Annotated in this window: 44 protein-coding genes (1 of these 44 running past the window's edge); 10 read left to right on the top strand and 34 right to left on the bottom strand. The window is 69.2% G+C overall.

Annotated elements, in window-relative coordinates; translation table 11 throughout:
• The 11 genes from ACSQ1L_RS12835 to ACSQ1L_RS12785 all read right to left on the bottom strand — a co-directional run.
• On the bottom strand, positions 1 to 2721 hold the 5' portion of the coding sequence (locus tag ACSQ1L_RS12835) for an ATP-binding protein (protein WP_435995198.1). The gene continues 12 nt to the left of window position 1, outside the view; only the first 2721 of its 2733 coding nucleotides appear in the window; the start codon lies at positions 2719 to 2721; its stop codon lies off the left edge, out of view.
• Positions 2722 to 2794: 73 nt separating this feature from the next.
• Positions 2795 to 4009: an MFS transporter gene (locus ACSQ1L_RS12830; RefSeq protein WP_435995196.1), complete on the bottom strand. Its 1215-nt coding sequence runs from the start codon at positions 4007 to 4009 to the stop codon at positions 2795 to 2797.
• Positions 4006 to 5052 carry a LacI family DNA-binding transcriptional regulator gene (locus ACSQ1L_RS12825; RefSeq protein ID WP_435995194.1) on the bottom strand — a complete coding sequence of 349 codons (1047 nt, stop codon included), beginning with the start codon at positions 5050 to 5052 and terminating at the stop codon, positions 4006 to 4008. The genes ACSQ1L_RS12830 and ACSQ1L_RS12825 overlap by 4 nt, the downstream gene beginning before the upstream one ends.
• Positions 5053 to 5124: 72 nt before the next feature.
• On the bottom strand, positions 5125 to 6675 hold the full coding sequence (locus ACSQ1L_RS12820; RefSeq protein WP_435995192.1) for a tryptophan halogenase family protein: 1551 nt from the start codon (positions 6673 to 6675) through the stop codon (positions 5125 to 5127).
• Entirely contained in the window at positions 6672 to 8189 is a 1518-nt protein-coding gene (locus ACSQ1L_RS12815; RefSeq protein ID WP_435995190.1) for a tryptophan halogenase family protein, read from the bottom strand. Before ACSQ1L_RS12815 ends, ACSQ1L_RS12820 begins: the two co-directional genes overlap by 4 nt.
• Before the next feature lie 79 nt (positions 8190 to 8268).
• The gene (locus ACSQ1L_RS12810) at positions 8269 to 11412 is read right to left on the bottom strand and encodes a TonB-dependent receptor (protein ID WP_435995188.1); all 3144 of its coding nucleotides are present in this window, start codon (positions 11410 to 11412) and stop codon (positions 8269 to 8271) included.
• A 265-nt stretch (positions 11413 to 11677) separates the two neighbouring features.
• Positions 11678 to 14167 carry a glycoside hydrolase family 3 protein gene (locus tag ACSQ1L_RS12805; RefSeq protein WP_435995186.1) on the bottom strand — a complete coding sequence of 830 codons (2490 nt, stop codon included), beginning with the start codon at positions 14165 to 14167 and terminating at the stop codon, positions 11678 to 11680.
• 272 nt (positions 14168 to 14439) lie between these two features.
• On the bottom strand, positions 14440 to 16134 hold the full coding sequence (gene nagE / locus ACSQ1L_RS12800; protein WP_435995184.1) for an N-acetylglucosamine-specific PTS transporter subunit IIBC: 1695 nt from the start codon (positions 16132 to 16134) through the stop codon (positions 14440 to 14442).
• Positions 16131 to 18665, bottom strand: a complete 2535-nt coding sequence (ptsP, locus tag ACSQ1L_RS12795; protein ID WP_435995182.1) for a phosphoenolpyruvate--protein phosphotransferase — start codon at positions 18663 to 18665, stop codon at positions 16131 to 16133. The genes nagE and ptsP overlap by 4 nt, the downstream gene beginning before the upstream one ends.
• Before the next feature lies 1 nt (position 18666).
• Positions 18667 to 20802 (bottom strand): family 20 glycosylhydrolase, encoded by a 2136-nt coding sequence (locus ACSQ1L_RS12790; RefSeq protein ID WP_435995180.1) that lies wholly within the window; start codon positions 20800 to 20802, stop codon positions 18667 to 18669.
• A gap of 174 nt (positions 20803 to 20976) precedes the next feature.
• On the bottom strand, positions 20977 to 23724 hold the full coding sequence (locus ACSQ1L_RS12785) for a TonB-dependent receptor (RefSeq protein ID WP_435995178.1): 2748 nt from the start codon (positions 23722 to 23724) through the stop codon (positions 20977 to 20979).
• Positions 23725 to 23989: 265 nt separating this feature from the next.
• On the opposite strand from ACSQ1L_RS12785, the gene ACSQ1L_RS12780 reads away from it, so the two are divergent.
• From ACSQ1L_RS12780 to nagA, 3 genes are read left to right on the top strand one after another with little or no spacing between them, the layout of a single operon-like run.
• Complete coding sequence (locus ACSQ1L_RS12780) at positions 23990 to 24733, top strand: GntR family transcriptional regulator (protein WP_435995176.1); 744 nt, start codon at positions 23990 to 23992, stop codon at positions 24731 to 24733.
• Between the two features lie 20 nt (positions 24734 to 24753).
• Positions 24754 to 25764: an SIS domain-containing protein gene (locus ACSQ1L_RS12775; RefSeq protein ID WP_435995174.1), complete on the top strand. Its 1011-nt coding sequence runs from the start codon at positions 24754 to 24756 to the stop codon at positions 25762 to 25764.
• Complete coding sequence (nagA, locus tag ACSQ1L_RS12770; protein ID WP_435995172.1) at positions 25764 to 26909, top strand: N-acetylglucosamine-6-phosphate deacetylase; 1146 nt, start codon at positions 25764 to 25766, stop codon at positions 26907 to 26909. Before ACSQ1L_RS12775 ends, nagA begins: the two co-directional genes overlap by 1 nt.
• Here nagA and acs read toward each other — a convergent pair.
• Positions 26906 to 28858: an acetate--CoA ligase gene (gene acs, locus ACSQ1L_RS12765; RefSeq protein ID WP_435995170.1), complete on the bottom strand. Its 1953-nt coding sequence runs from the start codon at positions 28856 to 28858 to the stop codon at positions 26906 to 26908. The genes nagA and acs overlap by 4 nt on opposite strands.
• A 53-nt stretch (positions 28859 to 28911) precedes the next feature.
• Entirely contained in the window at positions 28912 to 30183 is a 1272-nt protein-coding gene (locus tag ACSQ1L_RS12760; RefSeq protein WP_435995168.1) for a NupC/NupG family nucleoside CNT transporter, read from the bottom strand.
• A 162-nt stretch (positions 30184 to 30345) separates the two neighbouring features.
• Here ACSQ1L_RS12760 and ACSQ1L_RS12755 point away from each other — a divergent pair, with 162 nt between their 5' ends.
• Positions 30346 to 31317 carry a DUF4349 domain-containing protein gene (locus ACSQ1L_RS12755; protein WP_435995166.1) on the top strand — a complete coding sequence of 324 codons (972 nt, stop codon included), beginning with the start codon at positions 30346 to 30348 and terminating at the stop codon, positions 31315 to 31317.
• On the opposite strand, the gene ACSQ1L_RS12750 is transcribed toward ACSQ1L_RS12755, so the two are convergent.
• A complete protein-coding gene (locus ACSQ1L_RS12750; protein WP_435995164.1) occupies positions 31314 to 32189 on the bottom strand; it encodes a branched-chain amino acid aminotransferase in 876 nt (291 codons plus the stop codon). The two genes, ACSQ1L_RS12755 and ACSQ1L_RS12750, sit on opposite strands and share 4 nt — an antisense overlap.
• A gap of 88 nt (positions 32190 to 32277) precedes the next feature.
• On the opposite strand from ACSQ1L_RS12750, the gene ACSQ1L_RS12745 reads away from it, so the two are divergent.
• The 3 genes from ACSQ1L_RS12745 (at position 32278) to ACSQ1L_RS12735 (ending at position 34978) form a co-directional block, all read left to right on the top strand.
• Entirely contained in the window at positions 32278 to 33009 is a 732-nt protein-coding gene (locus ACSQ1L_RS12745; RefSeq protein WP_435995162.1) for a response regulator, read from the top strand.
• A 46-nt stretch (positions 33010 to 33055) separates the two neighbouring features.
• Positions 33056 to 34399, top strand: coding sequence for an ATP-binding protein (locus tag ACSQ1L_RS12740; protein WP_435995160.1), 1344 nt, complete (start codon positions 33056 to 33058; stop codon positions 34397 to 34399).
• A gap of 84 nt (positions 34400 to 34483) precedes the next feature.
• Positions 34484 to 34978 carry a hypothetical protein gene (locus ACSQ1L_RS12735; protein ID WP_435995158.1) on the top strand — a complete coding sequence of 165 codons (495 nt, stop codon included), beginning with the start codon at positions 34484 to 34486 and terminating at the stop codon, positions 34976 to 34978.
• On the opposite strand, the gene ACSQ1L_RS12730 is transcribed toward ACSQ1L_RS12735, so the two are convergent.
• The 3 genes from ACSQ1L_RS12730 to ACSQ1L_RS12720 form a co-directional block, all read right to left on the bottom strand.
• Complete coding sequence (locus tag ACSQ1L_RS12730) at positions 34968 to 35774, bottom strand: pyrroline-5-carboxylate reductase family protein (RefSeq protein ID WP_435995156.1); 807 nt, start codon at positions 35772 to 35774, stop codon at positions 34968 to 34970. The genes ACSQ1L_RS12735 and ACSQ1L_RS12730 overlap by 11 nt on opposite strands.
• Positions 35775 to 35778: 4 nt before the next feature.
• Positions 35779 to 36282 carry a YbjN domain-containing protein gene (locus ACSQ1L_RS12725; protein ID WP_435995154.1) on the bottom strand — a complete coding sequence of 168 codons (504 nt, stop codon included), beginning with the start codon at positions 36280 to 36282 and terminating at the stop codon, positions 35779 to 35781.
• A gap of 64 nt (positions 36283 to 36346) precedes the next feature.
• Complete coding sequence (locus ACSQ1L_RS12720) at positions 36347 to 36622, bottom strand: accessory factor UbiK family protein (RefSeq protein WP_435995152.1); 276 nt, start codon at positions 36620 to 36622, stop codon at positions 36347 to 36349.
• Between the two features lie 182 nt (positions 36623 to 36804).
• Between ACSQ1L_RS12720 and lgt the strand changes: the two genes are divergently transcribed.
• Genes lgt through pgeF form a run of 3 tightly spaced genes read left to right on the top strand, consistent with a single transcriptional unit; the run spans position 36805 to position 39557 of the window.
• Positions 36805 to 37710 carry a prolipoprotein diacylglyceryl transferase gene (gene lgt, locus ACSQ1L_RS12715; protein ID WP_435995150.1) on the top strand — a complete coding sequence of 302 codons (906 nt, stop codon included), beginning with the start codon at positions 36805 to 36807 and terminating at the stop codon, positions 37708 to 37710.
• A complete protein-coding gene (locus tag ACSQ1L_RS12710; RefSeq protein ID WP_435995148.1) occupies positions 37711 to 38784 on the top strand; it encodes a class I SAM-dependent methyltransferase in 1074 nt (357 codons plus the stop codon).
• Between the two features lie 2 nt (positions 38785 to 38786).
• Positions 38787 to 39557: a peptidoglycan editing factor PgeF gene (gene pgeF, locus ACSQ1L_RS12705; protein ID WP_435995146.1), complete on the top strand. Its 771-nt coding sequence runs from the start codon at positions 38787 to 38789 to the stop codon at positions 39555 to 39557.
• On the opposite strand, the gene lpxC is transcribed toward pgeF, so the two are convergent.
• The 17 genes from lpxC to ACSQ1L_RS12620 form a co-directional block, all read right to left on the bottom strand.
• The gene (gene lpxC, locus ACSQ1L_RS12700; protein WP_435995265.1) at positions 39558 to 40457 is read right to left on the bottom strand and encodes a UDP-3-O-acyl-N-acetylglucosamine deacetylase; all 900 of its coding nucleotides are present in this window, start codon (positions 40455 to 40457) and stop codon (positions 39558 to 39560) included.
• Positions 40458 to 40643: 186 nt separating this feature from the next.
• Positions 40644 to 42236: a cell division protein FtsZ gene (ftsZ, locus tag ACSQ1L_RS12695; RefSeq protein ID WP_435995144.1), complete on the bottom strand. Its 1593-nt coding sequence runs from the start codon at positions 42234 to 42236 to the stop codon at positions 40644 to 40646.
• Between the two features lie 242 nt (positions 42237 to 42478).
• A complete protein-coding gene (locus ACSQ1L_RS12690) occupies positions 42479 to 45826 on the bottom strand; it encodes a TonB-dependent receptor domain-containing protein (protein ID WP_435995142.1) in 3348 nt (1115 codons plus the stop codon).
• A 253-nt stretch (positions 45827 to 46079) separates the two neighbouring features.
• A complete protein-coding gene (locus tag ACSQ1L_RS12685; RefSeq protein WP_435995140.1) occupies positions 46080 to 46985 on the bottom strand; it encodes a DMT family transporter in 906 nt (301 codons plus the stop codon).
• 61 nt (positions 46986 to 47046) lie between these two features.
• Positions 47047 to 47511, bottom strand: coding sequence for a DUF2269 family protein (locus ACSQ1L_RS12680; RefSeq protein WP_435995138.1), 465 nt, complete (start codon positions 47509 to 47511; stop codon positions 47047 to 47049).
• A complete protein-coding gene (locus ACSQ1L_RS12675; protein ID WP_435995136.1) occupies positions 47508 to 48809 on the bottom strand; it encodes an SDR family oxidoreductase in 1302 nt (433 codons plus the stop codon). The genes ACSQ1L_RS12680 and ACSQ1L_RS12675 overlap by 4 nt, the downstream gene beginning before the upstream one ends.
• A gap of 28 nt (positions 48810 to 48837) precedes the next feature.
• On the bottom strand, positions 48838 to 49314 hold the full coding sequence (gene ssb, locus ACSQ1L_RS12670) for a single-stranded DNA-binding protein (RefSeq protein ID WP_435995134.1): 477 nt from the start codon (positions 49312 to 49314) through the stop codon (positions 48838 to 48840).
• 150 nt (positions 49315 to 49464) lie between these two features.
• Positions 49465 to 49917 carry a hypothetical protein gene (locus ACSQ1L_RS12665; protein ID WP_435995132.1) on the bottom strand — a complete coding sequence of 151 codons (453 nt, stop codon included), beginning with the start codon at positions 49915 to 49917 and terminating at the stop codon, positions 49465 to 49467.
• The gene (locus ACSQ1L_RS12660) at positions 49917 to 50573 is read right to left on the bottom strand and encodes a hypothetical protein (protein WP_435995130.1); all 657 of its coding nucleotides are present in this window, start codon (positions 50571 to 50573) and stop codon (positions 49917 to 49919) included. The genes ACSQ1L_RS12665 and ACSQ1L_RS12660 overlap by 1 nt, the downstream gene beginning before the upstream one ends.
• A 71-nt stretch (positions 50574 to 50644) precedes the next feature.
• Positions 50645 to 53401, bottom strand: coding sequence for a transcriptional regulator (locus tag ACSQ1L_RS12655; protein WP_435995128.1), 2757 nt, complete (start codon positions 53399 to 53401; stop codon positions 50645 to 50647).
• 267 nt (positions 53402 to 53668) lie between these two features.
• Positions 53669 to 54505 carry a flagellin gene (locus tag ACSQ1L_RS12650; RefSeq protein WP_435995127.1) on the bottom strand — a complete coding sequence of 279 codons (837 nt, stop codon included), beginning with the start codon at positions 54503 to 54505 and terminating at the stop codon, positions 53669 to 53671.
• 132 nt (positions 54506 to 54637) lie between these two features.
• Positions 54638 to 54925 carry a flagellar protein FlaG gene (locus tag ACSQ1L_RS12645; RefSeq protein ID WP_435995125.1) on the bottom strand — a complete coding sequence of 96 codons (288 nt, stop codon included), beginning with the start codon at positions 54923 to 54925 and terminating at the stop codon, positions 54638 to 54640.
• Positions 54926 to 55013: 88 nt separating this feature from the next.
• Positions 55014 to 55844: a flagellin gene (locus tag ACSQ1L_RS12640; RefSeq protein WP_435995123.1), complete on the bottom strand. Its 831-nt coding sequence runs from the start codon at positions 55842 to 55844 to the stop codon at positions 55014 to 55016.
• A gap of 435 nt (positions 55845 to 56279) precedes the next feature.
• Positions 56280 to 56753 (bottom strand): hypothetical protein, encoded by a 474-nt coding sequence (locus tag ACSQ1L_RS12635; protein ID WP_435995263.1) that lies wholly within the window; start codon positions 56751 to 56753, stop codon positions 56280 to 56282.
• A 2-nt stretch (positions 56754 to 56755) separates the two neighbouring features.
• Entirely contained in the window at positions 56756 to 57139 is a 384-nt protein-coding gene (locus ACSQ1L_RS12630; protein ID WP_435995121.1) for a M15 family metallopeptidase, read from the bottom strand.
• Entirely contained in the window at positions 57139 to 57417 is a 279-nt protein-coding gene (locus ACSQ1L_RS12625; RefSeq protein WP_435995119.1) for a hypothetical protein, read from the bottom strand. Before ACSQ1L_RS12625 ends, ACSQ1L_RS12630 begins: the two co-directional genes overlap by 1 nt.
• Positions 57414 to 57569: a hypothetical protein gene (locus ACSQ1L_RS12620; RefSeq protein WP_435995117.1), complete on the bottom strand. Its 156-nt coding sequence runs from the start codon at positions 57567 to 57569 to the stop codon at positions 57414 to 57416. The genes ACSQ1L_RS12625 and ACSQ1L_RS12620 overlap by 4 nt, the downstream gene beginning before the upstream one ends.
• Between the last annotated feature and the right edge of the window lie 102 nt (positions 57570 to 57671).

Below are 57671 nucleotides of genomic sequence, written 5' to 3'. Positions count from 1 at the left end.
CTCCCCGGTTTTCGCCGTGAGGTCCCGGACCATCCGGGTGAGGCCGGCGAGGGAGGTGCGGGACTTGACGAGGACGGCGTCGACCCGGTTGGCGAGGTCGGCATCCATTTCTTGAGCCGAATAGACAACCACGGGGACGGTTGATCCATAGGCGGCGTCCACGTCCGGCAACAGTTCCAGGCCGGACCCGTCGGGCAAACCCAGATCGAGGATTATGAGATCCGGTCGGCGCTCACGCAGCATCCGGCGCGCCACCGACAGATTGTCCGCCGTGATGAGATCCGCGATTTCCCCAAGCGCCGAGGCGGTGACCTCGAGGGTGTCCCGATCGTCGTCGACGTGCAGGACCAGCGGCCGGTTCGAGCGCCGCTGGAGAATGGCGTTGACCGCCGAGCGCAGCCGGGTCTGGTCGAACGGCTTGGCCAGCCAGTCCACGACCTCGAGCGACCCGCCCCTCTCCTGACCGTCGGCGACGTTGCCCGACACCACGACCACCGGCAGATGCCGGGTGCTGTCATCGTCGCGGAGGGCGCGGATCAGGGCGACGCCGTCCATGTCGGGCAGATGCAGATCGACCAGCACAGCGGCGTACCAACCTGTGCGGGCGGCCCTGAGCGTCTGGTCTCCGGTGCCGGCCACGTCGGCGGCGAAGCCGTCGTATTCGAGCATCTGCCTCAGCATCTCGCCCGCCAGGGCGTCGTCTTCGCAGATGAGAAGCCGCGGCCCGTCTTGCGGCACGGTCGGGTCGGCGCTGGAAAGCGGCAGTTCGAGATGGAAGGTCGCGCCTTCGCCGGGCGGGGACTCGAACCAGAGCCGCCCGCCATGGCGTTCAGTGATCTCGCGGGCGATCGCCAGACCCAGCCCGGTGCCGCCCTTGGCGCGGGTGCCGGATCCGTCCGCCTGGGCGAACTTCGAAAAGATGCGCGACCGGAACGCTTCCGGAATGCCGGGCCCCTGATCCCGCACGCTGAGGCGGGCCATGCGGGCCCTGGAGTCCACCGATACGGTCACCGTGCCGCCGGCCGGAGAGAATTTGCAGGCGTTGGATAGGAGGTTGGTCACCACCTGCATCAACCGGTCGGGGTCGGCGCGCACCGGGGCCGGCTCCGCGGGCGTGAGCGTGATCCCCACCCCCAGGTCGTCCGCCAGCCCCCGCATCGCCTCGACCGAGCGCCCGGCGATCTCGCCAAGGTCCACAATGGACAGATCCAGCGTCAGCTTGCCGGATTCGATCTTCTCGATATCGAGGATGTCGTTGATCAGGCGAACCAGGCGCTGGCTGTTGGCGTGGGCGATGCCCACCAGTCGGGCGGCCTTCTCCGGCAACGGCCCCGCCGCGCCGCCGGCCAGCAGGCCCAGCGATCCGGCGATCGAGGTCAGCGGCGTGCGCAGCTCATGGCTGACGGTCGAGACGAATTCCTCCTTCAGCTCCTCCACCCGGCGGCGCGCCGAGATGTCGCGCACGACGGCGACCACATGCGGACCCGTCGGAAGGTTCATGACCCCCAGCCCCACGTCGGCCGGGAACGACTCGCCGTTGCGGCGCCGGCCGGTCAGTTCGCGGACTACGCCGCCGGCGAGCGCCCGCCGCGAGGCGCCCAGGCGGGACATGAAGACGCCGTCCCCATCGTGCGCCAGATCGAGCAGCAGCGAGACGTCGCGGCGATCCAGTTCGTCGGCGGAATAGCCGAACAGGCTTTCGGCGGCCGCGTTGACGGTCTCGATGCTGCCGCTTGGGTTGAGGGTGATCATGGCGTCACCCGCGCTCTCGAAGGCATTGCGCGCCCGCTCCGCCGTGGCCGCCGCCTGCAGGGCCCGGTCGAGCTTGGACAGGACGGCGGCGATTGGCAGGGTGGTCAGCGGCAGGGTGGCCAGGCCGAGTTGCAGATGGAACAGCTTGGCTTGCAGGCCCGCGTCCCCCGCGGAGACGCTGCCGAGGCCCGCCAGGTGCAGTCCGATCGCGAGCAGGCCGGTCCAGAGGACGGCGGTCGCCGCGCCGACAGCGCCGAACCGCAGGGTGGCGAGTACGGCCAGAGGCGCGGTCAAGGCGATCAGGGCGGGCTCCAGCGGGACCAGAAGCCAGACCGCCACGGAAATGGCTACGAACAGCGAAATGGCGATCAGGGCGTCGATCTTCGAGCGCCACACCGCGAGGCGGTCCCGGGTCATGACGACCCCGAACGGCACGAGGATCATCATGCTCAGGGCATCGGTGACCCAGGAAATCCAGGCCGCCTCGATGAGCGAGGATTGGGTCGCGTAGGCGATGACCGGAGCCGCCGCCAGGGCCGCGGCCGCGGGCGCGGCCACGGCTGCGCAGGCCAGGAAGGCGAGCAACGGCCCGGGCCGGGTCACGTCGGTGCCGACCAGTTTGAACGCCGACAGCAGCAGGACGGCGACCAGGACCTCCAGCAGGTTCGGCGCGGCCACCAGCAGGGCGCCGACGAGGTTGCCGCCAGCGTAGAGCATCATGGCGACCATGGCGACGGCGAGCGCCGTCAGCACCACGATGCGCCAGACCCAGCCCCGGGGGCCCCGCAAAATGGCAACCAGCGCCAGGGCGTTGGTGGGCCAGATGGCCGTCGCGCCGCCGAAGCTGGTCCAGGAAATCGCGGCGTAGGACATCGCTGCGAAGGCCACGGTCAGCAGGGCGAAGGACAGGGTCAGGCCGCCGGCGCCCAGCGCCTCACCTCCCCGCGAACGGTTCGAGTTTGCAGTCACGGATAGCCCCCTCAGGCGGTCTGGACCGCTTATTTCTCCGCCACAGGTGCTAATCTCTTGATAAGCCGGTCGGCTAGCGCTCGCGCACGAGACTCATGAGCAGCGCCGCCAGCACGGCGAGGCCGGCGAGGAGCAATAGCAGGGGCCGGAATCCGCCCGCCTCCAGGGCGACGTAGGCGAGGCCCGGCCCGAGGATCGACGGCAGGGTGTTGGTCAGGTTGAGCACCCCCAGATCCCGGCCCCGGTGATCCGGCGACGGCAGGAGTTGCATGGCGTAGGTCGACTGCAACGCCAGGAAGATGGCGCTGCTGGCGGCGAACAGGCCGTAGCCCCACGCCGCCACGGCCCAGTCGGGAAAGAGCGCCATCAGCACGAGACCGCTCGCGGCGGCCATGGCGGTCCCCTGCAGGAAAGGCCTGCGGGCGTTCACGACATCGGAGAGCCGCCCCAGCAGGATCGAGAGCGGGACCGTCACGGCGGCGGCGAGGCCGCACAGCCACGCCACCCGGACCGCCATCCGGTCGGTCCCGAGCATCCGCCCCCCGACCTCGACGGTCTCGAAATAGTAGAGCAGGTAGGCGAACAGGATGGCGCCGGCGATCTGGACCAGCAGCCGCGCCCCCCAGATGGCCGCGAGGTCGCGCGCCTTCCTGGCCCGGACGGCGGTCGTGGGCGCCACGACCGGAGGCGCCGCCGCCCGGGCGCGGAAGATCACCAGAAAGGGTGCGACGAGGATCGCCACCAAGGCCACCGTCGCCGCTAGCCGTGCTTCCGGCGACGGCGCCAACATGACCACGACCCCGCTGAGAGCCCCCAGCGGATAGGTGGCGCCCATCAGCCCGCCCAGCAGCCCTTTCTGGGCATCCGGCGTCTCGTCGGCGGCCAGCGCCGCCAAGGGCGCCAGCATCAGGTTCAGCCCCGTCTGGAACAGCGCGACCGCCGCGAGAATCCCGGTCAGGGTGTCGACCACGCCGAACAGGCCGTATGAGGCCGCGGTGGCGGCCAGGCCCGCGACGATCCACGGCCTCCGCCCGCCCGGGCCGCCGGCGAACCGGTCGCTGAGCGCGCCGGCGACGATGTTGACGACGCTGGCCGTCACCGCGCCGACGAAGACCGCCAGCGACAGGGCGCCGACCTTGTCCTCCAACCCCAGGGCGGCGATGCGCAGGGGCAGGAGCAGCGTCAGCAGCGGCGTATAGGCCACCACGCCGCCACCCCAGGCCACGGCGTAGAGCAGCAACCAGACGGGCGGCCGCCGGGACTCGGCCGGACCGCCCGCGGCGGTCACCGGCGCGGCCCGGTCGACCCCCGCACGGCGAGGCCGAACGGCGTCACCGTCTGGGCGGGCAGGTCCGCCGCCTTGGACTTGGCGCGGATCAGCAGGTCGGCCGCCGCCGCCGTCATGGCGGCGATCGGCTGGACGACAGCGGTCAGCGGCGGATGGCTGAATCGCACGATCGGCGTGTCGTCGAAGCTGACGATCGAGAGGTCGTCGGGCACGGCCAGGCCCTTGGCCTTGGCGACGGCGAGCGTGGCCAGCGCCATCTGGTCGTTGCTGGCCACGATGCCGGTGGGCGGCTCGGCCAGCGCCAGCAGTTGTCGCGCGGCGGCCTCGCCCGATCCATAGGTGAAGTCGCCGCGCCCGATCAGCGTCTCGTCGACCTCGAACCCGCGCGAGGTCAGCGCCGTGCGATAGCCGGCGAGGCGGGCCCCGCTCAGGGCGTACTCGTCGCTGCCGGTGATGAAGCCGACCCGGCGATGACCGAGGTCGAGCAGGTGACGGGTCGCCGCCTCCGCCGCGCCGGCATCGTTCATCGAAATGGCGAAGCCGGGCCCCGGCGTCTCGGAGCCGATGCGGGCGAAGGGCAGATCCTGACGGACCAGAAGTTGGGTGATCAGCGGATTATCGGAGTGCGGCGGCGTCAGGATCACCCCGTCGGGGTGGAGGGCGGACAGCGCCGCCTGGACCTCCCGTTCGACCTGTGACGAATGGGTGTCGATCAGCTCGAAGATCATCCGGTAGCCGGACTCGGCGCATTTGAGCATGCCTCCCAGCAGCATCTGATCGACCCAGTCGGTCCCCTCCCCCGAGCGCCAGGCGTCGATGGTCCGATCCCGGTCGTTCAGCGCCATCAGCAGGTAGGATCGGGATCCGCCCATGCGTCTCGCGGCGATGCTCGGCACATAGCCCAGTTTGGCGACGGCGGCATGGACCCGCTCCTGCACCTGCGGCCGGACGTTCGGGGCGTTGTTGATGACGCGCGAGACGGTCTGCAGAGACACTCCCGCCTCGGCAGCCACGTGCTTGATGGTGACAGCGGCGCGGCGCAACGGATCAGTCCCCAACCCTTAAGGTTCCCGGCATTGTGTCAGGCTTGGCCGTACCGCCGCAACCCGCCGGCGTCATGCCGACAAGGCCGCCGGCTGCGGCGGCTCCGCGGCGCAGTGGGCGGCGAGGAACTCGGCGTGGGTCGGCAGTCGGGAGACCAGCCGCGCCAGTCCCTCCCGCGCGCCCTCCAGTTCGCCCGGAACCCGCGCGAAGGGGATGCGGTCGACAAGCGGATGCCAGCTGCGGGGGACCACGCCCATGCCGTCCAGGATCGACTGCCAATTAACGTCGCGGAACAACTCGTCGACGCCCTCGGCCAGCGAGCCATTGACCTTGAACAGGTCGATCTTGCGCTGGAGCGAGGCGGGCAGCTCCATGGTCCGGCACTGCCGCCAGAATTCCGTGTCGTCCCGGCGGGTGGTGCAATAGTGCAGGATGACGAAGTCGCGGATCTCCTCGTAGTCCGCGCTCATACGGCGATTGTACTCGTCGATCAGGTTCTGGTCGCAGTCGGCGTCGGGCAGGTAGCGGAAGAAGAAGTCCATGCCGCGGTAGACCAGGTGGATCGCCGTGGACTCGAGGGGCTCGATGAAGCCGCCGGCGAGGCCGAGCGACAGGACGTTGCGGCTCCACATCTGCTTGCGCACGCCGGTCCTGAACGGCACCACCATCGGCGGAGCGACGGGCTCGCCCTCGACCTGGGCCATCAGCACCGACGTCGCCTCGTCGTCGCTCAGGTGGCGGCTGGAGAAGACATGGCCGTTGCCGGTGCGGTGCTGCAGCGGAATGCGCCAGCGCCAGCCGTGATCCTGGGCGTGCACCAGGGTGTAGGGCGCCGGCGGGCCGACGTTCTCGGTCTGAACGGCTATGGCGCGGTCGCACAGCAGCCAGTGCGACCAGTCTTCGTGCTCGACTTTCAGGGTCTTGCCGATCAACAGGGCGCGGAAGCCGGAGCAGTCGATGAAGAAATCCGCCTCGACCGAGCGGCCGTCCTTCAGCTGCAGCCGCTCCACGAAGCCGTCCGGCCGGGTCACCACGTCCTCGACCAGGCCCTCGGTGCGCGTGACGCCGCGCGCCTCGGCGAAGCCGCGCAGATAACGGGCGACCCGGGTGGCGTCGACGTGCAGGGCGTAGCTGGCGGCGGCGATCGGCGTGTTCGGGGCCTTGAACGGCAGGGTAAACCGCCCCTCGCGCGCCATGACGCTGGCTGGTGCGAATTCCTGCAGACCGGCGGTGTAGCCGTGTCGCTTCGCCTTCAGCCATACCTGATAGAAGTCGCTCAACCCGACCGGCGCGCCGATGCCGCCGAACGGATGGAAATAGGTCTCGCCCTTCTCGCCCCAGTCGCGGAAATCGATGCCCAGCTTGAAGCTGGCGCCGGTCTCCCGGACGAACTCCTGCTCGTTGATCCCCAGCCTGGCGAGCAGTTGCAGGAAGGGCGGCACGGTGGATTCGCCGACGCCGATGGTGCCGATGGCGTCGGACTCCACCAGTTCGATATCGAACAGCTTGCCCTTGAAATGCTCGGCCATGACGGCCGCCGCGATCCAGCCGGCCGTGCCGCCGCCGACGATGCACACCTTGCGCAGCGGACGACGGCCGGTCAGGTCCATGGAAGTGTTCATGCGGCGACCGGGGGCTGGAGGGACGACAGGAATTCGGCATGGGCCGGCGCCCGGGCCACCGCGGCGGCGACCGCCTCCCGCATGGCGGCGAGACTGCGCGACAACTGATCCGGATCGACCGCGTCGACGGCGGGATCGTAGCCGTCCGGCCAGACACCGAAGCCGGCGTAGATCGCCAGCCAGCTGGCCGGATGGAACATCTCCCAGCGGTAGCGGACGAACTGCCCGCGCGTCTTCCACAGGTCGAGCTTGCGCTGCAGCGTGTCAGGAATGGGCGCCTCGCGGCAGTCGCGCCAGAACGGCTCTTCGCGGCCGTTCAGCTTGTAGTGCAGGACGACGAAGTCACGGACCCGGTCCAGCTCGCGCGCGGTCTGGTCGTTGAACTCGTCGAGCACCGGCTGGACGAAGCGGCGGTCGGGAAACAGGGCCTTCAGCCGGTCGATGGCGGTCTCGATCACCGCGATGGAGGTGCTCTCCAATGGCTCGACGAAACCCGCCGACAGCCCGATCGAAACGCAGTTTTTCACCCAGGCGCGACGGCGGCGGCCGGGCCGGAAGGGAATCCGCCGGGGCTCCGTCAGCGGACGCCCCATCAGGTTCGGCGTCAGCTCGGCGAGCGCCTGCTCGTCGGTGACGTGCCGGCTGGAGAAGACGATACCGTTGCCGGCGCGGTGGCGCAGCGGGATGCCCCATTGCCAGCCGGAGGGCCGGGCGGTCACGCGGGTGAAGGGCGGCGACGCCTCGCCCGGCGCGTTCTCGCTCTGCACCGCGAAGGCCGTGTCGCACAGCAGCCACTGACCCCAATCCTCATAGGGCTCGGCCAGCGCCTCGCCGATCAGCAGGCCCCGGAATCCGGAGCAGTCGACGAACAGGTCGCCCTCGATCCGGCGGTCGTCATCCAGCACGACCCCCTGGATGAAGCCGTCATCCGGCCGCAGGTCCACCCCCAGGATGCGGGCGTCGATCCGCTCGCATCCGCCGGCCTCGGCATAGGCGCGCAGATGCTGGGCGAAGGCGGTGGCGTCCAGTTGCAGGGCCCAGTCGAACACCGACAGGCTGGACGGCGGACGCGGCGACGGGGTGACGAACCGGCCCGCCTCCGCCAGCGACGCCCCAAGGGAATAGGCGCTGAGCGGCGTGGTCTGCCCCCCCTCCCGGTCGGCCAGCCAGAAATGGTGGAAGCCGATCCCCTTCAGGTCCTGTCCGTAGAGGCCGAATGGATGGATGAAGTCGGAGCCGGGCCCGGACCAGTCGTTGAAGCGGATGCCCAGCTTGCAGGTCGCCCCGGTCGCCCGCATCACCTCGGCGTCGCTCAGGCCCAGCTGGGCGTAGAAGCGACGGATCGTCGGAATGGTCGCCTCGCCGACGCCGATGGTCCCGATCGCGGAGGACTCGACCACCGTGATCTTCAGATCCGTTCCGCGGAAATGCTGCACCAGGGCCGCGGCCGTCATCCAGCCGGCTGTGCCGCCGCCGACGATGACGACGCTGCGGATGCGGGGATCAGGGTCCATCTCGGAAGCTTGCACTCAAAACGCCGCCTGAAAAGGCGGCCGGCGATGTCTCCATCGCCGGCCAGGTCTTCAGGGAAGGCTAGAACCGGGCCCGGATGCCCACGGAGTACCGCGGTTCGAACTGGTTGCGCGAGTGGAACTGCTGGGCCCCCTCCTCGAACTCGAGATAGTATTCCTCGATCTCGCCCAGGATGTTCGATCCGTTCAGATAGACGCTGACGATGTCGTTCACGTCATAGGTGACGTTCACATCAACGTACTGGGCGGTGTCCTGGTAGATCGGTATCTGCCCGAACGTGCCCGACAGCCGCGGGGTGCGGTAGTTGTAGGCGACACGGGCCTGCAGCCGGTCGTCCTGGTACCAGACGGCGGCGTTCAGCTGATATTCCGAGTTGTCCGGGAACGGCAGGTCCTCGCCCGACAGATTGGTCGCGTTCTGCGAGCTGTCGGAGAAGGTGAAGCTGCCGTCGAAGCCGAAGTTGGACCACAGGCTCTGATCGGCCAGGAAGTCGCTCAGCGCGACCTTGGCCCCCAGTTCGAGGCCCTGCAGCTCTCCGCCCTCGCCCTGCACCGGGCGGTTGACCGGAACGATCCGGCGGATGACGCCGTCCTGGTCCGGGAACTCGCCATCGAGGACGGTGGCGCGGGTGACGAAGCTCTCGATGTTCAGCTTGAACAGGGCGGCGTTGAACAGCGTCCCGCGACCCAGGTAATACTCGAGGCTCAGGTCGTAGTTGTCCGAACGCCACGGATTGAGATCGGGGTTGCCGTTGGCGCTGGCGCCCGTGACCCGGCGCACGCCGACCGGCGGGGCGGTCGGATCCTGCGGCGTCGGTCCGAGCGAGTCGGCCGTCTGGATGGTGACGCCGCCGCCATAGTTGCCCAGATCCAACGGGATCATGGTCTTGTTGAACGCGGCCCGCAGCCTCAGCCGGTCGCTGAAGTCCCAGGCCAGATTCACCGACGGCAGGTAATCGAAATAGCTCCGGCTCGAGAAGGTGTCGCCGGCGTCGAGATTGGTGTCGCCGTAGTTGCGGGTTTCCCCGGTCAGGTTCTGCCGTACGTCCATCTCGGTGCGGATCACCTTCAGGCCGACGTCGCCGTGCAGCCGGCCGACCTCGATGCCGGAGGTCAGGTAGAAGCTCTCCTCCAGGAGGGTGACGTCAAAGCTGTTGCCTGGAATGATGACCGGGTAGGCGCTGCCGAAGACCCGCTGCTGGAACGCGGTGACGTCGTCGAAATCCCTCGGATCGACGACCCAGACGCCGGGCAACCCTTGGGTGATCGAGCCATAGTTGTCGAGGAAGTAGACGTTGTTGTGCTCGTCGAGCCCCGTCGGCCGGTTGACCGTATAGCCTTGGAAGCACGTCGGGGTGTTCGGCGCGCCGCCGTCGCCGCAGTTCCCCGGCGCGGCGCCGATGGGCGCCAGCGGATCGTAGGCCGGGTTGGAGACGAACTCGCCCGCCTGGCACTGGTTCTGGTTCATGACCACGTCGATGGCCTTCCACTGCGCCGAACAGCCGTTCGGGTCAGTGGCGCCATTGCCGGCGTAGAAGTCCGAGAAGAGGTGGAAATTCTCGATCTCGACCTCTCGTCTGGAGACCCGTCCGCCCACGTCGACGCGGGTGATGAAGCCGAGCGCCGGCGCATCGAATTCATAGGTGCTGTCGATCCGGGCCACGTCCAGCGTCGACTCATTGCGTTGGTTGCCCTCCGACGAGAAGGCGGCGACCGCGTAGCTGCCGAGGTTCGCCATGTAGTCGGTCAGCGTATGTCCCGCGCCGAGGCCGCCCGAGATCATCTGGTCGAACTGGCTCCAGACAGTGTTCGAGCCGCTGATGTTCAGATGGACCAGCGGGTCCTCGCCGATGCCGAGCGGATTGGGATTGATGTAGCGTCCGCCATTGGAGCCGACGACGCCGTTGGAATACTGCGAAGCGGGGTAAAGGGCCGCGATCGATGCCGGATAGAAGGGCCCGCGCGTGCGGTCGTTGGGATCGCGGAACAGCGTGAACTGGCGGTCCGGCGAATACTCCCAGTTCGAAAGGTCGCCCTGCACCTGGCCGTTCATGCTCAGAAGGGAGGCGTCGGAGTGGATGATCCGGCCCGACAGTCGGAAAGGACCGCCGTTGTCGTAGTCCATCTCCAGATTGAGGTTGGTCGACTCCGTCTCCGTGACCCGGTTCACGGTGAACGAGTTCATCCACCAGACATCGAGGTCGTACTCATCGACATCGAGCCACGGCTGGCCGTTCCCGCCGGTGACGCCGGTGGTTTCGAAGTCGGTCGGAATGGTCCAGCCCAGCGCGCTCCAACGGTTGGAGATGTTTAGGCCGGCGGCCCGGTTGTATTCCTTCTGGTTGGTGTAGAAGGCCTCGCCTGTCACGGTGAGGCCGTTGCCGGCGTCCCACTGCAGAGCCCCGTTGAGGCTGTAGCGGTCGCGCTCGACCACGCGCCGGAAGCTGTCGTAGCCGTGCGGCGCGATCCAGTTGTCGCCGCCCCCGCCCCAGTCGTTGTTGCCGAACACGCCGCCGCTGACGCCGGAGTAGTTATTGCCGAGGTTGGACTGGCTGGCGACGCCGGAAAGCATCAGGCCCAGGCCGTCGGTGCGCCAGTTGATCAGACCGTTGAACAGGTAGTCGTCTTCTCCGGTGTCCTCGCCGGTGGCGTATTCCTGGTTCAGGGCGATGGTCGTGCCGTAGTCGAAGTCGAAGGGCCGCTGCGTGCGCAGGTCGATGGTGCCCGAGATGCCGGACAGGGCGTTGCGCGGGTCCATCGACTTGAAGACGACGATCGAGTTCATCAACTGGGCCGGCACGTCGTTGAGGTTCGGCTGGGCGCTGCCGAGGTTGCCGGCGCTGAGATATTGTTCGCCGTTGAGCAGGGTCACCACCTGCGGCAGGCCGCGGATGTTCACGGTGGAGCCTTCACCGGCGCTGCGCTGAACCTGGACGCCGGCGATGCGCTGCAGGGCGTCAGCCACCGTGATGTCCGGCAGCTTGCCGATATCCTCGGCGGAGATGGCGTCGACGATGGCGGTCGACTCCCGCTTGATGTCGATCGACTGTTCCTGCGACCGGCGAATGCCGGTGACGATGACTTCCTCGACCTCGGTCGCCGGCTCGGCGGCCGGCGGGGCCCCCGGATCCTGCGCCAGAACCGGCGTCGACAGTGCGCTGCTGGCCATCAGGATGGCCCACCAGGTGGTGCGTTGAACCTTCATGAATTCCCCCTCTTCGTCGCAATTCAGCGTTGTCAGCGACGATCATCGAGGTTTGGAAAAAGGAGACGGCGGACTTGAACGCAGCCGCTCTCACAGCGCCGCATACTGGCGGCGCTGGCGCCACGCCCGGTGGCGCACTCCTGGGTTTCCTACCTCGAAGGTCTCCGCCTTCTGAGTGTGAAGCTAAGCACAAGTTGAGAGCGTTCACAACGCCCTACATTCCTCCCGCGAATGCTCTGAAGCCCGGCCTCCGCGGCAGCCGTTGCTACGCCGCCGGACAGGCGGCGGGACCGACGTCCGGGTTCAGCTGAATCTCCGAGACGGAGACTGTCGCCGCCCCCGTGCTGGCCAGGACGAAAGGCGTTTCGATCGCCTCGGCGCGGGGCTCGGCGAAGCAGGACAGCCGCACCTTGTAGACCTGCCATTCGCCCGCAGGCGCTGCCGTGAGCTCGTCGGTCAGATCCACGGCGGCGGCGCCGAACCCGAGCGACAGGTCACCGGCGGGCGCCGCATCGATCCGGTAGCGGAAGCTCAGGGCCAGATCGCCGTTGACCTCGCGACGAAGGTCGACAGGCGGTCCCCAAATGAGGGCCTTGGCGGGGCCGGTGAAGGTCAGGCGTCGGCCGCTCTCCTGGGCGAGGTCGTCGACCGGCCTCACGGAAACCGCGCCGCGCGGGCTGTCTCCGGACGTCTCGTCGCCCAGCCGCGTCTGGCCGCCGGCGTCCTCGAGGATCAGGGACCAGGGCGGATTGATGCGTCCGTTGACCAGATACTGGTCCGCGCCGCCCGCGGCCGAGACGACGCCCGAGTCCTCGGACAGGGTCGGCACATCCGCGGGCCGGGCGTAGCTCAACCCGTAGCCGTAGGCGAACTGCGGGTCATAGCCCGGCTCACCCCGGTTCAGGGGCTTGCCGGTGGCGTCCCGTGGCCAGCTGAACGACAGCGCGCCGGAGAAATCCTGACGGGGCGCGCCCGCCGCATCGCCGATCAGGACGTCGGCGATTCCGCCGCCCTCCGTCCCCGGCAACCACGCTGCCACGAAGGCGTCCGAGGCGTTGATCTCCGGATTGACCCACATCGGGCGTCCCGACAGGAAGACCGACACCGTCGGCACCCCCGCCGCCTTCAGCCGGCGCAGGATCGCCAGCGGCTCCTCCGGGGCGAAGTCCAGGGTGCGCAGGTCGCCGAGGAACTCCGCGTACGGAGTCTCCCCGAACACCACGATGGCCACGTCCGGTCGTTCGGCGAAGGTCCCGTCGGCGCTCAGGGTCGCCGCCCCGCCCGCCGCCGTGACCGCCTCGTCGATCCCGGCCCAGATCGACTGGCCGCCCGGGAAGTGGTCGTTGGTGTTGCCGGTCCCCTGCCAGCTCAGGGTCCAGCCGCCCGCCGCCTGGCCGATGTCGTCGGCCGCCGTCCCGGCCACCAGAACCTTGCCGCCGCCCGCGATCGGCAGGACGCCGCCTTCATTCTTCAGCAGCACCAGCGATTCACGCACCGCCTGCCTGGCCAGCGCCCGGTGGGCGGGCGAGCCGAGATGTTGAAGCTGCCCCTCGACCGGACGGTCTTCGCGGAACACGCCGGCCTTGACCTTGGCCCGCAGGATGCGGCGGACGGCTTCGTCCAGCCGGGCCATCGGGATCTCGCCCGAGCGGACCTGGGCCAGGGTGTTCTCGTAGAGCGGCCGCCAGCTGTCCGGGGCCATGAACATGTCGATGCCGGCGTTGAAGGCGGCGGCGCAGCTCTCATTGGAGCAGCCCGGCAGCTGACCATGGGCGTTCCAGTCTGACACCACGAAGCCGTCGAAGCCGAGCGGTCCGCGCAGCACGTCGGTCAGCAGCGTCGCGTTGCCGGAGTGCTTGACGCCGTTCCAGCCGGAGAAGCTGGCCATGACCGACAACACGCCCGCATCGATGGCCTGCACGTAGCCGCCCAGATGAATGTCGATCAGCTCCTGCTCCGTGCCGGTGAAATCGCCCTGGTCACGGCCGCCGTCGGTGCCGCCGTCGGCGAGGAAATGCTTGGCGGAGCCGGCGATCCGGCCGGGCTCCAGCGGCCCGTCCGGGCTCAAGGTCCCCTGCAGCCCCAGCGTCAGGGGACCGGCGTAGGCGCGCTGCACCTCCGGGTCCTCCGAATAGCCCTCGTAGGCGCGCCCCCAACGGTCGTCGCGCGGCACGGCCAAGGTCGGACCGAAGGTCCAGTCCGCCCCGGTGACGGCCACCTCAAGCGCGGTCGCCTCGCCGATCCGGCCGATCAGCTCGGGATTGCGGGTCGCGCCGAGGCCGATGTTGTGCGGGAAGATGGTGGCGCCGACGACGTTGTTGTGCCCATGCACGGCGTCGATGCCGAAGATCAGGGGCACGCGCGCGCCCGGTCGTTGCGCCGCGGCAGCCCGGAACGCCCTCGCCAGATCGACCCAGCCCTGCGGATCGCCCCGCTCCTCACCGCCCGGGCCGGAGTTGCCGCCGGCCAGGATGGAGCCCAGCGGATATTGAAGCAGGTCCTCCGGGCTGATGGAGCCGATGTCGGCCTGGATGGTCTGGCCGACCTTCTCCTCCACCGTCATCCGGCTCATCAGCCCGGTGACGAAAGCCTCCGTGGCAGGATCCGTCATGGCCGCGGGAGAGGCGGCCGTCGGCCACAGCGCCGCCGTCGCGCGGGCGTCTTCCGGCGCGGCCGGAGACTGGGCCACGGCCGGCGCGGCGACGGCGAGCCCCACCGACAGGACCAGGGCAAGGGTCGAGACTGAACCGCGCATTTCGTTCTCCAAATCCCGCGGAGAGCCCCCGAAGGGGCTGGCGACGGCCGGCGTGGATTGGAGACTCCACCGCGGTTTCCCCCGGCGAAATACGCCCCTACCCGTCTTCCTGCCCTCGAGGTCTCCGCCTCATGAGACAAGGAGAGCATAGATTGTGAGCGTTCACAATCCGCCACGAGTTGCGGAGTTTTCCAGCATGATGGCGGGCCGAATGTCTGGCTTTCGGGCGGGATCACGCGCCGCTTCCATGTCGGACAGCGGGCGTCCCGGCGTCACCCGGCGGTGAGATCCGACGCCAGCGCCTCGGCGCCTGCGCCGACGACCAGCTGGAGTGTATCCGCTCCGGTCATGACCGCGCCCTTCGGAGCGGCCAACTGCAGGGCGTGCAGATCAACGGCCTCCTCCCGGACGACGCGAATGCACAGGCGGCTCGCCCGAACGGCTATCTCCCGGATATTCGCTCCGGAGCCGAGTGCGCGGCGAATGGCGTCCACGTTCGCGTCCGGAGCGACGGCCCCACGGCTCCCGCTCAGACAGGCGCGGATTTCATCGGCGACAGCGTCGGCGATGGGGCCCAGCACGACCTGCAGGTCGGTCGGCGTCGGCGAGATCATGCCGCGGGCGCCCAGCCGCTTCAGGGCGGGTTCGTCGACGGCGTCGCGGGAGCCGACGATCAGCCGCAGACGGGTCGTGCAGGCGCTGACCGACTTCAGGTTGGCCGGACCGCCGAGAGCCCGAACGAACTGTTCGGCGCGTCCTCCGCCGGCGACGGCGGCCGGCGCGGGGGCGAGTTCCTCCTCGTCCTCCCGGCCCGGGGTCTTCAGGTTGAAGCGGGCGATGAAGAAGCGAAACAGCCCATAGTAGACGGCGGCGTAGGCCAGCCCCACCGGGATCAGCAGCCACGGCCGCGTCGCCTGGCCGTAGTTGATCACATAGTCGAACAGGCCGGCCGAGAAGGTGAAGCCGAGCCGCGACTCCAGCAGGCTCATCACCACCATGGCCACGCCGGTGAGCACCGCGTGCAGGGCGTAGAGCACCGGGGCCAGGAACATGAAGGTGAACTCGATCGGCTCTGTGACGCCGGTCAGGAAGGCAGTCAGGGCCAGCGAGGCCAGCATGCCGCCGACCGCCTTGCGCCGGTCCGGCCGGGCCGCGTGGTACATGGCCAGGCAGGCCGCCGGCAGGCCGAACATCATCACCGGGAAGAAGCCGCTCATGAACGCGCCGGCGGTCGGGTCGCCGGCGAAGAAGCGGTTCAGGTCGCCGGTGGCGCCGCCGTAATCGCCGACGATGAACCAGGCCACGTTGTTGAGGATGTGGTGCAGGCCGGTGACGATCAGCAGCCGGTTGAGCACGCCGTAGACGAACAGGCCGATCTCGCCCGAGCCGACGATGGCGCGGCTGAACACGTCGATGCCGTGGTTCAGGCCGGTGAAGCTGAGCCCGACCGCCAGCGCCAGCGCCAGGCCCGCGAACCCGGCGACGATCGGCACGAAGCGGCGGCCGCTGAAGAAGGCGAGATACTCCGGCAATTTGAGCGTCGAGAACCGGTTGTAGAAATCGCCGGCGATCAGGCCGGACAGGATGCCGATCGGCACCCCCAGCCGGGCCAGCGCCCCGTCGCGGAAGGCTTTCCCAGCCATGGCGATGGAGGCCTCCGGCACGCCGGCCAGCACCTCCGGCGGCACCGCGATCAGGGCCTTGGCGCCTTCGGTGGCGATCAGGAAGCAGACCACGCCGGCCAGGCCGGCGGCGCCGTTGTTGTCTTTGGCGAAGCCGACCGCGACGCCGATGGCGAACAACAGGCCGAGGTTGGCGAACACCGCCTGCCCCGCCGAGGCGACGAAGGCGATGTCGAGCAGATCGGGCTGGCCGAGACGCAGCAGCAGCCCCGCCACCGGCAGCACCGCGATCGGCAGCATCAGGGCCCGGCCGAGCGGCTGCAGGCTGGAGAGTCCGAGCTTCATGACTGGGCTCCGGCGGCTTTGCGGGGAGGAGAGACGCGGACGGCGTCGGCGGCCATGGCCCGCACGGCCTCGGGGCCGTCCATGCCGAGCGCCTCGCGCGCCAGCACCCGGCACTCGGCCAGGGTGAAGCGGCGCACCACCGCCTTGATCTCGGCGATCATCGCGGGCGTGGCCGAGAGCTCGGTGACGCCGAGGCCGACGAGGATGGGCGCGGCCTCGACCTCCGACGCCAGACTCCCGCAAACGCCAATCCACCGCGCGCCCGCCGCCCCGGCGACGGCCTGCTGGATCAGCCGCAGGACGGCCGGATGCAGGGCGTCCAGCTGGGGCGCGAGGTGCGGGTTCTGCCGGTCCATGGCCAGGGCGTACTGGGTCAGGTCGTTGGTGCCGACGGAGATGAAGTCCACCGCCCCGGCCAGACGGTCGGTGGTCATGGCGGCGGCGGGGGTTTCGATCATCACCCCCAGCAGCGGAGGCTCGGCGCCGGTTTCGGCCGCGGCGCGGTCGAGCAGCGCCCGCACCTGCCGGACCTCGGCCACGGAGGCGACCATCGGCAGCATGACGGCCCGGACACCGGCCGAGCGGACCCGGCAGGCGGCGCGCAACTGGGTCAGCAGCAGGTCGGGACGGTACAGGCCTGAGCGGATGCCCCGCAGGCCCAGCGCCGGATTGTCCTCGTGCGGCATCGGCAGATAGGGCAGCGGCTTGTCGCCGCCGGCGTCGAGCGTGCGGATGACGAGGGGCCGGCCATCCAGAGCATCGGCGATGGCCTGGTACTCGGCCAGTTGCTCGTCCTCGCCCGGCGCGGTCTCGCGGTCGAGGAACAGGAATTCGGTGCGCAGCAACCCGCATCCTTCCGCGCCGCTGGCCACGGCGGGAGCGGCCTCCGAAGCGGCGCCGAGGTTGGCGAACACCTCGATGCGGACGCCGTCGGCGGTGCGGCAGTCGTCGCCGGCGGCGGCGCGGGCCTCGGCGCGGCGCCGGTCACGGGCGGCCATGGCGCTCTGGGCCCGCGCCTGGGTGGCGGCGGACGGCGCCGCGATCAGCCGGCGTCCGTCGGCGTCCATCACCACCAGCGCGCCATCCGCGACCTCGGACAGGGCGGGTCCGATCGCCACCAGCGCCGGCACGCCCATGGCGGCGGCGAGAATGGCGACATGGGAGGTCGGCCCGCCACGGCTGGTGCAGATGCCGGCCAGCTGGCCGGCGTCCAACGCCATCAGCTGCGACGGCAGCAGGTCGTCGGCCAGAACGATCGATCCGGGGCCCAGCGCCAACGGCTGCAGTTCGCCGCCGGTCAATTCCAGCAGGATCTGGCGTTCGAGGTCGAGCAGGTCGTCGGCCCGTTCGGCCATGCGGGCGTCGCCGATCGAACGGAGCAGGTCGGCGGCGGCGCGGGTGGCCTCGCGCCAACCCCAGGCGGCGCTGCGCCCCTCCTCGATCGCCAGCCGGGCAGTGGCCAGCATTTCCGGATCGTCGAGGAAGGCCAGATGCGCCGCCAGAATGCTGCGCCGCTGTCCGTCGCCCGTCGCCGAGGCGACCTTGAGCCGCTCCCGCACGGCGGCGAGGGCCAGGTCCAGCGTCTCAGCCTCGAAGGCGGCGCCCCGTCCGGACGGCGAGACGACGATGTCCGGCAGGACGAACCGCACGGCCTGACCGACAGCCAGACCCGGGGCGGCGGCTACGCCGGTGAAGATCCGCTCGCCGTCGTCACCCTCGAGCGGTCGGGACGGCGGCGCGGACGCGGGCGCCTGCGGCTCCGGCGCGTGCGCAGGTTCGCCCAGCCCGCCGGCGATCAGTTCAGCCAGGGCGTCCACGGCCGCCCGGGCATCCGACCCGGACGCGGTCAGCGTCAGCGTATCCCCGTCGCCGAAGCCGAGCGCCATCAGTTGGACGGCGCTGGTCGCCGACGCCCGCCGATCACGCAGGCTGACCATGACGCGGGCATCGAAGCCGCGGGCCCGCGCAGCGATGCGGCCGGCCGGCCGGGCGTGCAGGCCATGCGGCAGCGACGGCCGAACCTCGCGGGAGACGTCATCCACCGCGGCGGCGGTGGCCGCCCGCCCCGCGCTGTGCTCGAGCGACAGCGTCATCAGCGGCTCGCCGACCCCCACCCGCCGGTTGACGGCCAGGTCTCGCAGCGTGAAGCCGTCGCCGGTCACCACGACGGGCGTGATCAGGCTCACCGCATTCCGGGCGATCCGTTCAAGGTCCAGCGTCAGCAGCAGGTCGCCCGCCGCGACGCGGTCACCCTCGGCTACGTGAGCTGTGAAGCCCTCCCCCTCCAGCTTCACCGTCTCAAGGCCGACGTGGATCAGGACTTCCACCCCGCTGTCCGACCGGACGCTGACGGCGTGCCGGGCCCGCGCCAAGGCGCCGATCACGCCGGCGAACGGCGCGTGGATGGTGGAGCCCAGCGGATCGACGGCGACGCCGTCGCCGAGCATGCGCCCGGAAAACACCTCGTCCGGGACCTCGTCAAGCGAGGTCGCCCAGCCGTCGACCGGCGAATGGATCACGAGCCGGCCCATGTCAGCGGCGCTCCGCCGGCGACAGCCGGACCCAGTCGAGGCCCCAGATCGGGTCGACCTCGGCCTGGGTGAAGGTCAGGCACAGGTCGTGGACGCCCGGAGTGGCCGGCAGCCGACCGCGCACGACGCTGACCCCGTGGTCCGCCGCGGCCTCGGCCAGCGGAATGACCAGCGCCGGTTCGGCCTCACAGCCGCCGATCCGCACTTCCAACTCGCCCGCTTCGGTTCTCGGCGCGCGCAGCCGGACCTTCTCGATGTCTGCGCCGATCTGGAAGTTGAACGGGACCTGGCCCACGGCCGCCTCGAACGCCACGCCGTCGGACAGGTCGGCGGCCTGATAGATCCAACACGGGTTCATGATGTCGAGCAGGAAGGACGCCCGCTCGCCCCGCAGCGGCGCGTCGTCGATCAGCGACAGTGCGATACCGGCGCTGCACAGCGTCATCTGATGATCGTGGCGCCGCTCGCCCTGGGCCGGCAGCGGAGCCGGCCCAGGTGACAGGGCGCTTTCGGCGTAGTCGATCCCCAGGGTCCGATAACGCGCCAGCTGCGGCGTCAGACGGGCGCGGAAATCGTCCCAGTCCATCCGCTCCGGCGCCGACCAGGCCAGTTCAGCCAGCGCCGCCACGCGCGGATAGGCCTGGTGTTCGACCCGCGCTTCGTCGCGCATGTGTTCGGTCCACAGGTTGGCCTGGACCCCCAGCACGTGTTCCGCCTGTTCGGCGGTCAGGCTCTCGGGCGTGGGATCGAAGGTGTAGAGAGCCTCCATCGGCACGACGAAGCCGCGGCCGGGCGCGCCATCCGCGGCGCTCTGCCGGTTGTCGAGATAGAAGGTCGGCGCCGGCGACAGCACCGTATCATGCCCCAGCCGGGCGGCTTCGACCGCGCCTTCGACGCCTCGCCACGACATGACCGTGGCGTTCGGGGCGAGGCCGCCCTCGAGGATCTCGTCCCAACCGATCAGGCGACGGCCGTGCTGGTTCAGATACTGCTCCATGCGGCCGATGAACCAGCTCTGCAGGGCCGCCTCGTCGGCGACGCCGAGCTCGCGCATCCGTTCCTGCGTCCGCGGCGACGCCTTCCACTGGTCCTTGACCGCTTCGTCCCCGCCGAGGTGGACATAGGTTCCGGGGAACAGGTCGATGACCTCGGCCAGCACCTGATGGAAGAAGGCGATGGTGCTCTCCTCGGTATTGAACAGGGCGGGGTAGACGCCCCAGTCAGCCGGAACCGCGGGGACGGCCGCGCCGGGCGCGTCCGTGACGCCGAGCTCGGGATAGGCGGCGATCGCCGCGCTGGCGTGGCCCGGCACATCGATCTCGGGCACGACGACAATGTTGCGGGCGGCGGCCCAGGCGACGATCTCGCGAACCTCGTCGTGGGTGTAGAAGCCGCCGTGCAGCCGGGGCCGGCCGGTCGCCGGGTCGATGTCGGCCTGCGCCGCCGCCCCCGCCGGAACCCGCCAAGCGCCCACTTCGGTCAGGCGCGGGAGGGCCTTGATCTCCAGCCGCCAGCTCTGGTCGTCGGTCAGGTGCCAGTGGAAGACGTTCAGCTTGTGCAGCGCCATCCAGTCGATGAAGGCCTTGATGAACTCGGGTGACTGGTAATGGCGGGCCGAATCCAGCATCAGGCCGCGCCAGCCGAAGCGCGGCGCATCGACGATGCGCATGGCGGCGAGCGACGTCGGGCCCCGCCCCTCCTGTGCCGTCGCCAGCTGCCACAGGGTCACCGCGCCGTACAGGAAGCCGCCGGCGTCGTTCGCCGTGACCACCGCCCTGTCGGGACTGATCTCCAGCGTGTAGCCGTCGGCCTCGGCCTCGCCGCGCCGGAACACCACGGCGCTCGCGCCGTCGCCGGCCGCGCCCGCCACGGGCAGGTCCAGCCCCCGCGTCCGGCGCAGCAGGTCGGCAAGATGGCGCGCCGCGGCGGCGGCCTCGGCGTCGCCCGCGGGCGCGACCAGCGCCGTCGCATCGTCGATCCGGAACGCGCCGGCCCCGGCCGTGACCGACAGCGGCGCCGGGATGACGGCGGGCGAGATCCCGGCGTCCTGCGCCCCGGCCGGCGCCGCCAGGCACAGGAGGAGGGCGGCGGCGGCGAGGAACGCGGATCGCGCGAAGAAGGTCATGGCGGTGCTCACGCTGACGCCCCGACGGACAAGGAAACGGGCGGGGCGAAGCGGCCCCGCCCGGAGTTGTCGCTCAGGGAAGAACTGGAGAAATCGCGGGAAAGCCTCGGCATTCGTCATCCTCGGTTCGTCTTCCGCGCGGCGCAATGGCGGGGGGCGACAACCGCCGCCCCCCCCCCGACGGCCCTAGAAGTCGACGCTGAGGGTCGCCATCAGCTTGCGGCCAGTCCGGTACACGCCGCGCGGCAGCGCCACCGTATTGGCGTAGGCGTAGTACTCGCTGTCCAGCAGGTTCTGGGCCGAAACCGTCAGGCTGACATTGTCGGTGAAGGCGTAGCCCGCCGTGGCGTCCAGGCCGGTGAAGGCCCGCACGTACATCTGGTCGCCCCGGTCGACGCCGGTGAAATATTTCGAACGCCAGTTGTAGGTCACCCGCGCCGAGAACGGCCCGTTCTCGTAGAAGGGGCTGATGTTGACCTGGTGCCGCGAGTTGAAGGGCAGGTCCGCGCCGTTGTCGGCGCTGCCGTCGACATAGGTGTAGTTGGCCAGCAGGCCGAAGCCGTAGGCGAAGGTCTGCTGATACGCGAACGACGCCCCCTGCAGTTCGGCGGCCCCCGCATTGGTGGGCCGGCTGATCTGGTAGGTGGTGACGGCGTTCTGGGCCTGGTTGAAATGCTCCTCGGGCGCGGTGGCCTGCAGGATGTAGTTGCTGATGTCCTTGTAGAAGACCTCAGCCGACAGGATGGCCTCCGGTGCGAAATACCATTCCACCGCGGCGTTCAGGTTGGTGGACGAATAGGGCTCGAGGTCGGGATTGCCGCCGCCCCCGGTCAGGATCTGGTCGGAGAGCCAGAAGAAGTTGGACATGTCGGCATAGTTCGGCCGCGCGATCACCTTGGCCGCCGCCAGCCGGACGATCACGTCCTCGGAGGCGTCAATGGCGACGTTCAGGCTCGGCAGGAAGTCCTCGTACTCCTTGGTCCGGACCTCCCACGCCCAGTCCGCCTCGGTGGCGCCGCAGCCCGTCGGGGTCTGGTTGACGCAGACGAAGCCGCCGCTGTCGGACGCCGTCCGGACGTAGCGCAGCCCCACATTGCCGCGCACCGTGCCGCTGTCGAAATTCGCCTGGCCGTAGAAGGCGTGGATGCGCTCCTGCACATTCCAGTTCTGGGCGGTGAATTCGGCGTTGCCGAAGACGGTCGGCACCGGCGCCGCCTGCCAAGGCCGCAGGTATTCGCCGCTCTCGATATAGTCCGCGAGCGCCTCGCCATCGATGCGGAAGCGGTTGCTCATCTGGTCGTTCACGCCGTCGAAGCCGTCCAGATAGTTGTCCGGAACCTGGCTCGGATTGAACATGGCGGCGTTGTCGGGCGCGCCGTAGATCTGGACCGTCACGCCCGACATCCTCTGGTCGGTCTCGTGCTGGCGGTATTTGTAGCCGAACTGTAGGCGCTCCCAGACGCCGTCCCGGTCGAAGCCGAGATCGACCTGGGCGTAGGTCTCCTCGTCGGTGGTCGGCTTGCTGACGATATTGCCGCCCCAACCGGGGTTGTAGCCGATCGGCCCGACCGAGGGATCACCCCCGCCCCAGCCGCCGTCGAACGAGAATTTCGACGCGTCGCCCAGCACGGTCGGATCGCCGTAGGTCAGTGTCCCCGGTACGCCCGGCGCGCCCGTGAAGTCGACCGTGTAGTCGGCCCAGTTCAGGAACTCGCCGAACAGCTGGCGCTGGGTGCCGCCTTCGGCCTTGGTGTAGCCGAGGTCGCCGGCGATATCCCAGCCGGTCCCGAGGTATTTGCCATCGAGGTGATAGCTGTCCGACGTCATCGCCGCTTCGCGATACTGCACGTCCAGCACGCTGAGCGCGTTGTCGAAGGAGGCCCGGGTGATCACCCCGTCGTCGATCTGGATGTCGGTCAGGGCGCCGAGGCTGTTCCAGGTGTTGCCTTGGAAGGCGAACAGCGACTGGTTGGTGTTGTCATAGCTGGCGTCGATGCGAAGCCAGTCGAAATTGATGTCCAGCGCATCCGTCGGCCGGAACTGAAGGGCGACCGTGACGCTGTCGCGGTCCCGTTGCTGTTCGAAATAGGAGGTGCCGAAGGCGTTCAGGCCCCTCGCGTCGGGATTGGCCGCCAGCGTCGCCGCGCAGGGGCCGGCGCAGTTGCCGTTGGCGATGGAGTTGGCCCCTGGATTCTCGGGGTTCCCGCCCATGTAGTAGCTGGCCGGAATGGTGCCGTAGGACTCCAGGCCGTCCCGGCGCAGGGCGTCGCTGGCGCGCTGCGCGGACACCAGCACGCCGAAGGTGCGGTCTTCGTTGCGCCAGCTGCCGAGCGCCGACAGCTGCAGGTCGCCCTCTTCAGAGCGGTCATTGTAGAGCCAGCTGGCCGCGCCCGAGAGCGTGCCGGACGGGAGGTCGAGAGGACGCCGCGTGATCACGTCGACGGTGCCGCCGATGCTGCCCTCGTCGATGCGGGCTTCGGGCGACTTGTAGACCTCGACCCGGCCGACGATCTGCGGCGCGAGCAGGGCGTAGTTGAAGGTCCGCCCTGGCTGATCGAGGATGAACCAGTCCGCCGAGGCGACGGTCTGGCCGTTCAGCAGGGTGCGGTTCAGGGCCGGGTCGGTGCCAAGGATGCTGACCTTTTCGCCCTGGCCGAACTGCCGGTCGACGGTGACCCCCGGAATTATGGTGATGGCTTCCGCCACGTTCGAGCTGGGGAATTTGCCCACATCCTCGGCGGTGACCACGTCGATGATCGCATTGGCCTCGCGCTTGGTTTCCAGAGACTGCTGCAGCGACGCCCGGATGCCGGTGACGATGACCTCCTCGACGGTGGTGGTCGTCTCCGGCTGCCCGTCCTGGGCCGCCGCGCTTGTGCCCAGCAGCGCCAGAGCGCTGACCGAACCGATCAGAATTGCCCGATGAATACCCATGACGCCCGTCCCTCCTGCGGCCGTCCCGCTCCCCGGCGAGTTCCGACCACTCCATTAGAGGACCAATGCAGATCCTCCCCCATGCGCTCCACACGGCATTCTGGCGAGCGCAGGCGGCAAGGTGTCATCAAATGTTTACGACAAGCAAGCCCAAATCGAACAATTGGACCTATTCTTTTTTCAGATTGGTCCTTGATTGGTTAGGTTAGATGGGTTGTGATGCAGACGGCGATGGGCGAAAGCAGCCTCATCGGTCGGGGTTGGCATGTCATTCTCTGAAGTCATCGGAAAACTGGATGCGGGGCGGCCGACGCCACTGTACCAACAGCTGCAGCAGGCGGTGCGCGAGGCCATCGAGCGGCGCGTGCTCAAGGCCGACGAGGCCCTGCCGGCCGAGCGCGACCTGGCCGAGGCCCTGTCCGTGTCGCGCATCACCGTGCGCAAGGCCTTCGACGGTCTCGTGGCCGAGGGACTGTTGTCCCGCCGCCAGGGCGCCGGCACCTTCGTCGCCGCCCGGGTCGAGAAGAGCTTTTCCAAGCTGACCTCCTTCTCCGAGGACATGGCCGCGCGGGGCCGCAAGGCGACCAGTTCGTGGATCAGCCGCAGCGAAGGCGCGGTGACCCCCGAGGAATCGCTGACCCTGGGGCTAAGCCCGGGCACCCCGGTCTATCGCTATCACCGCATCCGCTACGCCGACGGCGCCCCGATGGCGCTGGAGTATTCCACCGTCCCGGCCTCCAGCCTGCCGTCGCTCGAGGCTGTCGATGTGTCGCTGTACCGGGCGCTGGACGCCAATGGGCAGCGCCCGATCCGCGCGCTGCAGCGGCTCCGGGCCGTGCTGTTCACCGAGGAGCAGGCCCAACTGCTCGGCGTCGCGCCCGGCGCGGCGGGCCTGCTCATCGAGCGTCGCGCCTTCGCCCGCAACGGCCAGGCCGTCGAGGTGACCCAGTCCTTCTATCGCGGCGATGCCTACGACTTCGTCGCCGAACTGAACGACGGCCCCGCCTGATGCGGGCCGGGGACACGCGGATGTTCCAGGAGGCCGCCTCCGCCGGCGGGGTGGTGGCGGCGCAGCTCGCCCGCAACGCGCCGTTGATGGCCGAACTGGGCGAGCGCCTGCGCGACCTGTCACCGACCATCGCCCTGCTCAGCGGCCGGGGCAGCTCGGACAACGCCGGCGTCTACGCCCGCTATCTGATCGAGACCGGCACGGGCGTCCCGACCAGCCCCGCCATCCTTTCCGCAAGCTCGGTCTACGCCGTCGAGCCGCGCCTGCGGGGCGGCGTCTGTATCGCCATCTCCCAGTCGGGCCAGAGCCCGGACCTCGTCGCCTCGGTGGCGGCGGCCCGAGCGGGCGGCGCCTTCGTCATCTCCATGGTCAATGCGGAGGGATCGCGGCTGGCCGAGGTCGCCGACGTGACCGTCCCCCTGCACGCCGGACCGGAGACTTCGGTGGCGGCGACCAAATCCTTTATCGCCAGCCTCAGCGCGTTGGCGCAGCTGCTCGGCCATTGGAGCGCCGACGCCGACCTGCTGCGGGCGCTGGACGCGCTGCCGGATCAACTGGACGCAGCCTTCCAGCGCGACTGGAGCCCCGCGCTCGATACCCTCGTGCAGGCGCAGAGCCTCTACGTCGTCGGCCGCGGCCCCGGCTTCGCGGTCGCCCGCGAGGCCGCCCTGAAGTTGAAGGAGACCTGCGGCCTGCATGCCGAGGCGTTCAGCGCCGCCGAGGTCCGCCACGGCCCGATGGCCCTCGTCCGGGCCGGCTTCCCCGTACTGATGCTGGCCCAGGACGACGAGACCCGCGCGGACATGGAGGCGCTCGCCTCCGACTTCGCCGGGCGGGGCGCGAAGGTCATGCTGGCGGGTGCGCAGGCCGGCGCCGGCGTGGTCTCCCTGCCCGCCGCCGACGCGCATCCGGCCATGCAGCCGATCCTGCTGATCCAGAGCTTCTACCGGCTCGCCGCCCTCGCCTCGGTCGCGCGGGGTCACGACCCCGATCGCCCGCCGTTCCTGAACAAGGTCACCGAGACCCTTTGATGCCGATCACCCTCACCAATGGCCGGGTCCTCACCGGAGGCGCGTTCCGGACCGATGTTTCGGTGACGGTCGAGGGCGACCGGATCACGCGGGTCGGCCGGGCGCCCACGCCGGAGGACGAGGTCCACGACCTCGGCGGGGCGTATCTGGTCCCCGGCTTCATCGACACCCAGGTCAATGGCGGCGGCGGCATCCTGTTCAACGACTGTCCGACCGCGGACTGCATAGACGCGATCGGCCAGGCCCACCGGCGGTTCGGCACCACCGGCTTCCTGCCTACGCTGATCAGCGACGACCTGTCGGTGATCGACACCGCCATCACCGCCGTGGAAGAAGCGATCGCCCGCGGGACGCCCGGCGTGCTCGGCATCCACATCGAAGGCCCGTTCCTGAACGCGTCGCGCAAGGGCGTCCACGACGCCTCCAAATTCCGCACGCTGGATGACCGGGCCATCGCTCTGCTAACCCGGCTGAAGAGCGGCCGGACGCTGGTGACCCTCGCCCCGGAGACCACTACGCCGGCGATGATCACGCGTCTGACGCAGGCCGGCGCGGTGGTCGCCGCCGGCCACACCGACGCCGACTACGCCACGACCCGGGCGGCTCTCGACGCCGGGATGACGGGCTTCACCCACCTGTTCAACGCGATGTCGCCGCTGACCAGCCGCGAGCCGGGCGCGGTCGGCGCCGCGCTCGAGGACATCGACAGCTGGTGCGGCCTGATCGTCGACGGCCATCACGTCGATCCGGTGGTGTTGAAGCTGGCGCTGCGCTGCCGCCCGCGGAACCGCTTCATGCTGGTCACCGACGCCATGCCCAGCGTCGGCTCGCCCGAGGATCATTTCATGCTGCAGGGTCGTCGGATCACGGTGCGCGACGGCCTGTGCCTCGATCCGGACGGGGTGCTGGCAGGATCGGACCTGAACATGGCCGCCGCCGTGCGCAACGCCCGCGACCTGATGGACCTCGACCTGCCGTCCGCCATCGCCCTCGCCACGGCCAATCCGGCCGAGTTTCTCGGCCTCGGCGCCGTCCGCGGCCGCATCGAGCCCGGCTTCGCCGCCGATCTGGCGATGCTCGACGAGGATCTGGCGGTGGTCGAGACCTGGATAAGCGGACGCCGCCGGGTGAACGAATCGGTCTAGGCCGCGCCCGCCCGGTTCCGCACCAGATCATCGACCACGGCCGGATCGGCCAGGGTCGAGGTGTCACCCAGAGCGCCCACCTCGTTCTCGGCGATCTTTCTCAGGATTCGTCGCATGATCTTGCCCGAGCGCGTCTTGGGCAGGCCCGGCGCCCACTGGATCACGTCCGGCGCGGCGATCGGTCCGATCTCGGAGCGGACCTGGGCGATCAGTTCCTTGCGCAGCGCCTCGTCCGGTTCGACGCCGGCGTTCAGGGTCACATAGGCGTAGATGCCCTGTCCCTTGATATCGTGCGGGAAGCCGACCACCGCCGCCTCGGCCACCGCCTCGTGCAGCACCAGGGCGCTCTCGACCTCGGCCGTGCCCATCCGGTGGCCCGAGACGTTGATGACGTCGTCCACCCGCCCGGTGATCCAGTAATAGCCGTCCTCGTCCCGCCGGCAGCCGTCGCCGGTGAAGTATTTGCCCGGATAGGTCGCGAAATAGGTGTCGAAGAACCGCCCGTGGTCGCCCCAGACGGTGCGCATCTGGCCGGGCCAGCTGTCGGTGATGCACAGATTGCCGGAGGCGGCGCCTTCCAGCACCTCGCCGTCGGCGTTGACCAGTTGCAGCTCCACCCCCGGCAACGGCTTCGTCGCCGACCCCGGCTTGAGGTCGGTCGCACCCGGCAGCGGCGACACCAGGATGCCGCCGGTCTCGGTCTGCCACCAGGTGTCGACGATCGGGCAGCGCCCCTCGCCCACCACCTCATGATACCAGCGCCACGCCTCCGGATTGATCGGCTCGCCGACGCTGCCGAGCAGGCGCAGCGACGCCCGCGACGTCGCCTTCACCGGCCCGTCGCCCTCCCGCATCAGCGCCCGCAGCGCCGTCGGCGCCGTGTAGAAGATTTCGACGCCGTGCTTGTCGATGACCCGCCAGAACCGGCTGTGGTCCGGATAGTTGGGCACGCCCTCGAACATCAGCGTCGTCGCGCCGTTGGCCAGCGGCCCGTAGACGCAATAGCTGTGGCCGGTCACCCAGCCCACGTCGGCGGTGCACCAGAACACCTCGCCGGGCCGGTAGTCGAACACCAGCTCGTGCGTCCAGGCCGCCCAGAACAGATAGCCGCCCGTGGTGTGCAACACGCCCTTGGGCTTCCCGGTCGAGCCCGAGGTATAGAGGATGAACAGCGGGTCCTCGGCCTTCATCGGCTCGCATGGGCAGTCGTCGGACACGCCGCGCTTGGCCTCGCCGTAGCGCACGTCGCGACCCTCCACGAGGGGGATGTCGGCATTGGTGTGCGAGACGATCAGCACCGTCTCGACGATCTCCCCGGCGCCCTTCTCCATCGCCGCGTCGACGTTGGCCTTCAGCGGCACCCGCTTGCCGCCGCGCAGCCCTTCGTCGGCGGTGATCACCACCTTCGAGCCGCAGTCCTCGATCCGGCCGCACAGGCTGTCGGGCGAGAAGCCGCCAAACACCACCGAATGCACCGCCCCGATCCGCGCGCAGGCCAGCATGGCGACAGCCGCGGCGGGGATCATCGGCAGGTAGATCGTGACCCGGTCACCCTTGGCGACGCCCAGCCCCTTCAGCACATTGGCCATCCGGCAGACCTCGCGGTGCAGCTCGCGATAGCTCAGCTTGCCCGACTGATCCGGGTCGTCGCCTTCCCAGATGATCGCCGTCTCGTCGCCGCGCGTCTCCAGATGCCGGTCCAGACAGTTCCACGCAACATTCAGAACGCCGTCCTCGAACCAGCGGATGCGGAAGTCGGCCTTGTCGAACGACACGTCCTTGATGCTCGTCGGCGGCGTCATCCAGTCCAGCCGCCGGGCCTGCTCGCCCCAGAAGGCGTCGGGCCGCTCGTGGGCGGCGGCGCGGGCGGCCTCATACCCATGGGCGTTCATGCGGGCGCGCTGCGCCCATTCGGACGGGACGGGATAGACGTCGGGCTGTTCGGTCATGCGGCGAATGCTGCCCCCCCGGCGCCGCAGGGTCAACGCCGGGCGGCGGCGCTTCAGCGGAAGATCAGCGGCGGCATGGCTCCGACCACGCAGGCGGTCATCAGCGTGGCGAGAAAGCCCGCGAACAGACCCTTCCACACCATGCCCAGCACCTCCTCGCGGCGCTCGGGCATCAGCACGCTGAGCCCGGTCACGGTGATGCCGACCGACCCGATGTTGGCGAAGCCGCACAACGCATAGGTCATCAGCATCCGCGTCCGCTCACTCATCTCCCCGACCGGAATCCGCCCCAGTTCGATAAAGGCCACGAACTCGGTCAGGGTCAGCTTGACCCCCAGCAACCACCCGGCCCGGCCCGCCTCGGACCATTCCACCCCGGTCAGCCAGGCGACCGGCATGAAGATCCAGCCGAGCAGCCGCTCGACCGTCACCGGCCCGTCGAACAGCCACAGCCCGCCGAGCATGATGTTGACCAGCGCCACCAGCGCCACGAACACGATCAGAATGGCCGAGATGTTCAGCACCACCATCAGGCCGTCGGCCGTGCCCTTGACGATGGCGTCGATGCCGCTGTCGTACTTCAGGGCGGAGTCGTAGTCGGCGTGCGCCCCGCCCTCGCCCGGCTTTTCCGGGATCATGACGCGGGCCAGCAGGATGCCGGCGGGCGCCGAGACGATCGAGGCCACCAGCACATGGCCGGCCGCGTCCGGCAGCACCGGCGCGAGGATGGCGGCGTAGGCCACCATCGTCGATCCGGCCACCGTGGCGAGCCCGACCACGATCAGCAGAAACAGCTCGGACCGGGTCAGCTTGTCGAGGTAGGCCCGGATCACGATCGGGCTCTCGATCATGCCGAGAAAGATGTTCGCCGCCACCGCCAGCGCCGACGCGCCGCCCAATCCCATGGTGCGCTGGAACAGGATGCCGAAGCCGTGGGTGATCCACTTCAGCACCTTCCAGTGCCACAGCAGCGCTGACAGCGCCGAGATAACGAGGATCAGCGGCAGCACCTGGAAGGCGAAGGTGAACAGCGCGCCCTCGTTGCCGACCACATAGGGCTGGTCGCCGCCGGCCAGATAGCCGAACACGAACTGGGCGCCCCGGTTGGTCGCCGTCGCCAGCCCGTCGACCGCCCCGGTGATGGCCGTCAGCACGACCTGCGAACCCGGGATTCCGAACAGCGCCAGCACGAGCCCCGCCTGCACCACGATCGCCCCGAGCGTCAGCCGCCACGGGAAGGCGCGCCGGTTCTCGGACAGGCCCCAGCAGGCGGCGACGATGACGGCGAGGCCCAGAAGGCTCTGCAGGTTCAGGACGCTGAACATGGACGCATTTCCCCGACCGGCTCCCCGCCGGCCCCTGCCCCGTTGAACGACACGCGTCCGGCAATGGCAAGCCGCAGTCTGGCTGCGTTGCGGTCAAGCTTTAGCCTCCAAGCGGTCGCTTCCTCATCGAACCGTGATCCGCACGGTGTCGGGAGGATCGGCATGCAGTCACCTTCAATCAGCGCCGTGGCCCTGTGCGCGGCTTTGGCCCTCACGGGATGCGACCAGCCGCAGAGGGTCGATGGATTTTCGGACGAGACCCTCAACGTGGAGATGCTCAGACCGCCATCCAACTACAAGGAAGCCCCGGCGGCGGATGCCGCGATGGCGCCGGCGGCAGACGCGGCCGCGGCGGCCGAAACTGCACCCGCCGCGCCCGCTGAGATCCCCAGCGGCGCCCAGATCGCGTACAGCTACCGGTACGGCGTTGAGGTCCCTGCCGACCGCGCGACCGACCTGATGCGCCGGCATGAAGCCGCATGCACCCGCGCCGGGCCCTTGGTCTGTCAGGTTCTGGAATCGGAGTCGCGTCGCTACGGGCGGGATTCCGTCACCGCCAGCCTTGAGTTGCGGGCCGCTCCCGCGTGGCTGACGAGCTTTCGAGCCACGCTGGAAGCCGACGCGGAGCAGGCGGGCGGGCGGATCGCGGCAGCCTCAACCGAGTCGGAGGACCTGACCCGCTCGCTGACCGACACCGCCGCGCGCTTGCGAGCCCTGACGACCTTGCGAGACCGGTTGCAGGTTCTGCTGGCGACGCGCTCTGCGCCGCTGGAGCAACTGCTCGCCACCGAGCGGGAATTGGCCCGGGTCCAGGGCGAACTGGACGGCACCCAGTCCGCCCTGACCGCAATGCGCACCAGGGTGGCCATGTCGCATGTCAGCCTCAGCTACCAGAGCGCCCAGCAGTTCGCCCCGGACAACGCCTTTACGCCGGTCAAGCAGGCGCTGACCGGGTCATTGGCGGCCTTCATGGGAACGCTGGGGGCGATCATCTACGCCTTGGCGACCCTGCTGCCGCTGTTCCTGATTCTGGGCCCGCTGATCTGGTTGGGGTGGAAGCACCGTCGGAAAATCCGCGTCGGCAAGAAGGCGAAGACGCCGCCAGCCGTCGCCGGTGACGACGGCGCGCCCTAGGCCCGCCGCACCAGCCGGCCGTAGTCTTCCATCAGCCCGAGGCTGAGGGCGCCGGGGGTGAATTGGTACTCACCGATCTCACTCACCGGCGTCACCTCGGCGGCGGTGCCGGTCAGGAAGCATTCGCTGAAGGTCGCCAGCTCCTCCGGACGGATGTTGCGGACGACGACCTCGATCCCCCTCGCCTTGGCCATCTCGATCACGGTCTGGCGCGTGATGCCGTCCAGGATCGCGTCGACCGGCGGGGTGTGCAGCACGCCGTCCTGCACGAAGAAGACGTTGGCCCCGGTGGCCTCGGCGACATAGCCGCGCCAGTCCAGCATCATGGCGTCGGCGTAGCCGCGCCGTTCCGCCGCCGTCTTGGACATGGTGCAGATCATGTACAGGCCCGCCGCCTTGGCCGCCGAGGGCGCGGTGGCCGGGTCGGGGCGACGCCATTTCGACCACTCCAGCCGAATGCCGCGGGCCTTGGTCTCGGGGTCGAAATAGCTGGGCCACTCCCACACGGCGATGGCGACCCGGACCTTGTTGTTGATGGCTGAGACGCTGACGGTCTCCGGACCGAGGAAGGCGACCGGCCGCACATAACAGTCCGACAGTCCCATCTTCTCGCAGGTCGCCTTGCAGGCCGCGTCGATCTCGGCCACGCTGTACGGAAGGTCGAAATCCAGCAGGTTTGCAGAGCGCTTCAGGCGTTCGCTATGCGGGGTCAGCTTGAAGATTTCGCCGTCATACATACGCTCACCCTCGAAAACCGACGAGCCGTAGTGAAGGGCATGGGTCAGAACGTGCGTTTTCGCGTCCCGCCAGGGCACGAAATCTCCGTCCATCCAGATCCAGCCGTCACGATCGTCGAAAGGAACGAAGGCCATTGAAGAACGTCTCCCGCGTCTGCCCTCGGGTTAGAGCCGCCCGAACCGGCGAGGTCAACGCCTCCGCAACCCGCGGGGTCGCATCCGCATGACCGACGTCCGTCCCCATGGCCGCTCGGGTCCGGTCGCCGGTCCCGGCGCCGGCCGCCACCTGCTGGTCGTCGACGACGACGACCGCATCCGCGAGCTGCTCAAGGAATTCCTCGCCCGGGAAGGCTACCGCGTCACCGGAGCCGCCCACGCCGCCGCGGCCAGGCGGCTGATGGAGCTGATCGAGTTCGACCTCGTCGTGCTCGACGTCATGATGCCCGGCGAGAGCGGCTTCGACCTGACCACCTGGGTCCGCTCCAAGGCCGAGACCTCGAAGACGCCCGTCCTGCTGCTGACCGCACGCGGCGATCCGGACGACCGTATCGAGGGCCTGTCGCGTGGCGCCGACGACTACATGTCCAAGCCGTTCGACCCCCGCGAACTGGCGCTGCGCGTCGACGCCATCCTGCGCCGCACCGGCGGCAAGCCGCTGACCCCGCGCGAGATCAAGCTCGGCCCGGCGGTGTTCGACATGGAGCGGCTTGAGCTGTCGAAGGACGGCAAGCCCCAGCGCCTGACCGAGGCCGAGGCCCAGCTGCTCAAGACCCTCGCCATCCACGCCCACGCCCCCGTCGAGCGCATGAGTCTGTCGCCCGACACCGCCGACATCACCGGTCGCGCCGTCGACGTCCAGGTCACCCGCCTGCGCCGCAAGCTGGAAGCCGACCCCAAGAACCCGCGCTACCTCCAGACCGTGCGCGGCGTCGGCTACATGCTGGCCCCCGACTGATGAAGGCGAACCATCACCTCCCTTCTCCCCTCGCGGGGGAAGGAACGTGAAACTTCTGCCGGCGTCATTGTGGGCCCGGGTGCTGAAACGGCGCCTGCCGACCTCGCTTTGGGGCCGGTCGCTGCTGATTATCGTCCTGCCGGTTCTGGTCATGCAGGTCGCGGTGACCTGGGCCTTCTTCGACATGCACTGGCAGACGGTGACCGCCCGCCTGTCCGAAGGGCTCGCCGGCGACATCGCCTGGGCGTCGGAGAGCTATGCCGATGATCCGACGCCGCGGAACCTCGCCATCATCGCCGACCGGGCCCAGCGCTCGATGTCCCTGTCCATCGACCTGCGCGAGGGCGACGTGCTGCCCGAGGAGCAGGAGCGCGGCCCCATCGGGGTGGTCGACCGGACCCTGGAGGAGGCCCTGACCTCCCGGGTCGACCGGCCGCTCTGGTTCTCGACCACCCAGTACCCCGCCTACGTCGATATCCGGGTGCAACACGACAACGGGGTGCTGCGCATCATCGCCCCGCGTGAGCGCGCCGTGGCGACCCAGGCCCATATCTTCGTCGTCTGGCTGTTCATCGCCACCGTCCTGCTGATGGGCGTGGCCATCCTGTTCATCCGCAACCAGGTCCGCGCCATCGAGCGGCTGGCCGAGGCGGCCGAGGCCTTCGGGCGCGGCGAGGCCCGCGAGCGCTTCAAGCCCCACGGGGCGCGGGAGGTCCGGGCGGCGGCCAAGGCCTTCATGGACATGCGCGACCGCATCCAGCGCCATATCGAACAGCGCACCGCCCTGCTCGCCTCGGTCAGCCACGACCTGCGGACACCGCTGACCCGACTGCGGCTCGAACTGGCCCTCGCCCCGCCCTTCAAGCGCTCGACCGCGATGCAGGGCGATCTCGACGAGATGGAGCACATGATCGACGAATACCTCGCCTTCGCCCGCGGCGAGGCCGGCGAGGCGGCCCAGACGGTGTTGGTCGGCGACCTGCTGGCGGTTGCCGCCGAAGACGCCCGGCGCGCCGGAGCCGAGATCGAGGTTCATGTCCCCGAGGACCTCAGCGCCACCCTGCGGCCCCTCGCCATAAAGCGCGCACTGGCCAATCTCGCCGGCAACGCGGCGGCCCACGGCGACCACGTCCGGCTGGCCGCCCGCGCCCTCCCCTCCGGCGGACTGGAGATCACCGTCGAGGATGACGGTCCGGGCATTCCCGACGAGATGCACGAAGAGGCCTTCCGGCCGTTTTCCCGGCTCGACGCCTCGCGCAACCAGAACCGCAAGGGCGTCGGTCTGGGCCTGGCCATCGCCCGGGACGTGGCGCGGAGTCACGGCGGCGACATCACCCTCGATCGCAGCGAGATGGGCGGTCTGCGCGCAGTCATTCGCCTGCCCGGCTGACCCGATCACAAATTGCCCCGCCTACTGGCGAAGCGGAGCCGCAAGGCGCATCTTTCGATCCGACAGGGCAATCGGAGGAACACCATGCGCAAGCTCGCCTTTCTCGCCCCCCTCGGCGCCGTACTTGCGGTCGCCGCCGGCCCCGCCCTGGCCGACCCCGCCTCAGTCTCCGTCACTATCGGCCCGGACCTTCAGGAGAAGACCCGGGAGCTGGGCGAACGCGACGTCCGCCAACAGGCCGACCGACTGGCCGAGGTCGTTCGCCGCGCTCTCGCCCGCAACGGCGATCTCGACGGCGCCCGGATCGACCTGGTGTTGACCGACCTGAAGCCCAACCGGCCGACCTTCGAACAGATGGCCGATCGGCCCGGGCTCGATCCGCACCGCAGCATCTCCATCGGCGGCGCCGCCATCGAGGGAAGCATCACCACCGCCGACGGTCAGGTGCTGCCGGTCAGGTACGACTGGTATTCCCAAAGTCTCGCCGAGGTGCGCGGCTATTCGACCTGGCAGGACGCGGACCGGGCCTATGAGCGTCTGGCCAGCCGCCTGGTCGACGGGCGCTACGTCAGCCGCTGATCGCCCGCGCCTGTTCGACGGCGGCATCGACCGCGGCTTCGGCCGCCCGGTCGAGGTCGCCGGCGGATTCCATGGCGTCCAGCCCAGCCCGGGTCGTCCCGCCAGGCGAGGCGATGCGGGCGACGAGATCGGCCAGCGGCGCTCCGGTCTCGGCCCCCGCCCCGGCGGAGCGCAGGGCGCCCCGGGCCAGCCGCCGGGCCGCTTCCGATGACAGACCCTGCCGTTCGCCGGCCCGGGCCAGGGCCTGGGCGAAGGCGTAGATGAAGGCCGGCGCGGAGCCGGCCACCGCCGTGGCCGCATCCATCAGCGCCTCGCGGTCCAGATCCACGACATCCGCGATGGCGCCGAACAGCCGGCGTCCGGTCTCGCGGGCGTTATTGTCCGCCGACCACAGGGCGGCGACGCCGCGGGCCTGCGCCACCGCCGTGGTCGGCATGACGCGGGTGACCGGCCGTTCGGACAGGACGGCGATGTCATCGGCGCTCACCCCGGCCATGACCGAGATGATGGGCGTACCGGATGGCAGCGCGGCCAGCAGCGGGGCGAGCGCCTCCCGCCATTTCGCCGGCTTGACCGCCAGCACCAGCGCGCGGGCTCCCGACAGGGCGTCGACCGGCGGATTGACGCTCGCGCCCCGCTCCCGCGCCGTCTCCGCCGCCGGCTTCTCCGAGGGCGTCAGGATGATCAGATCGGCCGGCGCCACGGTCCCGGTCGCCAGCCACCCTTCCAGAATGGCCGAGCCCAGGCGACCGCAGCCCACGAGGACCACGGCGCCGGTCGATGGCGTATCCGTCATGACTTCACGCCGTGCCGACGGTCTCGAACAGGCAGGAGTCGATCGCGTCCTGCGGCTTCTTGTTGCCGCGGATCATGAAGTCGAATGCGGGGTAGTAGCGGTCGGCCGCCTCCACCGCCGCGTCGATCATCGAGGCCGCCTGGCCCAAGGTCGGCCGCTCGCCCATCGGCAGGGCCAGCGAATGGCGGAAGACGATCTCGCCATCCTCGGCCCAGACCTCGAAATGGCCCATCCAAGTCCGCTGATTGATCAGGCCGACCAGTTCATAGGCCGCCGCCCGCCGGGCCTTGGAGGCCTGCAGGTCGAGGGCGCAGCACAACTGGAGGCAATCGCCCTCGGGCCGCCAGGCGAACCACAGCTCATAGTCCTTCCAGTCACCCGCCAGCGAGAAGGCCAGGTCGCCCTCGTCGGTGCGGTCGAACGGCAGGTTCTCGGCCACCAGGACGTGCTCCACGACATCCAGCGGGTCGTAGGGAACCTCAACTTCTTCGGGCCGGGCAGTGTCCATCAAGACGTCTCCGGGCGCGACTCACGCCCTCTCAGGGAACGGTAGGCGGGTTCGCAGATTCGGCTCAACCGGGTGCGTCCTGTGCGGGAGAAGCCGCTGTGGACGTTCCCTTCTGAGGCTTCTTCGCCCCCTTCAGCGCGGCGATCTCCGTCCGAAGCGCCGCGATTTCAGCCTTCAGGGCGTCGAATTCGTCGCGGCGGACCAGATCCATGTCGGCGGCGAAACGGTCGGCCTGGGCCCGGAAGGCGGTCTTGGCCTCCTCGCCGGCGGCCTGCGCCAGCCCCATGGCGCCCGTGGTGAGTTTGGCGAACTCGTCGAGGATGGGGTTTCGCGTCTGCATGAGGACTCTCCGACTCGAACAAGCGAACGTCGTTAAGGGATGGTTGCCCGATATGGTGAACGAAACCTTGCTGTCGATGCGACCTGTGGCGGCATTTGGGCGGAAGGGTCCACCGAAATTTCGGCGACGGGCGCGGCGACGCTTGCTAAACCCCGTGGCACGAACCGCCTGCAGGAGCGCCCGTGCAATTCCCCGAATTCGATCCCGTTCTGGTCAGCATCGGTCCGCTGGACATCCGCTGGTACGCCCTCGCCTATGTGGCGGGCATCGTTCTGGGCTGGTGGTACGCCAACCGGCTGGCCCGCAACACCGCGGTCTGGCAACCGGGCAAGCCGCCGGTCACGACGGTGCAGCTGGACGATCTGGTGCTATGGATCACCCTGGGCATCATCCTCGGCGGCCGGTTCGGCTACGCCCTGTTCTACAAGCCTGAGCTCTACGCCGACCTGTTCACTGGCGCGAACTGGGGCGAGCGTCTGGCCCTGCTCCGGTTGTGGGACGGCGGCATGTCGTTCCACGGCGGCCTGATCGGCGTCAGCCTGGCGATCGGCTGGTTCGCCCGGAAGAACAAGATCCGCCTGCTCAGTCTCGGCGACCTGATCGCGCCGGTCGTGCCGATCGGCCTGTTCTTCGGCCGCATCGCCAACTTCATCAACGGCGAGCTGTGGGGCCGCCCGACCGACGCGCCCTGGGGCATCAACTTCTGCAGCAGCCGGATGCGCGAGGCCTATGGCTCGACCTGCGAGTTCCTCGTCAACGGACAGATGCAGGGGCCCGGAAACGTCACCCGTCACCCCAGTCAGCTGTATGAGGCGGGGCTGGAGGGCATCGCGCTGGCCGTCATTCTGTGGCTGGCCGTGTACAAGGGCCGGCTGCTGGCCAAGCCGGGTTACGTCACCGGCATCTTCCTGTTCGGCTACGGTCTGGTCCGCGCCTCGCTGGAGACGGTGCGACAGCCCGATTTCGGCATGGAGAACCTGCCGCTGGGCCTGACCATGGGGATGATGCTGTCGATCCCGATGATGCTGGTCGGCGCCTGGCTGATCTGGCGGGCGTGGAAGCGGCCGCCGGTGGCCACGGAGGACTGAATGTCGCTGCGGGACCGGCTGGCGCGCGAGATCGCCCTGACCGGGCCCATGACGGTCGCCGACTACGTCACCCGTTGCCTGCACGACCCGCAGGGCGGCTACTACGCCACCCGCCCGGCCATCGGGGCGACCGGCGACTTCATCACCGCGCCGATGATCAGCCAGATGTTCGGCGAGCTGATCGGCCTGTGGGCGGTCGAGCTGTGGGAGCGACTGGGCGCGCCCGAGCGGGTCCGGCTGGTCGAGGTCGGGCCCGGCGACGGGACGCTGATGGCCGACGCCCTGCGCGCCGCCCGTCTGGCGCCCGAGTTCCTGCGCGCCGTCGACCTGATCCTGATCGAGCCCAGCCCGCCGCTGCGCGAAGCCCAGGCCCGGATGCTGGCCGACAGCGACGTCCACCCCCGGTGGGTGTCATCGCTCGACCGGATCGAGACCGACGCCCCGGTGATCCTGATCGCCAATGAGGTGCTGGACTGCCTGCCCGCCCGCCAGTTCGTGAAGACCGGGGACGGCTGGGCCGAGCGCTGCGTCGGCGTCACCGACAGCGGCGCCCTGATCTTCGGCCTGAAGGCGATCACCGGCGGCTTCAAGCGACCCACGTTCGAGGTCGAGCCGGGTCAGACGGTGGAGATTTCCGACCAGCAGGCCATGTTCGGGCGCGAAGTCGCCGCCTTGGTCAAGGCGGCGTCAGGCGCGGCCCTGCTGATCGACTACGGCCGCGCCCGCCCCGAGGCCGGCGACACCCTGCAGGCCCTGCGCCGGCATCAGAAGGTCGATCCGCTGGAGAGCCCGGGCGAAGCCGACCTCACGCAGTGGGCCGACTTCCCCACCGTGCAGGAAGCGGCCGTCCATGCGGGCGCCGACGTGACCGGGACCATGGGCCAGGGCGAGTTTCTCGAGCGACTGGGCATCGCGCCCCGCGCCGACCGCCTCAAGGAAGGCCGCCCCGACGCGGCTCCGATCATCGACCGCCAGCTGGCCCGCCTGACGGCCGACGACCAGATGGGCGCGCTGTTCAAGGCCTGCGCGGTCTTCTCGCCGCACACGCTCGTCGTGCCCGGCTTCGAGGACTGACCATGGCGCTGGAGCCCATCACCCACCCCCTGCTCGACCGCGCCGGCGTCCGCCACGGCTTCTTCACGCGGCACGGCGGCGTCTCGACCGGTCTCTACGGCAGCCTCAACACCGGCATCGGCTCGAAGGACGATCCGGCCGCGGTGGCCGAGAACCGCCGGCGGGTGGCAGAGCACCTCGGCGGCGCGCCCGACGACCTCGCCGCCTGTTACCAGATCCACTCCGCCGTCGGCCGCGTGGCCGAGGCGGGCTGGAAGGGCGACCGGCCCGAAGGCGATGCGAGCGTCACCCTCGCGCCGGGCGTCATCTGCGCCGTCCTCACCGCCGACTGCGCTCCCGTCCTGCTGGCCGACCCAGAGGCCGGGATCGTCGGCGCGGCCCACGCGGGCTGGAAGGGCGCGCTCGGTGGGATCATCCACTCCACCGTCGCCGCCATGGAGGCGCTCGGCGCCCGCCCCGCCCGCATGGTCGCGGTGATTGGGCCCTGTATCGCGCAGGCGAGCTATGAGGTTGACGCCGCCTTCCAGGACCGGTTCGAACACCACGACCCCGGCGGCGCGCGCTTTTTCGCTCCAGGCGCGGCGGTCGATAAGCGGCAGTTCGACCTGCCCGGCTATGTCCTGTGGCGGCTGGAACAGGCCGGCGTCGGCGCCGCGGCCTGGACCGGCGAGGACACGCGAACGGACGCGGCGCGGTTCTTCTCGAATCGTCGGGCGTATCTGAATGGAGAGCCGGACTTCGGCCGGCAGATGAGCGCGATCAGCCTCGGCTGATCAACCGGCCATCGCCATCTCAGGCACGCGGGTCACCTCGCGCCACGCCTGCGGATTGGCCAGCAGTTCGCGGACCAGCAGGTTGTTGATGTGGTGGCCCGCCTTGACGCCCTCGTAGCGGCCCAGCAGGGGCGCGCCCAGCACGTACAGGTCGCCGATGGCGTCCAGCGCCTTGTGCTTCACGAACTCGCGCTCCATGCGCAGTCCGCCCGGATTGAGAATCTGGTCGCCGTCGATGACCACGGCGTTCTCGAGGCTGCCGCCGCGGGCCAGGCCGGCCTTGCGCAGGGCCTCGACCTCGTGGGCGAAGCCGAAGGTGCGGGCGGCCATGATCTCGTCGCGGAAGGTCTGCTCGTCGACCACGAAGTCCACCACCTGGTTGCCGATGGCGGCCGAGGCGAAGTCGATCTCGAAGCGCATCTCGTAGCGGTCGCAGGGCAGCAAAGCAGCGGTCTTGTCGCCGTCCTGGACCCGGATCGGTTCAAGAATCTCGATATAGCGGACCGGGGCTTCCTGGCGGCGGAAGCCGGCGCGGTCCAGCAGCTGGACGAACTGCAGCGCCGAACCGTCGAGGATCGGCAGTTCCGGCCCGTCCACCTCGACCACGGCGTTCGACACGCCCAGGGCGGCGAAGGCGGCCATCAGGTGCTCAATGGTCGACAGGCGGACGCCGGCGGCGTTCTCGATCATGGTGTTCAGGCGGGCGTCGACGACGGCCTCGCCGGAGACCGGAATGCGGTTGTCGCGGTCCTTGATATCGGTGCGCACGAAGACGATGCCGGTCCCGACCGGCGCCGGACGCACCGCAAGACGCACCCGGTCGCCCGTGTGCACGCCCACGCCGGCGATGATCGCGGGCGCGACGGTGGTCTTCTGGTGATGGTCGTTGCGGACCGGCAAACTCAAACTCGCTTCAATTGCGCGCCGCCTCTACGTGCGGACTTCGCCCCACGAACCGTCTAGCGGCCCCGGAGCGAGGGGAAAATGAAAGTCGGGTTTCGGATTGTTTCGGTCTGACACAGTCCGGAACGGCGACCGCCCCGGAGCCTGGGCTCCGGGGCGGCCTGACGTTCCAGGTGTCGCGGCCTAGTTGGCGAGGCGGCGCAGGAAGGACGGAATCTCCAGATCGTCCTCGGCCTCACCCTGTTCGGGCTCGGGCGTCGGCTGGACCTGGCTGGTCGAGCGCATCTCGGTGGTGCGCGATTGCGGCGCGTAGGTGGGCTGGGTCGTCTGACGCTTGCCGCGACCGAACAGGCTCCAGCCCGACTTGCGGTGGTCCCGGTCGTCCAGATCGTCGTAGGCGGGCTCTTCCCGGCGCGGCTCGGGCGTGGGCGCCGGGCGCTCGCCCATGCGATCCATGTAGAGGTCGCCCTGGGCCACCGGGGCCTCCGCCTGGGCGGCGGTGCGCGGCGCGGATTCGTATTCCTCGACCCAGGGGTCGACGATCGGCTCGAGAGCGCGGTCCTCGGCGACGTGGATCACGGGCTCCGGGCGCGGCTCAGGCGCGCGGGCCGCCGTACCGTAGGTCGGCTGGCTGGACTGGAAGGTCGGGACGATCGGAGCCGGCTCCGCCTGGCGGGGGGCCTCGGCGCGAACCGGCTCCCGCACCGCTTCCTGACGCACCGGCTCGGCGCGCGAGGCGGCGTACGACGGGGCCGGGCGGCGGGTGTCGAAGACCGGGCTCGAGGTCGACGACGGCGACTGGGCCGCGGCCAGGTCTTCCATGCCGGTGGCCACGACCGAGACGCGGATCTTGCCGTCCAGGGCCGGGTCGAAGGCGGCGCCGAAGATGATGTTGGCGTCGGCGTCAACCTCGCCGGCGATGGCGTTGGCGGCCTCGTCGACTTCCAGCAGGGTCATGTCCATGCCGCCGGTGATGTTCACCAGAACGGCCTTGGCGCCCTTCAGCGAGGTTTCGTCCAGCAGCGGGTTGGCGATGGCGTTCTGGGCCGCCATCAGGGCGCGGTCGTCGCCCGAGGCCTCGCCCGTGCCCATCATCGCCTTGCCCATTTCGGACATGACGGCGCGGACGTCGGCGAAGTCGAGGTTGATCAGGCCCGGCAGGATCATCAGGTCGGTGATCGAGCGGACGCCCGAGTGCAGCACCTGGTCGGCCATGCCGAAGGCGTCGGCGAAGGTGGTGCGCTCGTTGGCGACGCGGAACAGGTTTTGGTTCGGGATGACGATCAGGGTGTCGACGTAGCGCTGCAGCTCGGCGATGCCGGCGTCGGCCAAGCGCATGCGGTGACGGCCCTCGAAGGTGAAGGGCTTGGTCACCACGCCGACCGTCAGGATGCCGCGGTCGCGGGCGCATTTGGCGATGACGGGGGCCGCGCCGGTGCCGGTGCCGCCGCCCATGCCGGCGGTGATGAAGACCATGTGGGCACCGTCCAGGTGCCCGTAGATCTCCTCGGCCGATTCCTCGGCGGCGTTCATGCCGACCTCGGGATGGGCGCCCGCGCCCAGGCCCTGGGTGATGGTCTCGCCCAGCTGGACGCGGCGGTCGGTCTTGGCGAACGACAGATGCTGCGCGTCGGTGTTGGCGACGACGAACTCGACGCCTTCAAGGCCGGCGTCGATCATGTTGTTGACGGCGTTGCCGCCGGCGCCGCCGACGCCGAAGACAACGATGCGGGGCTTCAGTTCCGTGTGTTGCGGACGCACCAGCGAGAGAGACATATTCTTATCCGACCTTATCCGACCCTGCCCTTGAACGCCGCCAATGCGAAAACCCCGCCGAATCGCATTGGTTATGAGCGCGTTAAGGAAACACCCCATCTGCTTAAGGGAGTGTTACCGGATAGTCTGAGTCGGGCCGCGAGCCACGGGAATCGTTAACCTTCACGGCAAATAGCCCTGTGGACAAAGAAAAGGGCGGCTCTCGCGAGCCGCCCTCTCCAGTCTTGATGGTGTCGTTCGTCTTAGAACGGACGGTAGTTCAGGCCGATGAAGTAGCGCGGGCCGTACGGGTCGAAGTTCGAGTACAGCGTCGTGCCAAGCCACGGGGCCTGTTCGGCGTCGAAGGCGTTGACCACGCCCGCGCGCAGCGAGAGATCGTCGCGGACGTTCCAGCGCACCGTGAAGTCGTGGCGGGCGTAGTTGCCCGTGTCGGTGTACTCGACCGGCCGGTTGTCGACGTTCCCAACCAGGTTCCGCAGTTGGACGATGTCCTGCGAGGTCTGCCAGTCCATCGTCCAGTTCACGCTCCAGACGTCGTTGGGCGAGTAGGTCAGCGACGAGGTGAAGCGGACGCGCGGGTAGAACAGGCCGCTGCTCAGCTCGGTGCCGTCTTCCGGATCGGAGGAGTTCAGGAACTGCTCCTGCTCGATCAGCCACAGACCGCCGATGGAGTAGTCCAGACGACCCCAGTTGCGGCCGAAGGTCTCTTCCATGTCGACGCTGTAGCGCGCCGTGAAGTCCAGACCGCGCGTGGCCAGGGCGGCGTAGTTGATCGAGCCCTGGATGAAACCGCCGATCGGATCACCGACCGGACCGCCGACCCAGAAGTCCGTGCCGGCCGTACCGCGATTACGGAAGATCGTGTCGCAGGCGGCCTGGTTCAGCGTGTCGCCGCTGACGCAGTTGTTCGCCGCGGCTTGGGCCGAAACCGAAGCGATGACGTCCTCGATCTCGATCTCGTAGTAATCCAGGACCAGCGAGAAGTTCGGCATGAACCGGGGCTGGATCACGGTCGAGAAGGTGAAGGACTCGGACGTTTCCGGCTTCAGGAACGGGTTGCCGCCCAGAACGCCCGCGATGCCCGAGGTGTAGTTGGGCAGGAAGTCGTCGGTCGTCGTCACCGTGGCGCCGGCGAAGTCGAACGCGAAGCCCTGCTGGGCCGCGAGCGTGGTGCAGTTGGCGATACGGTTATCGCGGACTTCGTCGTCGGTCAGGTTGCCGATCACCGCCGTGGAGCAGGGATCGGTGAAGCCGTTGGCGAAGGTCTGGCTGAAGGGCGAGAAGTTCTCACCCAGGTCCGGCACGCGCACCGAGGAGTTGAAGCTGGTCTTGAAGGCGATGTCCTGGATCGGACGATAGATCAGGTTCACGCCGTAGACGTCCACCTCTCCCACCGTCGAATAGTCGGCGTAGCGGTACGAACCGCTGAGTTCAGCGTACTCGCCCAGCCAGCTGTCGCGGAACAGCGGGATCGAGAGTTCGGCGAAGGCCTCGTCACTCTCGTACTCGGCGCCCGCAAAGTCAGGGCCGGTGTTCATGAACAGCAGACGACCGTTGGTGTCCCGGTCACGGCCCACGCCTTCGGTATACTCGCGGCGGTGTTCGGCGCCGACGGCGACGCCGATCGCGCCGGCTCCCCAGAAGTCCCACAGCTCGCCGGCGACCGAAGCGATGAACTGCTCCTGCTCGTTACGCTCGGTGATGCCGATCGTGGCGTCCACATAGGCCAGGGCCTCGGGGCTCTGGTTGCCATCGCCGAAGATGTTCAGCGGCACGCACTGATCGACATCGGCTTGGCCGTAACCCTGCATGGTGCGGACATCGTCACCGCCGAAGATGCCGCCACCGAACACCAGCGGCAGGCCTTGGGCGTCCAGCAGCTGGGCGCGGCAGACGATCTCGCCCGGCGTGCCGTTGACCAGGCCGGCGGTGTCGACGACCGAGTCGGCCGCGAGGGCGAACCGAAGCGAGTCGACGCCGCGTTCGCGGTTCTCGACCTCGACCTCACCGTAGGTGTAGCCGATATCCCAGTTGATGTTGTCGACGAACAGCATCTGGTCGAGCGACCCCCGCAGGCCGGCGACGTAGCGGGTCAGAACGCGCTCGTTCTCCTGGGTCCGGTCGGGACCGAACATGGTGTGGCGCGCCAGCTGGAGCGGCACCTGGCCGAGCAGCGGGCTCGGGTTGTTCGCGGTCGCCGGGCCGTACACGTTGAGCATGTTGGTGGCGATGGCGTTCTTCACCAGCGTCGGCAGGAAGGCGTTATCGTCCCAGCGCAGGTCGATCGACTGCACGCCCCAGATCGAGTTCAACTGGGTGGGCGCGTAGGAGGTGTTGTCCAGGTCGAAGTCGAAGAAGGTCGGCTGGCTGACGTCGAAGGTGTCCTCGACGACGTGCTTGACCTCGAAGAAGGCCTCGACGTTGCTGGTCAGCTCGAGGTTGCCCCCGACCTGGAAGCGGGCCGATTCCGACTCGGGCACCCGCGACAGGGTCGAGAAGTTCGCCGCGTTCACGCCATCGCCGCCGTAGTTGTACGGACGGCTCACGCCGGTGTTGCCGATCCGGGTGCCGAAGTTGGCCGGACGGGCGGTCGTGCCGTCGTACCAGTAGGTGTAGCCCGGAGCCACCGCATAGCAGCTCGAAGCGTAGGTGAAGAAGCAGGAGCTGCCGGCGAAGTTGGCGACGTCGGGGTCGCTGGTCGGGCTGAACTGCGTCTGGTGGACGATGGTCGTCTGACCCCACTGCGGGCGATCCATACGCAGCGGCGCGCGGAACAGCTGGGCATCAATGTCGCCGTCCGTCGGCGCGCCCAGCGCCGGGTTGGTCGGGTCGGCGTCCGTGCCGAGCAGGTAGTAGCCCTCGTCGATCCAGTCGATGTCGAACGAGGTGACGGCGTCGACCTGTTCATATTCGGCGTGGCCGTACAGGTTCAGGCGGTCGTCGAAGAAATTGTGGCCGATCAGGGCCGAAATACGGCGCGACGCCTGACCGTCTTCGTTGATCATGCCGTAGTTGGCATCGATCTCGACGCCTTCGAAGTCCTTGCGCAGGACGAAGTTCAGCACGCCGGAGACGGCGTCGGCGCCGTACACCGACGAGGCGCCGCCGGTGACGATCTCGATGTTCTCGATCAGCAGGCGCGGGATGGTGTCGATATCGACCGCGAGCGAGCCGCCGTTCGAGCCGACGTGGCGGCGACCGTCCACCAGGGTCAGAGTGCGGTTGGAGCCGAGCGAGCGCAGGTTGGCCAGCGACAGGCCGCCGTCACCGAGGCCCGAGCCCGTGGTGTCGGACGGAACGACCGAGTTCGACAGGGCCGGGATGGTGGCGAGATAGTCGATCACCGTCGTCTGACCCGTGGTCAGCAGATCTTCCCGGGAGACCGAGATCAGCGGGGTCGGGGAGTTGGTGGGATCGCGGCGGATACGCGAACCGGTGATGACGACCTCTTCAATTTCGGTCGCCACCGGCTGCTGCCCCTGGACGTCGACGCCCGGCAGCTGGGTTTCTTGAGCCAGAGCCGGAGCCGTGGCGGCCATGACGCCCGCCAGGATCGTCGTGCCGAAAAGATATTTGCGCTTGAGAAGCATGAGATAGGCCCCAACCGATTATGAATGCGAGACGCGGCTTCCGCCTCACGACGGACTCCGTTCGAATTCTCAAGCTATCAGCAACAGCGGCAGCGGCAAGCGAATGTGGCCAATCGGCGCCCGATCAAGGCCACGCCTGTAACAATCCGGTCACAGTGCTGCCGCGCACTCGACACGCTCGCCGCACCCCAAAGAAGGGTCGCAGACATTCGGCCAACACGGGGCGTTCTGACGCCGCGCCCTCGGAAACGCCCTAGGCCTTTGCAGCGCCCGCCCTGAGGCCCCGCTCCGCAAGCGCCACGACGGCCACCCCGCCGATGGTCAGGGCCGCCCCGGTGAGGATCTGCGTCGTCAGCACGTCGCCCATGAACAGCCAGCCGATCAGGATCGAGACCACCGGCGTGGCCAGCAGGTAGGGCGTGACCCGCCCGGCCTCGCGTTTCTGGACCAGCCAGAAGACCATGGTGGTGGCCAGCACCGACGACACCAGCCCGGCCCAGAGCACGCAGGCCCAAACCAGCGGCGTGGCCTGCTGGAGCGCCTCGACCTGCCCGCGCTCGAACACGGCCGAGGCGAAGGCGAGGCTGGGCAGGGCGGTCAGCGCCAGCAGGCCCTGCATCTTCAGCGGCGGGATCGACGTCGTCCGACGCGCGACCACGGTGGTGATGGCCCAGGCGGCGCTGGCTGCGATTCCGACGAGGATAGCCTTCCAGTCCGCGATGGCATGCGGATCCAGCGTCATCCAGGCCACGCCCACGAAGGCGACGCCCATGCCGACCATCGCGGACCGCGACAACCGCTCGCGCAGCAGCAGGAAGGCGAACAGGGCCGTGAACGGCACCCACAGCTGGGCCGCGACCGAGACCGGGCTGACGTCCTGCGCCAGCCAGAACGCGAGATAGATCAGGCCGTAGTGGATCGGCCCGCCGACGCCGACGATGATCAGCAGGCTCTTCCAGTTTGGAAACGGCGGGCGCACGAACGGGATCAGGCACATCGCCGCCAAGGCGAAGCGCAGGGCCCCGACCAGCAAGGGCGGCACCGTCTCGGTCGCCAGCTTGGCCGCCGCGTTGTTGACGCCCCAGATCACCACCACGGCCACGATGGCGGCGATCTCGATCAGGGAGAGCGGGCTGTGGGGCTTGTCGGGCGTGGTCACGGGACTCGATTAGCCTGTGCGGCGCGGCCGCCGCACGACACTTTGCATTTCCGAATGTGGCTCACAGCGCCGGTTTGAACAGCATCAGGGCGTAGATTCCGATCACCGCCGCGAACGCCGGCCAGCCGAGGGCGAACCATGTCCAGTACAGGCGGTCATAGGCCGACGGCAGGCCTTCGCCCCTCGACGCGGCAGCCTCGGCCAGACGGGCCATGCGCCATTGAATCCAGACGACCGGCAGCCAGCACAGGCCAACGAAGACGTAGAGGCCGTAGGTGGCCAGCAGCCACCGCTCCGTCAGGCCGTAGCCGTGAAGGCGGATCAGCCAGAAGCCGGTCAGGGGCTGGATCACGACCGCGCTCGCGGTGAACAGGAAGTCGGCGACCACGACGATGCGGGCCACCCCGGCCACCACCCGGGCGTCCCGGGTGCGGGTCGCCCAGACCATGAAAAAGGCGATGCCCAGCCCCGTGCCGAACAGCACCGCTCCGGACAGGACATGGATCAGCTTGAGGAGGTCGGTCATCGCCGCTCGTCCGTGGCCGCGACGAACAGGCAGAGCGCCATCATCGGCAGCACCTTGAGCCATGGCCCGAGCGGGTCCAGCCAGTAGTGCGGCAGACTGATCGACGCGGCGACAAGGTAGCCGACCGTGCCGAGCGCCATCAGCATCGCCACGCGCGCGGTCCACGGCCGGACCAGCAGGGCCAGACCGAGCACGACGTCCAGCAGGGCGCCGAACCCCGCGACCACCGGGGCGCTCGCGCCGTAGCCGCCCTCCGCCAGAACGGCCAGCGCCGCCTCCCGGCCCGGTCCGAAACTGATCAGCCCCGTCAGGATCCAGAACAGGCTGAGCGTGACGATCGCGACGGGCCGCACGCACCACAGACGGGCGTGCCAGACGTCCTGCACCGAAGCGGGCGTCCGGGTCAGGTGGGCGGCCAGGCTCCGCGGCCGCACGCCCAGCTCCGCCACCCATCGATCCGGATCGCCCTCCACCCCGTAATTCATCTGGCGGATCGAGGCCGACCGCAGCGGCGAGGACCATCCCAGCCATCCGGCCAGATCGCCCAGGGCGATGGCGGGGGCGGTGAGAACGTCGGGCAGGGCGACGACCGGCGCCGGCTTCAGTCCCAGCCAGCCCCGATAGGCGACGAGGATTTCCGCCAGGGTCAGGCTCTGCGGGCCCGCCACGTCGAGCTTGCGCCGGACCGGCGCGCCCGGGGCCAGGCCCGCGACGACGGCGGCGCAAAGATCGTCCATCGCCACGGGCCGGAACCGCTGTCCACCGCCCGGCGCCGGAATGAAGCCGGGAAACGCCGCCAGGGCGCGGATCAGGCCCGTGCCCCCGAACACCGGCCGCGCGACCACCAGGGACGGGCGCAGGATCAGCCAGTCCAGCGAACTGGCCTCGAACAGCCCCTCCCCCTGCGCCTTGCTACGCCCATAGGACGTGCCCGCCTCGGCCTCCGCTCCGACCGCCGACAGATGGACCACCCGTCGCACGTCCAGCGCCTCGCACGCGGCGATCAGGGCGCGCGGACCGGAGACATGGGCGATGGCGGTGCTGTCCCGGCCGCCGTCCTGAAGCACGCCGATGCAGTTGACCACCGCGTCGATCCCGTCCAGCAGCGGGGCCCAGTCGTCGGCGTGGAGGAGGTCGGCGAAATCGGCATTCACCCACGCCAGGCCGGGCGCCCGGCGCGCCGCCGCCCGTGGATCGCGCGCGCCGGCGCGGACCGTCCATCCGGCCTCCGCAAGGGCGGCGGCCACATGGGCGCCGATGAAGCCGTTGGCTCCCAGCACCAGCACCCGAGGCGCCACTGTCGTCGCCCCCCGGCCCGATCGATTCCTAGAACGGGATGTCGTCGTTCAGGTCGTAGCTTTCCTTGGGACCGCTCGGCTTGTTGGCGCCGCCGGTCGAGAAGCCGGAGGAATAGTCGTCGTCACCGCCGCGCGAGGCGCCGCCGGCGCTGTCGGCGCGGCCGCCCAGCATGGTCAGCTCACCGCGGAATTTCTGCAGCACGATCTCGGTGGAGTATTTCTCGACGCCGTTCTGCTCGTATTTGCGGGTCTGCAGCGAGCCCTCGATGTAAACGGTCGAGCCCTTCTTCAGATAATTCTCGGCCACCTTGACGATGTTCTCGTTGAAGATGACCACCCGGTGCCACTCGGTCTTCTCCTTGCGCTCGCCGGTGGCCTTGTCGCGCCACTGCTCCGAGGTCGCGAGCGACAGGTTGGCGACGCGTTCGCCGGAGTTGAGCGTGCGGATTTCCGGGTCCTTGCCCAGGTTGCCGACCAGAATGACCTTGTTGACGCTGCCCGCCATCATCGAATCCTTTTTGCAGGCCCGCCATGCTTGGTGCTGGCTTGAGGCCGGTTGTTCATTGGGCCCCGGGGCGCCAGGCGCCGGCGGGGCCGGGTTGATTTCGTGGCCGCAACCCTAGCTGATCGCGGCTCGATGTTCCAGTTTTGTTCGCTACGGGGCCGTAGCTGGCGAGGGCGAGGGTTCGGGCGGCGCCGCAACGCCGATCGGACGACCGGTCTCGTCCCGCGCGATAGCACCCGGCACCGCCAGCCGGCCGTCACCGGTCCGCGCCATGGCGATGAAGCGGGAGCCCTCAAGCGACTTGCCGATCCACACCCCCTCGCGATCGATGAAGATGTACTGCCCGTGATAGGCGCCGGTGACTTCCTGACGGCTGCCGCCCTGACGCAGGAAACGTAGCCGCATCTCCTCCAGGCGCGCCGCGCAGTGTTCGATCTGGGGCTGGTTCTCGGCCAGCTTGTTGAAGACGGGGGCCTCCCCCTCCTCGCCGACTTCAACGGCGAAGCAAACGCCTTGCACGTATGGAGCCTCGACGGAGTCGTTGCAGCTCGCCAGGGCCAGTGCGCCGAGGCCGAGGGCCATGAAATAGGGAGCGCGGGTCATCAACGGAGGTCCGGGAATTGGCAGCTGCGGTCCTGTTCGACCAAGGTGCGGAAGCGATTGTTGTCGGGCGACTGCTCGACCCGCCGGGGCACGAGCCGCAGGGTCGTATTGCCCCAACGGCCATACAGGGCGTCGCCGGGCCGGACGCAGGTGCCGGAATAGAGCGCCTGCACACAGGCGTTCAGGCTCATATTGGACGACAGGGCACGCCAGTCGGAACCCGTGTGGCGCAGGCACTGAGCGCCGGCCGCGGCCTGAACCGGGGCCGGTTCGGGCTGGCCGGGTTCCGGCGTCGCCGCAGGCATCGGCTCGATCAGCTCGACCGGCGGCTCGACGACCGGCGCGGCCGGCAGGGCGACCAGGGCGCCCGTTTCGTCGACCCCGACGTCGAGAGAGTCGGTGGCCACGCCGTTACGCCGCGCGCAATCCGGCAGGGTCGCCAGGCCGACGAACTGCCCGTCGACGTAGCAGCGCAGCTCCCGGGTCGTATTCAGTTCGGGCGCCTCGGCGACATCGACCGTCAGTCCGCCCTGCGCAGCCGGCGGCGGAGCGGGGTCGCGGTCGCGCCCTCCTGAAAACACCAGGCCGATCACCACGGCGGCGACGACCGCAAGGCCGGCGCCGAGGGCGATGAGGATGCGGTTATCCTGAGGCATTGAGAGCTCGCGCGGCTGGGGAGTCCAATAACCCTGCCGGGCCATGCCGCGTCAACGGGCTTGGCCCAACCCTAGCCGCCCAATCGCGCCAAGGCGGCCTGATAGTTGGCGAGCTGGTTCGTCAGATAGGCGGGGACCGGCCCGCTGACGGCGGCGGACGCCGCGGTGGCCGGGTCCAGCGAGCGGTAGGCGTCGCGGACGGCCTTCATCGCGGCCTGGATTCGCTCACCAGCGGTCTTGACCGCAGCGGCGTCCCCCAGCCGGAGATCGCCCGGAAGGTCGAGGCCGAAGGTCTTGCGGACGTCGTCGCCCGTCGAGGCGCCGATATAGCCGGACGACAGCCCGAGCCCGGCCAGGGCGTTCCGCCCCGTCTCGCCCGGGGTCAGCACGGCCCCGGACTTTCCGTCGCGCGCCATGATCGACAGGCGCTGGAAACCGCCCATGGTGGTGGTGACCTCGCCGCTCCTGCCCGTGATGGAGCCGCCCTCGGACGCCACGGTCACCTTCAGCTTGCCGTTCGAGGCGATCTCGATCTTGCGCGCCAGACTGGCCAGGGTGTCCTTGGCCGCGATGGTGACCGACACCGAACGCCCGCCGTCGGCCGGACTGATGTAGAAGCGGTCGCCGACCCGCAAAGAGGTCGCGTCGACCAGCCGCTTGGAATCGCTCTGGTCGATCTCGCCCTGCGGCAGTCCCAGACGGTCCAGCACGCTGGCGCCGCCGGCCGCCACGGCCAAGGTCAGGGGGCGCGCCTGGTCTCCGTCGCCGGACCAGGTCTTCTCGTATTCGACGGCCCCGCTCAGCGGATCGATGCGCGCCAGATAGCCTCTCGTCGGGTCCGTCTCGTCCGCGGCGGGATCGCGATCGGCGACGCCCGTGATCCAGACCTTGCCGTTGTGGACCTTGACGTCCGCGGCGCTGTCGTCGCCCGCCCCGCCGTACCAGGTCATCCGGTCGCCCGCCGAGGCGGTCAGGTCGCCGGCCAGGGTGGCGACGAAGACGTCCTTGCCGCCGGAGTGGGCCGTGGTGGTCGTTCCCGCCGACAGCCCGCTGTCGCGGCTCGTGCCGGTCAGGATGACCTGGCCGCCCGAGACCGAGACGCCGCTGACGTCGCCGCTGATCGCGCCGAGGTCCCGGGTCGAGGCCAGGGTCGGCGCGCCCGCGGCGTCCAGGGTGAAGTGGCGCACCACGGCGCGGCCGTCTTCGACACCGGCGGTGTAGAGGTTCGACCCGTCGATGGTCATGGCGTCGACGCTGTCGTCGCTGGCCGAGCCGAATTGCGTCGTCGCCGTCGCCTTGGCGACGATGCCCGCGGTCGGATAGGCCTCCCCGGCCTTGAAGGCCTGGACATAGCTGTCCCACCCGCCCACCGCGGAGGCCCCGGGCACAGCGGAGCGGGCACGGCCGCCGACATAGACGGTTCCATCGACGCCGAAGCTGACCGAGGTCGCCTCATCGGCGGCGCGGGCGCCCCGCCGCTGGGTCCAGACTTCCTGGCCATCCTTGTCGAAGACGGTGACAAAGCTGTCGGCGACGTCCGCGACGACGCCGGTCTTTCCGGCGTCCGCCGCCGAGGTGTTCAGCGCGCCCGTAACCGATCCCGCCACGGCGACGTCGCCGTTGGCGTCGATCGCGATGGCGTAGCCGCTGGCCGTCGAGGCGGCGCCGAGCGTCCGCGTGGCCACCAGGCGGCCGGCCGGATCATACTTCATCAGGGCCATGTCCTGGACGCCCTTGATCGGCTGCGTGTCCGGTCCCGCCGTGACGTTGGCCACGATCCATAGGGAACCGTCGGGGGCGACGGCGCTGGCACGGACATCCTCGACCCCTTCCGGAAGGGCCTCCTGCGACACGCGCCCCTCGATCCAGTGGGTCTCGCCGACGCCGCCGGCTGTCGGCGCGGCCGCCGTGCCGCCGTCGCTCTGGAATTTCAGCAGTTGCGCCCCGCCCTCGGCGCCTGACGACTGCACGACATAGACGGCGTCCGATGTCTCCGCCGCCGTGAAGCCGACGGTCTCGGTCGAGGAGGCGCGAATGGCCAGGGCCCATTTGTCCGGACCGGCCGGCAGGGTCACGGCCTTGCCGTTGACCTGAACCGTCCTCGGCTCCGCCTTGATCTGCTCACGGCCCAGACGGGTGTCGAAACCAGCCGCCTCCAGCTTGCTGTTGATGTGGATCAGGACGTTGTCGAGCGTCCGGGGCGTGGCGCCCATGTCGGCGAGGTCGATCGGCACCGCGGTGGTCTGCGAGTCCGTGATTCCGACGGGCACCTTGATGGTGATGCTGAAGCGGGTGTCGCCCTGGAAGGCGGCCACAGGCGTGTCGACGGAGCCTTCGTGGATCGGGCCGGTGACCGATCGGGCGCTGTCCCGCGGCACGGCGGCCGTGGTCTTGCTGGTCATCGTCGAAGTGCCCTGCACCATCCGGATGGCGTCGAACTCGGCGCTGGACAGCCATGAACCGATCTCGGTCAGGCCGGAGGTGAAGCGCTTCGTCAGCTGGGACAGTTCCAGGCTGCTGACCCCCTTGGTCGCCGCCCGGTTGACGAGGGCGTTCAGCGTGTCCAGCCCCTGATAGAGGGCGAAAAGCTTCCGGTAGTCGGCCGACGCGGACTTCACATCGAGCTGGGCGGCGCCCTCGTTGATGAATTTGCGGCCGCCGAGGGCCGAGCGGACGAGCGCGTCCTGTTTGGGCGGCTCGACACTGCTGGACCACGGCGGCGTGGGCTGCTTGCGGGCGGCGTCGCGCAAGGCGGTCGCCACCGCCGGGTTCGACGCCATGGGCGCGCCGCCGCCGAAGAGTCCCAGGATATAGCTGTTGTCGATCACACCGCGCTCCCGGCCGCCAGTGTGACGGGGCGAACGTAAAGAGGTCTTAACGTCCGCCGACGGAGCGACTCCGAACGCGACTCAGGGAACAATGGCTGGCGGCGATTGTTAAGCGCTCGCCGTTGAAGCAGGAGACGTGCCGCATGTCCGCCGTCGTCGAAACCTTGAGATCGCTGCTCGCCCTGTACGGATTCGGCCATCGCGCCCAACGGCGGCGGCCCGCGCCCGTCTATATCGGCCGCTCTGGAAACGGGCGGGTCTGAGGCTTTAGCCGCCCCGGAACAGCGACAGGATGATCTGCGGCGCCTGGTTGGCGATGGACAGGGATTGCGCGCCAAGCTGCTGCTGGACCTGCAAGGCCTGAAGCCGCGCGCTTTCCTTGGCCAGGTCCGCGTCGACCAGATTGCCGATCCCGGATTCCAGCGTATCGACCAGCTTGGTCACGAAGCTGTTGTGCGATTCGATCTGCTTGGCCTGGGCGCCGATCTCGCCGAGGGACGCGTTCAGCTGAGAGATCGAGTCGTCAAGACGGGTCAGGGCCTGGGTCGCGCCGGTCAGCGTCAGCAGGCTGTCCGACATCGACAGCTCGATGATCGATCCGCCCAGGCTGAGGTCCTTGGCCGACAGGGTGACGAACGACGAGGCGTCGGCGTTGGCGATGAACTGAATTCCCACCGACAGCGTGCCGTTGAGGATGTTGCCGCCATCGAAGGTGGCGTTGCTCACGGCCGAGGAAATGGTCTTCAGCAGCGCCCGAAAGTCAGCGTCCAGCAATTCGCGCGACTGGGTCTTGAGCGACGAATCCTTCGCGGCGACCACCTTCTCCTTCAGCTGGTTCAGCAGGTCGGAGATCGATTCGCCGGCCGACAGGGCGACGTCGGCGATCGAAGTCGCGCGGTCCAGGCTCTGCTTGACGGCGCCGAACGCTCCGACATCGGCCCGCTGCTGCTGGGCGATCGCCCAGATGGCGGCGTTGTCCTTCGCGCCCTCGACCTTCAGGCCGGTGGAGATACGGCTCTGCACATCGCCCAGCCGTTCGTTGGTGCGCGTCAGGTTCTGCAGCGCGATGGCGGCGGAAGTGTTGGTATGGACGCTGTTCGTCATCCGGCTCGGCCCTTCAAGGTTTGACCAAGGCTAGGGGGCGAACGGTGCACACATGGTTAACGGCCGCCGACGACGATTTTCACCGCGCGGATCGCTCCTGCGCGGCGGGCCTTCCGGATACGCTGGAGAGCGTCAGGCCTTGGTGTCGATCACCGACCCGGCGCTGTACTGGACCGCCTGCATCAGATCGACGACCTGTTCGCGAGGCAGCTGTTTGACGACTTCGCCGGTGATCCGGTCCAGCGTCTTGTAAATGAAGGATCCGGAGTGCGGCCCCTCCTCGATCACCAGGCGATAGCGGGCGGCTCTCTCGGCCTCCTGCGCGAACCTGGAATCGTGGAAATCGCCGCCCGCGTCGGACGCGGCGGCGGGCTGAACGGCGGTCGCGCCGATCGGATCTATCCTGGCATTGTTCTCCATCTCTCCCTCCGACGATCAGCCGGCGTTCCGCGTCATGCGGGCGGATCGGTCGGGCGGAGCCGCGAGGCCCCGCCCTTCCGTTCGATCCTTAGCGGAACAGTCCGAGCAGGATGGAGGTGCCGGAGTTGGCGATCGACAGCGCCTGCACACCCAGCTGTTGCTTGGTTTGCAGGGCCTGCAGTCGGGCGCTCTCCTTGGCCAGATCGGCGTCCACCAGGTTGCCGACGCCGGCTTCCAGGGAGTCCTGGAGCTTGCCGACGAAGTTCAGGTGGGTGGCCAGCGACTTGGAGCCGGTGCCGAGACGCGCCAGCGAAGCCGAGACGTTGTCGATCGAGGCGTCCACCTTGGCCAGGGCGGCCGTGGCGGTGCTGACGCTGCTGATCGACTCAGCGGCGGCCAGCGTCACGATCGAACCCGACAGGCTCATGTCTTCGTCGTTGATCGTGATGGTCGAACCGGCGACGTTGGCCAGAGCCTTGAAGCCGGCGGTCGCGCTGCCGTCGAGCAGGTTGACGCCGTTGAACGAGGCGTTCGACACCACGGTCGCGATCTGGTCGCGGATCGAGGTGAAGTCTTCGTTCAGGGCGCTGCGGGCCGAGGTCGACAGCGACGTGTCCGTCGCGGCGAGGGCCTTTTCCTTCAGCTGGATCAGCAGATCGGAAACGCTTTCGCCAGCGGCCAGGCTGACGTCCACGGCCGATTGGCCACGGTTCAGGCTGTCCTTGACGGCGTTCAGGGCGCCGATTTCGGCACGTTGCCCCTGGGCGATAGCCCAGATGGCGCCGTTGTCCTTGGCCGACGAGACCTTCAGGCCGGTGTTGATGCGGTTTTGAACCGTGCTCAGTTCATTGTTGGTGACCGAGAGGTTCTGGAGGGCGATCATCGCGCCCACGTTCGTGTTTACGCTGTTCAGCGCCATGACACGTAGTCCTTCTTCAAGGTGTCCGACGCCATTTTGGCTGCCGGGAGCTTTCTGCTCGGCGGTGTCGCAGCAAGGACGGGACCAGACCGGAATCGCCCGTGCCAATGTCGCCGCCGTTGATTTCCCTGCGTTAGTTCCTGTTAAGCACGTCAACCACCCGGCAGGATGTGCCGGGCGCCCGGCAAGAACTGCCCGCCCACCCGGCAGATGTTGCAGACAGGTCCGTGGCGCCGTTTCGCGAATTGGCGCGCCGACAGCGCCAGACCCGCCAGATCACGAACTCACCAGGGCCAGGGGCGACGGCGCGGCGTCTGCGCCGCGCGCCACCGGTCCTGAAGATCTCGCTCCGCCAGGAGGGTCTCCACGGCCAGTTCCCGCGCCGTCTCACAGGCGAGCAGGGCGGCGCCGCGGGCGACATAGGCGACCTCGAGATCACCCTGCGTCGGTCTCTCGGGAAGTCTGTCCAGCACGCAAGGCGTCATCGCCGGCCGGGGCAGGCTCAGCCGAGGCGGAGCGGCAGACGGCGGGAGCGAGGCGGCACAGCTCGCGATCGTGGCGGACAAGGCGATCGGCGCGAGCCGGATCCAGCGGGATAGAGGCGTCATGGGCGCTCCGGGCCTGGGCCGTCGCGACAGCGGTCGCCCGCTCGACCGCCACGGCCTGTTGATGGTGGTGTTGGAGGCGGCGGGCCTGTTCGGCCATGCCGTCGGCTTCGAGGCCGCGCGCGAGGGCGTCCGAGGCGGCGGCGGCGGCGTGCACCTCGGCCGTCCTCAGGCGCCGCTCGGCCAGGCCGAACGGATCCCAGCGCAGGCCAAGGCCGTGGCCTGGCCAGACGACGGCGAGGGCGAGGGCCATAAACAGCAGACCCCAGCCGACCGGGGTCAGCACCCGGAGGAACGACGGCATCTTCACGGGAACACCTTCCGATCGAGTTCGAAATGCGGCCCATCGCGCAGCCTCGGCCAATCGCCGCCCCAGACGATGGCCGTGCCCTGCCGGACCGCGGCCGCCTTGAAGGCGGCGGCGATGCGCGGATAGAGCGGCCAGTCCCAGCGGACCTGGCCGTCGACCATGGCCGCCACGTCGATGGCGTGGCCGGTCAGGTGACGTGAGTGCTTCGTGCGGCTGGCGCCGGCACGAACCAGCGCCGCCTGCCGTTGGGGCGTGCGCACGCCTTCGGTGACCATGAAGTCGACGGGACTGAGGGCCAAAGCCTCGCGGGCCAGGGCGACCAGCCGGGGATGAACCCCGTCCAGCCGTCTGAGCGAGCGTTCGGAAAGACGGAAGCCCATCAGCGCCCCTCCCTGCCCAGACCGGGACGAAGGGTGCGCAGGCTGGCGATCAGCTGCTGGGCCGTCGGCGCGACCAGATACAGGATCATGATCAGGGCCAGCAGCGCCATCAGCCACTGGGCCAGCCGCGGCGCGGCGGCGGGCGGCGTCAGGACGATCAGGCGGTCCAGCAGCAGCCAGGCGGCGGCGCTGGTGGCGAAGACATAGAGGCGGCGCCACAGCCAGCGCCCTTCGGCCAGGGGCGAGGGCGTGGGCGGCGGCGTGAGCGGGTCGGTCATCGTTCATCCTCCCGCTCATCGACCGGGTGCCCGTCCCGGCGCAGATCGGCGTCGGCGTGGGCGAACAGGTCGTGGTCGGACAGGCGGATCGGGACCTCCCAGACATCGAGGTCCAGCAGGAGGGCGTCAGGGTTCTTGCGGGAGCGAGGCATGGCGTTCATCCCTGCGCGATCAGCCAGACGCGTCCAGATCGGAAGCGCACACGTCTGAACTCCAGTCACGGACTATTATCTCGTATGCCGTCTTCTGCTTGA

The organism is Brevundimonas sp. LjRoot202 (assembly GCF_964253355.1).
GTDB lineage: Bacteria > Pseudomonadota > Alphaproteobacteria > Caulobacterales > Caulobacteraceae > Brevundimonas.
The sequence above is the reverse complement of the archived record's forward strand: the minus strand, read 5'-3'. Positions and strand labels throughout refer to the sequence as shown.

Excerpts from the sequence above, each read along its gene's own strand:
- ACSQ1L_RS12820 (WP_435995192.1), bottom strand. The coding sequence starts at position 6,675 with ATGAACACTTCCATGGACCTGACCGGCCGTCGTCCGCTGCGCAAGGTG.
- ACSQ1L_RS12815 (WP_435995190.1), bottom strand. The coding sequence starts at position 8,189 with ATGGACCCTGATCCCCGCATCCGCAGCGTCGTCATCGTCGGCGGCGGC.
- ACSQ1L_RS12810 (WP_435995188.1), bottom strand. The coding sequence starts at position 11,412 with ATGAAGGTTCAACGCACCACCTGGTGGGCCATCCTGATGGCCAGCAGC.
- ACSQ1L_RS12805 (WP_435995186.1), bottom strand. The coding sequence starts at position 14,167 with ATGCGCGGTTCAGTCTCGACCCTTGCCCTGGTCCTGTCGGTGGGGCTC.
- nagE (WP_435995184.1), bottom strand. The coding sequence starts at position 16,134 with ATGAAGCTCGGACTCTCCAGCCTGCAGCCGCTCGGCCGGGCCCTGATG.
- ptsP (WP_435995182.1), bottom strand. The coding sequence starts at position 18,665 with ATGGGCCGGCTCGTGATCCATTCGCCGGTCGACGGCTGGGCGACCTCG.
- ACSQ1L_RS12785 (WP_435995178.1), bottom strand. The coding sequence starts at position 23,724 with ATGGGTATTCATCGGGCAATTCTGATCGGTTCGGTCAGCGCTCTGGCG.
- ACSQ1L_RS12780 (WP_435995176.1), top strand. The coding sequence starts at position 23,990 with ATGTCATTCTCTGAAGTCATCGGAAAACTGGATGCGGGGCGGCCGACG.
- ACSQ1L_RS12775 (WP_435995174.1), top strand. The coding sequence starts at position 24,754 with ATGTTCCAGGAGGCCGCCTCCGCCGGCGGGGTGGTGGCGGCGCAGCTC.
- nagA (WP_435995172.1), top strand. The coding sequence starts at position 25,764 with ATGCCGATCACCCTCACCAATGGCCGGGTCCTCACCGGAGGCGCGTTC.
- acs (WP_435995170.1), bottom strand. The coding sequence starts at position 28,858 with ATGACCGAACAGCCCGACGTCTATCCCGTCCCGTCCGAATGGGCGCAG.
- ACSQ1L_RS12760 (WP_435995168.1), bottom strand. The coding sequence starts at position 30,183 with ATGTTCAGCGTCCTGAACCTGCAGAGCCTTCTGGGCCTCGCCGTCATC.
- ACSQ1L_RS12755 (WP_435995166.1), top strand. The coding sequence starts at position 30,346 with ATGCAGTCACCTTCAATCAGCGCCGTGGCCCTGTGCGCGGCTTTGGCC.
- ACSQ1L_RS12750 (WP_435995164.1), bottom strand. The coding sequence starts at position 32,189 with ATGGCCTTCGTTCCTTTCGACGATCGTGACGGCTGGATCTGGATGGAC.
- ACSQ1L_RS12745 (WP_435995162.1), top strand. The coding sequence starts at position 32,278 with ATGACCGACGTCCGTCCCCATGGCCGCTCGGGTCCGGTCGCCGGTCCC.
- ACSQ1L_RS12735 (WP_435995158.1), top strand. The coding sequence starts at position 34,484 with ATGCGCAAGCTCGCCTTTCTCGCCCCCCTCGGCGCCGTACTTGCGGTC.
- ACSQ1L_RS12730 (WP_435995156.1), bottom strand. The coding sequence starts at position 35,774 with ATGACGGATACGCCATCGACCGGCGCCGTGGTCCTCGTGGGCTGCGGT.
- ACSQ1L_RS12725 (WP_435995154.1), bottom strand. The coding sequence starts at position 36,282 with ATGGACACTGCCCGGCCCGAAGAAGTTGAGGTTCCCTACGACCCGCTG.
- ACSQ1L_RS12720 (WP_435995152.1), bottom strand. The coding sequence starts at position 36,622 with ATGCAGACGCGAAACCCCATCCTCGACGAGTTCGCCAAACTCACCACG.
- ACSQ1L_RS12710 (WP_435995148.1), top strand. The coding sequence starts at position 37,711 with ATGTCGCTGCGGGACCGGCTGGCGCGCGAGATCGCCCTGACCGGGCCC.
- pgeF (WP_435995146.1), top strand. The coding sequence starts at position 38,787 with ATGGCGCTGGAGCCCATCACCCACCCCCTGCTCGACCGCGCCGGCGTC.
- ftsZ (WP_435995144.1), bottom strand. The coding sequence starts at position 42,236 with ATGTCTCTCTCGCTGGTGCGTCCGCAACACACGGAACTGAAGCCCCGC.
- ACSQ1L_RS12690 (WP_435995142.1), bottom strand. The coding sequence starts at position 45,826 with ATGCTTCTCAAGCGCAAATATCTTTTCGGCACGACGATCCTGGCGGGC.
- ACSQ1L_RS12680 (WP_435995138.1), bottom strand. The coding sequence starts at position 47,511 with ATGACCGACCTCCTCAAGCTGATCCATGTCCTGTCCGGAGCGGTGCTG.
- ssb (WP_435995134.1), bottom strand. The coding sequence starts at position 49,314 with ATGGCGGGCAGCGTCAACAAGGTCATTCTGGTCGGCAACCTGGGCAAG.
- ACSQ1L_RS12665 (WP_435995132.1), bottom strand. The coding sequence starts at position 49,917 with ATGACCCGCGCTCCCTATTTCATGGCCCTCGGCCTCGGCGCACTGGCC.
- ACSQ1L_RS12660 (WP_435995130.1), bottom strand. The coding sequence starts at position 50,573 with ATGCCTCAGGATAACCGCATCCTCATCGCCCTCGGCGCCGGCCTTGCG.
- ACSQ1L_RS12650 (WP_435995127.1), bottom strand. The coding sequence starts at position 54,505 with ATGACGAACAGCGTCCATACCAACACTTCCGCCGCCATCGCGCTGCAG.
- ACSQ1L_RS12645 (WP_435995125.1), bottom strand. The coding sequence starts at position 54,925 with ATGGAGAACAATGCCAGGATAGATCCGATCGGCGCGACCGCCGTTCAG.
- ACSQ1L_RS12640 (WP_435995123.1), bottom strand. The coding sequence starts at position 55,844 with ATGGCGCTGAACAGCGTAAACACGAACGTGGGCGCGATGATCGCCCTC.
- ACSQ1L_RS12635 (WP_435995263.1), bottom strand. The coding sequence starts at position 56,753 with ATGCCGTCGTTCCTCCGGGTGCTGACCCCGGTCGGCTGGGGTCTGCTG.
- ACSQ1L_RS12630 (WP_435995121.1), bottom strand. The coding sequence starts at position 57,139 with ATGGGCTTCCGTCTTTCCGAACGCTCGCTCAGACGGCTGGACGGGGTT.
- ACSQ1L_RS12625 (WP_435995119.1), bottom strand. The coding sequence starts at position 57,417 with ATGACCGACCCGCTCACGCCGCCGCCCACGCCCTCGCCCCTGGCCGAA.
- ACSQ1L_RS12620 (WP_435995117.1), bottom strand. The coding sequence starts at position 57,569 with ATGCCTCGCTCCCGCAAGAACCCTGACGCCCTCCTGCTGGACCTCGAT.